Genomic DNA, 57,671 nt, shown 5'->3' with positions numbered 1-57,671 from the left:
CGACCTCGCGGCGCCCTCGCCGCTGGCGGCAGCGATACTCAACGCGCGGCCCTACACCTTCCTTGATGATGCGCCGGCCGAGGAACGCCGCACCCGTGCGGTGACGACTCCGCGTCTGACCAGCGCGGACGCCGCGCGGCTCGCGCAGCCCGACCCGGACGCCGTCGCAACGATCAGCGCGCAGGCCTGGCCCGAGGCGCGCAATGCCGACGAGGTGCAGGACGCACTGGTCTCCCTGGCCTTCGTGACGGAAGAAGAAGGCATTCGCAGCGGCTGGCGAACCTGGTTTGTCGAACTCTGCGCACAACGCCGGGCGTGCTCGCTGCACCCCCCCGCCGGCACGCTGTGGATCGCGGCGGAGTGGCTGCCGGCCTTCCGGCCGCTTTTCGCCGACCCGCGTCCCGAGCCCGCAATCGAACCACCCGCGGACGCACCCGTCCCGGCCGACCGTGAAACCGCCCTCGTGGAGATACTGCGCGCGCGGATCGGCGCGCTGGGCCCCGTGACCGCGGCGGAACTCGTCGCGCCGCTCGGTCTTGCGGCGGACGCGGCCGCCACGGCGCTGATCGCGCTGGAGGTCGAGGGGGGCGTGCTGCGCGGCCGTTTCCGCGCCGGCGCGGACACCGACGAATGGTGCGAACGCCGCCTGTTGCAACGGATCCATCGCGCGAGCGTCGGTCAGCGCCGCAGCCGGTTTCGCCCCGTGGCGCCGGCGCGTTTCCTGCGCTTCCTGCTCGAATGGCAGCGCGTCGCGCCCGGCAGTCAGGGACGCGGGCCGCAGGCCCTTGCCGCCGTCGTCGAGCAGCTCGAAGGCTTCGAAACCGCGGCCGGTGCCTGGGAGTCCGACGTACTGCCGGCGCGAATCGTCGATTACGACTCCACCTGGCTCGATCAGCTGTGCCTCGCCGGACGCCTGCGCTGGGCGCGTCTGACACCGCCCGCCAGCGGCGGCGCGGGGAGCGGACCGATCCGTGCCACGCCGATCGCACTGTTGTCGCGGCGCCGCTTCGCGGCGTGGCGCTCGATCGCCGCGGGCGGCCCGGTAGCCGCGCCCGGGGCCCGGACGCGGCGCGTGCTCGACGCGCTGGCGCAGAGCGGCGCGCTGTTCTTCGACGAACTCGGCGAGGCCACGGGTCTGTTGCGCGCCGAACTTGAGGACGCGCTCGGCGAACTCGTGACGCTGGGCTGCATCACGGCCGACAGCTTCCAAGCCCTGCGCGCGCTGACCCTGCCCGCAGACCGCAAGCGCGGCCGGCGCTGGCGTGCGCTGCGCCCGGCGCTGCTCGGACTCGAGGACGCCGGACGCTGGAGCGCGCTGCCGACCGCCGCGGCCGCGCCGGAGCCGTCCGACCTGGAGGCCATCGCCTGGGTGTACCTGCGGCGCTGGGGCGTCGTGAGCCGGCGTCTTCTGGAACGTGAAAGCCTCACGCCGTCGTGGCGCACGCTGCGTGAGGTCTACCGCCGGCTGGAGGATCGCGGCCAGATCCACGGCGGGCGCTTCGTGCAGGGCCTTGCCGGCGAGCAGTTTGCGCTGCCGGATGCCGCAACGGCGCTGGCAGGTACGGAACGCGCGGGCCATACGAAACTGGTGATCTCCGGCTGCGACCCGCTGAATCTGACCGGGCTCATTGGCACCGACGAGCGCGTGCCCGCGCGCAGCGGCAATCGCATCCTGCTGCGCGACGGACTGCCGGTCGCGGCACGGATCGACGGCGAGGTCCGGGCACTCGGTACGACCGAGGTCATCACGCCGGAAACCGAAGCCCTGTTGCGCCGTCGGCAGCCGCTGCGCGAAACGATCTGAGCGGTGCCGGAGCGTTATTGCTGCGCCGCACAAACCCTGCGCGCGTCTGCTAGAATCCGGCGCTATTGCACGCCAACCGATTACCTGAGGTCCGCCCCATGACCGACTCCTTCAGCGCCCGCAGCGAACTTGTCGTCGGCGATCGCCGCTACCGCTACTGGCGGCTTGGCGCACTCGCGGACCGTTTCGATCTGGACCGGCTGCCGTTCTCGATGAAGATCCTGCTCGAGAATCAGCTGCGCTTCGAGGACGGCCAGAACATCACGGGCAAGGACATCGAGGCGGTCGCCGGCTGGGACGCAACAGCGGAACCGTCGGTCGAAATCGCCTTCACGCCAAGCCGCGTGATCCTGCAGGACTTCACCGGCGTACCCGCGGTGGTCGATCTCGCCGCGATGCGCGATGCCATGCGCGCACTCGGCGGCGATCCGACCCGGATCAATCCGCTGTCGCCGGCCGAACTCGTCATCGATCACTCGGTGCAGGTCGACGCCTTCGCGTCCAGCGACGCGATGGACCTGAATGCAAAGATCGAATTCGACCGCAACCAGGAACGTTATGCGTTCCTGCGCTGGGGCCAGAACGCGTTTTCGAACTTCAAGGTCGTGCCGCCCGACACCGGCATCGTGCATCAGGTGAATCTGGAGTACCTCGCACGCGTGGTGTTCGAGGCCGAACGCGATGGCGAATCGATCGTCTATCCGGACACCGTCGTCGGCACCGATTCGCACACGACCATGATCAATGGTCTGGGCGTGCTGGGCTGGGGCGTCGGCGGCATCGAGGCAGAGGCCGCGATGCTCGGCCAGCCGGTTTCCATGCTCGTGCCGCAAGTCATCGGTTTTCGGCTGAACGGACGTCTGCGCGAGGGTGTCACCGCGACCGACCTCGTGCTGACCGTCACGCAACTGCTGCGCAAGCGCGGCGTGGTCGGTAAATTCGTGGAGTTCTTCGGCGATGGCCTTTCGAACCTGCCGCTCGCCGACCGCGCAACCATCGCCAACATGGCGCCCGAATACGGCGCGACCTGCGGCATCTTCCCGATTGACGCCGAAACCATCCGGTTTCTGAGACTGTCCGGTCGCAGCGACGCGCAATGCGATCTGATCGAGGCCTATGCGAAGGCGCAGGGCATGTGGCGTGTCGATGGTGGCCCGCGGGCGAACTACACCGACGTGCTGGAACTCGACATGGCCGAGGTCGAGCCGAGTCTCGCCGGACCGAAACGCCCGCAGGACCGTATCGCCTTGAGTTCCGCCAAGCAGGTCATCGGCGATGCCTTGCACAAGCTGCAGGACGAACGTGCGGGACGCGCATCCGGCGCTGGCGCAGCGACCGGCGCAGTCGCCACCGGCTACAAGGGCCAGAACTTCGATCTGAACGACGGCGCGGTCGTGATCGCCGCGATCACGAGCTGCACGAACACCTCGAACCCGGCCGTGATGCTCGGCGCCGGCCTGCTCGCGCGCAACGCCGTCGCGCGCGGCCTGCGCGTGAAGCCCTGGGTCAAGACCTCGCTTGCGCCCGGCTCACTGGTGGTAACCGAATATCTGAAGAAGGCCGGGCTGCTTGATGACCTGGAAGCGCTGGGCTTTCACATCGTCGGCTACGGTTGCACGACCTGCATCGGCAACTCCGGCCCGCTGCCCGATCCGATCACCCAGGCGATCCGCGACGGCGATCTGATCGTCTCCTCGGTGCTCTCGGGCAACCGCAACTTCGAAGGTCGCGTGCACCCGGAAGTGCGCATGAATTTTCTGGCCTCGCCGCCGCTGGTCGTCGCCTATGCGCTAGCCGGCACCGCCGACATCGATCTGCTCAACGAGCCGCTCGGTCAGGATGAAGACGGTGCGAACGTCTTCCTCAAGGATATCTGGCCGTCGCAGCAGGAGGTGCACGACACGGTTACGGGCAGCATCGACTCGGCGATGTTCCGCGCCAGCTATGACAGCGTGTTCAATGGTGACTCGCGCTGGAACGGCCTGACCGTACCCGAGGGCAATCGCTTCGAGTGGAGCGGTGAATCCACCTATGTACGTAATCCGCCTTATTTCGACGGGATTTCGATGCAGACGCCTGGCATTGCCGACATCGAAGGCGCACGCTGCCTCGCATTGCTCGGCGATTCGATCACGACCGACCACATCTCGCCGGCCGGCTCGATCAAGGCCGATTCGCCGGCCGGACGCTATCTGATCGAACACGGCGTGCAGCCGGTCGATTTCAACTCGTACGGATCACGCCGCGGCAATCACGAGGTCATGATGCGCGGGACGTTCGCGAACATCCGCCTGCGCAACCGGCTGGCCCCCGGCACCGAAGGTGGCTGGACCACGCACCAGCCCTCCGGCGAAGTCATGACCATCTACGATGCATCGATGCGCTATCAGCAGGATCGCGTTCCGCTGATCGTGATCGCCGGCAAGGAATACGGCACGGGTTCATCGCGCGACTGGGCCGCCAAGGGCACGCGGCTGCTCGGCGTCGCGGCGGTCATCGCCGAGAGTTTCGAGCGCATCCACCGCTCGAACCTAATCGGCATGGGCGTGCTGCCGTTGCAGTTTTCCGACGGCGATGACGCAGAAAAACTCGGCATCACGGGGACCGAGACCTTCACGATCGAGGGCCTGAAGCCCGGCGTGAACGAGGTCTGCATCGTCGCAACGCGCGCGTCCGGCGATGCCGAACCATTCTGGTGCCGTGTACGCATCGACACGCCCAAGGAGTGGGAGTACTACGCGAACGGCGGCATCCTGCATTACGTGTTGCGTGATCTCGTGCGCCAGGCCGCCTGATGGAGCTCAACTCGCTCACGGCCGTATCCCCTGTTGACGGGCGCTACGGCGGCAAGACCAGTGCGCTACGGGCGATCTTCAGCGAATACGGCCTGATGCGCTTTCGTGTGCTGGTGGAGATTCGCTGGTTGCAGCACCTTGCCGCGACACCGGAGATCGCCGAGGTGCCGGCGCTTTCGCGCGAGGCCCGCGCGCGGCTGGATGCATTGTTCGAAGACTTCGACATGGAATCCGCCCGGCGCATCAAGGCCATCGAGCGCACGACCAATCATGACGTCAAGGCCGTCGAGTATTTCCTGAAGGAGCGCACGGCGGATGACGGCGAGATCCACGCGATCAGTGAATTCTTTCATTTTGCCGCGACTTCAGAGGACATCAACAATCTCGCCCATGCGCTGATGCTCGGTGCCGGGCTGCGCGAGGTGTTGCTGCCGGAGATCGACGTGCTGATCGAAGCGCTGCGCGATCTCGCGCATGCGCACGCGGCCGTACCGATGCTCTCGCGTACGCACGGCCAGCCGGCCTCGCCGACCACGCTCGGCAAGGAGATCGCGAATTTCGTGTATCGCCTCGATCGCGCACGCACGCAGATCGGATCCGTCGAACTGCTGGGCAAGTTCAACGGCGCGGTCGGCAACCACAACGCGCACTTGGCGGCGTATCCCGAAGTCGACTGGCCCGGACTGAACCGCGCGTTCGTCGAATCGCTCGGCGTGCGGCACAACCCGTATACCGCGCAGATCGAACCGCACGACTACATCGCGGAACTGTTCGATGCGATCGCCCGCATGAACACGATCCTGATCGACTTCGCGCGCGATGTCTGGGGATACATTTCCCTGGGCTATTTTCGCCAGCGCACCGTCGCCGGCGAGGTCGGATCGTCGACCATGCCGCACAAGGTCAACCCGATCGATTTCGAGAACGCCGAAGGCAATCTTGGCATTGCAAATGCCCTGTTCGCGCATCTGGCCGCGAAGCTGCCAATCTCGCGCTGGCAGCGCGACCTCAGCGACTCCACGGTGCTGCGCAACATCGGCGTCGGCATCGCGCATACCAGCATCTCGCTGCAATCGCTGATGCGCGGCATCGCCAAGCTCGAAGTGGATGAGACACGACTTGCGGCCGATCTGGACAGCAACTGGGAGGTGCTTGCGGAGGCCGTACAGACCGTCATGCGACGCTACGGTCTCGATCGTCCCTACGAAAGACTCAAGGAACTGACCCGCGGCCGGCGCGTGGATGCCGCGGCATTCGCCGCGTTCATCGATACGCTGGAACTGCCGGAACCGGTGCGCAGGGATCTGCGTTCGCTGCTGCCATCGACGTACACCGGCAACGCGGCGGATCAGGCAGCGGCAGTGTGACAACGATTGCGTCCGCAGTCGACACCCTGCGCGGAAAGCGCAGAAAATCCAGTGATCCTGGTTGACACGAGGATGCGAATGTTTGAATCTGTGATGGGGGTCACATCCAAGGGCGTGCTGGTTACTACAATTGGCCTCGAGCATAGATGGCCAGGCCCTCCCGCCTGTGTTCCCCCAACGTGTCGTCTTAAGCTCAACTCGCTTTGGAACCGGACTGTCCCACCCACACAGGCAGTCCGGTTTTTTTCTGCCCGCGTTTTCCATGGAAACGCTGATCAATCCATCCTGGATTGCCAGCGCAACGAAACCCAAAAAGCGCGGTTTTCCGGTTTCTCGCATTTTCAACGACTTGCAGCCGCTGAAAATGGCGGCACCTCCTTGCGCTGCGGGAAACCAGGAATCGTTCGGCGTTTTTCTGACGAACCATCCCGTGTCTGAGTACCAGCACCTGACCGGAGCGACGGACTGCGCGAGTGAAGCAGAAGGCCTTGTGCGCGGGGCGCGTACCGAGGTCCTGATCTTCGCACCGCGGCTGGACCCGGAACTGTTCGCGTCAACCGGCTTTCTCACCGCCGCACGCGAGTTCCTGCTGCGCTCGCCGCGCACGCAGATGCGCGCACTCGTGCGCGATGTCGAAGCGATTGTCGGCGATGCGCACCCACTGCTCCGGCTTTCCAACCGCCTGCCCAGCAAGTTCTCCCTACGGGTGATCGCCACGGATTTCGACGAGGTCGTCGAACGCTACCTGATCGCCGACCGTACTGGACTCCTGCATCTGACCCAGGCCGACGGCTGGAACGCCTATTGCCACCCGCATGCAACGCCACAGGCGCGCACCCTCGCCCGGCAGTTCGATCAGATCTGGGAATTCAGCCATGAGCATCCGGACTTGCGCCGGATGACCTTGTAGCGAACGGTCACCGTTGGGGCAATCGGGGCGGTATTGAACCAGCCTCGATCAGGTAGCAGGGAGGATCGCGAGCCCCGCAAGTCCGGCCAGCAGGGTCACGCCGGCCAGCACCGCAATCAGCACCGCGACGGCACCCAGCGCGAGCATCCAGTCCGTCGGGCCGGCCGCGCCGGCGGGCGGGTCGGGCACCGCGGCGAGCGGCCAGGTCGGATGCAGGGTTTCGAGCCAGCCCGGATGCCATTGCTGATCGATGATCCGCGCCTCGAAATAAAAACTCACGAGCAGAAACCCGTACACCGCGAGCGTGAAGGTGACAAAGACGGACCAGATCACGAGCGATGCGACCACGACGACGAGCGCGGCGGTAGCGCCGGAAGCACCACCGACGGTCTGCCCCAGCCATCCCAGCGCCAGTCCCAGACCATAGGCCAGCGTGCCGGCAACGGAGGTCCAGACGACGAGGGCCAGCAACAGCGAGAAACGCCGCCCGGTGCCCAGCCGCAGACCACGCCGGAACGCCGCGAACGGACCGATCCGCTCCAGCGATGCCACTGGCAGGACCAGCGCCGCGACCAGCCCCCAGATTGCGGTCAGGCCCAGGGTCACCCCAAACAGGATCAGGCGCCCGAGCCCGGCACCGATCACCCCGACGCCGGCGAGCGCCGCTGCATCGATCAGCCAGATCGGCAGTCCGACGATGACGATCGCAGTGAAAACGACCGGCAGGCGACGAACGCCGGCCGCGATCAGCATGGCCGGCCCGGCCCGCCGGCCAGACATCAGCGCCAGGCCCGGGGCCTGCAAGAACATTGCGACGGAAGCGGCGGCGGAAAATCCGCCGACCAACAAGATTGCGACGAACCCCGCCAGCGCGACCACACTGCCGCCGGCCGACATCAGCACTTCGCCGGCCTGCCCCGAGCCGATCGCGTCAAGGCTGGCACCGGAAACACCCAGCAGGATCGAGCCGACCACCAGCGCGACGACAACGGTGAGCGCGACGTGCGCCAGCCACAGTCCCCAGAGGTTTCGGCTCGCCAGCGCCAGACCCAGACGCAGCCGCTCGCCCAGACCGAGCGGCCGGGGCTGGTCGGGGTCGTCGAGATCGCGCTCGCGTACCGCCGACACCGGCAGGCCGAGCTCAGGCCGCAACCGACGCTGCGCGCCGCGCGCCAGCATGCGTTCCTGCAACTCGCTGGACATCACCTGGGTGGTCGAACCCATGACCAGGGAGCTGGCCGTTTCCTCGGACGGGTTATCGAGCATGCTGGAGGACTCGCCCATCCCGGCGTTCAGGGAATCCCCGCTCGACTCGATCTCGAGTTCCACCCCGGCGGCCAGCAGATAGGCGCGCAGCTTGCGCACGCGCTCCTCGTCGAGGTCACGCGCCAGGCGCACCGGGCGCTTGCGCAGATAGTGGCGGATCCGCTCCTCGGGCCGGTCGAACAGCCGCACCAGCCGGCGCACCAGCCGCGGCTCGGCCGCCGCCGGCCAGCTCTTCAGCCAGACCGAGTAGCGCGGCACGGCGTCAGACCCGCGCGGCGACCGCCGTCAGCGCCCGGGCGCCCTAGGCATCTCCAGCGGCCGCGACCGGAAGCCCGACGGCACCGACAGGTCCGCCGGGTCGATCGCGTCGTGATGCACACCGGACAGCACCAGATCAAGGCTCTGGCCACTTGGACCGAAGCGACGCACGCGCACCGGCACCATCCCCTCAAAGGCGGCACCCATGGTCAGGCCCGGCCCGGCACCGCCACGCGTCTTCGACGACATGGCCTCCATGCGGTCGGAGAAGCTGCGCATGGTTCGATACTCGGCCGTGGAGATGCCCAGCTGGTCGATCGGCGTGACGCACAGCTCCGCGGCCGGCTGGCCATCCGCAATGACCTCGACGATCTGGCATTTCACCGGCCCGACCTGGTCGAAACGGCTGGTCCTGCGCTGCTCGATTTTCGGCGCGCTGGCCGGCGGACCACCGCCGAAGCGCTGCATCATCGCGCGCATGCGGGCCTGCTCCTCCGGGCTTTTACCCCGCAGGGCCTGCTCCATCTGCGCGCGCGCCTGCGCCATCGCGGCGTCGACGGCCTGGTTCATCTGCGCGGCCGTTTTCTCATCCATGACGGTGTATTCCTGCCGCTCCGGAGCAACCAGCGCAAAGCTGCCCGCGGCTTCGTTGTACAGGCTGTAGCCCTGGCCGTCCGACGAACCGAACCGGGCCCGTCCGCCGACCACCTGCACCGTGCTCTGCCCGGCGGACTGGCCGTTCTGGTCCAGATGCGTGAAGACCAGCGTGGAATCGGCCCACGCAACAGGTGCTGCCAACAACGCAACGGCGGACAACAGTCGGGCGAGCGCTTTCATTCAATCGTCTCCTGGGCGGGGCCCATACATTCCGTCCAACCTAGTGTCCTGTCCCGCAATTATCTATCGTTTCTGCGTGGCTGAGCAGGGCTGGATCAAGGCGGCGATTCGCAGCCATAGCGCGCTATGGACAGGATCGCCAACGCTGAGTCAGCCCTGCCCAGCCGCGCCCGCAGGGAGGGCCCCTACGGTTCGAGGGCTGTGTTGCGCCGCTTGCCAATGGAATGACCATTGCCTTCACGACGCGCCTTGCCCTCGAACCGTGGGAACCCTCAGAAATGACAGATCATTGCGGGACAGGACACTAGCAAAGCTCCGCGCGCTGCGCAAAGCGCACTACCACGGTCCGACGCCAGACACTCGATCATGCGTGCGGCGCGTGGTCGCGACGTGTGATCATGAGGTCGTTCATACGCCCTCATCGCTGTACGGATTCTCATGGCGCACCATGTGCTCGAAAGTGTGCTGCTGCTGCTGGCGCTGTCGATCGGCCTCGTGTGGCTGCTGCGTCGCGCGCACCTGCCGCCGATCCTCGGCTATCTGATCGTCGGCGTCGCGGTCGGACCGCATGCCGCGGGCTGGATCGGACCATCCGAGTCGCTGGGCCTGATCGCCGAGATCGGCGTCGTGCTGCTCCTGTTCATGATCGGCATGGAATTCTCGCTCGCACGCTTCATCGCGATGCGACGCGTGGTACTCGGCCTCGGCGGCGCACAGGTTGCTGTCTCGACACTGGTCGGCGCAGTGGTCATTCACCTGCTCGGTTTCGACTGGCGCGCGGCGCTGATCGTCGCCGGGGCGATGGCCCTGTCGTCGACGGCCATCGCGGTGCGCCAGCTCGGCGAGCAGTTCGAGCTGCAATCGCGGCACGGTCGAGCGGCCCTCGGCGTGCTGCTGTTTCAGGACCTCGCCGTCGTGCCGTTCCTCGTCGTGCTGCCGATCCTGGCCGGCGACGCGAATACCGCCGTGTGGGGGCCGGTCGGCATCGCCCTGCTCAAGGGTGCCGCGGCGTTCGCCCTGATGCTCGCCATCGGCCACTGGCTGCTGCCGCCGTTCCTGCACCAGGTCGCCAGCGCACGTTCCGCGGAACTGTTCACGCTGGCCGCGCTGGTGGTCGCACTCGCCGCCGCCTGGGCGACGCAGCTGTTCGGGCTGTCGCTCGCGCTCGGCGCGTTCCTCGCCGGCATGATGCTCGGCGAAAGCGCCTATCAACACCAGATCGAGACGGATATCCGGCCGTTTCGCGACGTCATGATGGCGGTGTTTTTCATCACCGTCGGCATGCAGCTCGACGTGCCCGGCCTGGCGTCGATCTGGCGCGAGGTCACCGTCCTCGTCGTGGGCATTCTCCTGGGCAAGGCCATTCTGATCTCAGTGCTGGCCCGAATGATGGGCGAAGAAAGCGGGGTTGCCGTGCGCACCGGGCTGGTGCTCGCACAGGGCGGGGAATTCGGTTTCGCACTGCTCGCCCTGGCCCTGCAACTCGATCTGCTTTTCGACGACGAGGCGCAGATCGCGGTCGCGAGCATCCTGATCAGCATGCTGATCGCGCCGTTTCTGATCCGCCACAACGGGGCGATCGCAAAACGCCTGTTCGGCAGTTATCTCCAGCACCGCCGCGAGGCGCTGGAGGAGCTCAACGAGGCGACACACAATCTCGCCCAGCCGGTCATCGTCTGTCGCTACGGCTGGACCGGCCAGCACCTGACACGGTTTCTGGAGAGCGAGGGCATCGAGGTCATCGCACTGGATCTGGACCCCGCGCGCGTGCGCTCCGCGCGCACCGCGGGCGAGCCGGTCTTCTACGCCGACTACACCCATCCGGAGGTGCTGATGGCGGCCGGTGTCGATCGCGCGACGGCCGTGGTGCTGACCAGCGATGAGCTGGACGTCGCACGGCGCATCATCGCCGCGGTCCGGCGCGAGAACCAGACGATCCCCATCATCGTGCGCAGTCGCAACGATGCCGACATCGACGAACTGACGCGGCTCGGTGCCGACGAGGTCGTGCCCGAGAACATCGAGGGCAGCATGACGCTGGCGACCCATGTGCTGCATCGCCTGGGCTTTCCGGCCGACGACGTGCTGGCCATGGTCGAACTCGCGCGCGCGCGCCGCCTGCAGGCCAGGCTCGCGCCGTTTGACGACGACGTCGCGGCCGAGGCCGCCGGCGATCTCGTGCCCTTCGGCATCGACGAGCGCTCGCCGGCCTGCGGTCAGTCGCTCGCCGAACTGCAACTCGACCTGCAGGGCGTGCGGGTACATGCCATCGAACGTGGCGGTATCCGTGGCTATGCCCCGACCGGCGCGCTGCGCCTGCGTGCCGGTGACGTACTCATCCTCGAGGGATCGAGCGAGGGCCTCACCCAGGTCGAAGAGCGGCTGCGCTCGCCATGAACGCGGAATTTGCCGCGGCCTTTGCACTCGATGACGGTCTGGTCTACCTGAACCACGCCGGCGTCGCGCCGTGGCCGGTCTGCGCGCGTGATGCTGCTATTGCATTCGCGCGCGAGAACGCCGCGTCCGGCGCCGCGAACTATCCGCGCTGGATTGCCGTTGAACAGCGTCTGCGCGACCGGCTTGCGCAGCTGATCGGCGCCGCCGGCGCGGACGACATCGCGCTGGTGCCCAACACCTCGGCCGGACTGTCGATCATCGCCGGCGGACTCGACTGGCGCGCGGGAGACAACATCGTCTCGTTCGCCGGCGAATTTCCATCCAACCGCATCGTCTGGCAGGCGCTGGCCGAACAGGGGGTGGAACTGCGGCTGGTTTCGCTTTCCGGCGACGATCCGGAGCATGAGCTGCTCTCGGCCTGCGATCGCAATACGCGGCTGATCGCGGTCAGTGCCGTGCAGTTTCACAATGGGTTTCGCATCGACCTGGAACGCATCGGGGCAGAAACACAACGGCGCGGCATCCTGTTCTGTGTGGATGCCATTCAGTGGGTCGGCGCGCTGCGGATGGATGTCGGCGCATTGAACATCGACTTCCTTGCGGCCGACGGACACAAGTGGATGCTCGGACCGGAAGGGATCGGCGTGCTGTGGATGCGTCCCGAACTGCGCGAACGCCTGACACTGCACGCGCACGGCTGGCACATGGTCGAACGTGCGGAAGACTTCAGCGCGACCGCCTGGCAACCCGCGAAAACGGCGCGCCGTTTCGAACCGGGCAGCCCGAACCTGCTCGGCATCCATGCGCTGGATGCCGCCGTCGGGCTGTTGCTCGACACCGGGCTGGCACGCGTCGAACAGCGGGTGCTCGACAATACGCGCGCGATCATGGAGCACGTGCAGGCCACCTCGAGCCTGCGTCTTATGAGTCGCGCGCAGGCCGAACGCCGCAGCGGCAGCGTCACCTTCGCGGTGGAGGGGGCGTCAGACCACGATGTACTGCGCAGGCACCTCGCAGCAGCGGGCGTGGTCGGTGCGGCGCGCGGCGGGGGCCTGCGATTCTCCCCGCATTTCTACCAGGACTGGAGCGATATCGAGCGCGCGTTCGCGGCGCTTTCGCAGGCCCGGCGTTGACGCCGCGCCCGGGAACCGGCGCGGCTGCTCAGCCCTGACCGACGCTCTTGAGATCCACCGGCTCAGGGACGTACGAGCAACCCGCGCTGTCCATGCCTTCCGCCTCCCACGGCAGGGCCGGCAGATTCGCAAAAGCCTGGCGAATGCCCTCGTTCCAAGCGGTCTGGATCGCGCCCAGGTACGGGTCGGTCTGCTCGAAGCGACAGTAGCGAGTCAGCGCTATGGTGTCGGCGCCACTCACGGCGACCTCGAACGGCGGACCAACCGTGATGTTCGATCGCGCGGTTGCGTCCAGCGAAACCAGCACCAGACGCGCACCGGCATCCAGCGGCATGTGGTAGTCGACGATCCGGTCCAGTCCGGGCTTGCCGTATTTGCTCTCGCCGATCTGCAGGTACGGGGTCTCGGGACCGGCCGAGATGTAGTTGCCCTGCGCGTAAATCATGTACATCTCGTGCGGCTGACCCTGGATCTGACCGCCGAGGATCAGGGTCACCTCGCCGCTGATGCCGGCCTGCGCAAGGGACGGCGCATGCATCTGCTGGATCTGCTGGCTGAGGCGCCCGACATATTCGGCAACCTCGAATACGAACTGACATGAATTCAGGTTCACCCGACCGTCCGTGGCCGCAAGATCACGCTTGAGGTAATTCATCAGTTCGCCGGTGTTCGCAAGATTACCGGCCGAAAGAATTATGAAAATGCGGTCCGGCGCGCTGTCGAACACGTGCATCTTGCTGACCGTCGTCACATAGTCGACGCCGGCATTGGTGCGCGAGTCGGATGCGAAAACAAGGCCCGAATCGAGTTTGAGGCCCACGCAATAGGTCATTCAACGGTCCCCGGAGTCAAGAGCAAAACGGATCGTGCAGGTCGCTTCCACCACAGACCAGGGAGCGGCGCGTCGATCACTTGCGGGGGTGTGATCGTACACCCGCCGGGGCAGCAATTGCTGCTCCTGCCGCATCACCGCCGACGCCGACCGGACATCCGTCGATTCCGCACCGAATTTGATTCTAGCACCGCATTGGTGCGCGAATTGGAGATTACAGCCGCACTGCGATTGGGCTATGCTCCGGGGCCGCTGAAGCAAACTCGCCAAAGAATGTCCATTCAGGTTGCCCTGCGCCACCGCACCGAATACCGCTACGACCGCCGCGTGGGCCTGTCCCCGCAACTGATCCGGCTGCGCCCCGCGCCGCACACGCGCACCCCACTGCACCGCTACGCGCTGACCATCGAGCCCGCGGGTCATTTCCTGAACTGGCAACAGGACCCGTTCGGCAATTTCGTCGCACGCGTGGTGTTTCCCGACCCGGTCGAACAGTTCGTGGTGGACGTCGACCTCGTCGCGGATCTGGTGACGATCAATCCGTTCGACTTCTTCGTCGAGCCGGAGGCCGAGGCGTGGCCATTCGACTATGAACGGCACCTCGCGCATGAACTCGCGCCGTATTTCGAAATCCGCGAACACGGCCCACGGCTCGAACGCTGGCTCGCCCGGGTGCCGCGCAAGCCGACCCAGATCGTCTCCTTCCTGGTCGACCTGAACCAGCGCCTGCAGCAGGACATCGGCTACCTGATTCGCCTCGAACCGGGCATCCAGACCTGCGAAGAGACGCTCGAACTCGCACGCGGCTCGTGTCGCGATTCGGCCTGGCTGCTGGTGCAGATCCTGCGTCATCTGGGGCTGGCCGCGCGCTTCGTCTCGGGTTATCTCGTTCAGCTGGCGCCGGACCAGAAATCGCTGGACGGGCCATCGGGTGCAGAGGCCGATTTCACCGACCTGCACGCCTGGGCCGAGGTGTTCGTGCCCGGCGCGGGCTGGATCGGGCTCGACCCGACCTCGGGCCTGTTCGCAGGCGAGGGACACATCCCGCTGGCCTGCACGCCGGACCCGCAGAGCGCGGCGCCCGTCGAGGGTGCATCGGACCCCTGCGAGGTCGAGTTTCACTACATCAACCGCGTCACGCGCATCAAGGAAAAACCGCGTACGACCAAGCCCTACGGTGCGGCGCAGTGGCACGCGATCCGCGCGCTCGGCGAAACCGTGGATGCCAGGCTCGAACGCGCCGGCGTACGGCTGACCATGGGCGGCGAGCCGACGTTCGTGTCGATCGACGACATGGACAGCCCGCAGTGGACCACCGCAGCGCTCGGCGCGCACAAGCTCGAACGCGCCGAGGCCCTGCTGCGGCGTCTGCACGCACGCTTTGCCGACGGCGGCTCGCTGCACCAGGCGCAGGGCAAGTGGTATCCCGGCGAGCCGCTGCCGCGCTGGTCGCTGGACTGCGTATGGCGCAACGACGGCCTACCGGTGTGGCGCAATCCCGCGCTGCTGGCGGCCCCGGAGTCACGCAGCAACCCGGACACCGCCATCGCCGGGCGCTTCGCGCGTGCGCTGGCGAGCCGCCTGGGCCTGTCCGAGGACTTCGTCGCCCCGGGCTACGAGGACGCGTTCTACTACCTCTGGAAAGAGGGGACGCTGCCCGACAACCTGAATCCGAAGGACAACCGCCTGGCCAACCCGCTCGAGCGCGCGCGGCTGCGCGAGGTCTTCGAGCATGGCCTGGACCACACCGTCGGCTACGCCCTGCCGCTCGTGTTCGACGGCGGCTGGCAGTCCGGACCCTGGCGGTTCCGGCGCAATCACATGTTTCTGCTGCCCGGCAATTCACCGATGGGCCTGCGCCTGCCGCTCGACGCCCTGCCCTGGGAAGCGCCGGCGCGCCGCCAGCAGTGGCTGGAGCGCGATCCGTTCGCGCCGGAGCCGTCGATCGCCGACCTCACGCCGCGCGTGCAGGACCCGAACCGGGCGCGCTTTGCGGGCAACGCCGCGGCGGAGTCGCTGGTGCGCACAGCCCTGTGCGTGGAACCGCGCGACGGCCGTCTGCATGTGTTCATGCCGCCGCTCGCCACGGCCGATGCCTGGCTGGGCCTGATGCAGGCGATCGAGCAGGTCGCCGCAACTTTGCATCAGCCGGTCGTACTGGAAGGCTACGAGGCACCGCATGACTCGCGCCTGAGCCGTTTCCACATCACGCCGGACCCGGGCGTCATCGAAGTCAACATCCATCCGGCGCACAACTGGGACGAACTCGTCACACGCACCGAGGCGCTGTACGAGGAGGCACGGCTCGCGCGCCTCGGCACCGAGAAGTTCAATCTCGACGGACGTCACACCGGCACGGGCGGCGGCAACCACGTCACCATCGGCGCGGCCATGCCGGCGGACAGCCCGATCCTGCGCCGGCCGGACCTGCTTTCCAGCCTGGTGCTCTACTGGCAACACCACCCGGGCCTGTCGTACCTGTTCTCGGGCGCATTCATCGGCCCGACCTCGCAGGCGCCGCGCATCGACGAGGCGCGCGACGCGCAGATGCACGAGTTCGAGATCGCACTCGAACAGACCCCGGCCGGCGAGATCGCCCAGCCCTGGCTGGTCGACCGCCTGTACCGCAATCTGCTCGTCGACCTGACCGGCAATACGCACCGCAGCGAATTCTGCATCGACAAGCTGTATTCCCCGGACGGTCCGACCGGCCGCCGCGGCCTGGTGGAGTTCCGCGCCTTCGAGATGCCGCCGCACGCGCAGATGAGCGCCGTGCAGATGCTGCTGCTGCGTTCGCTGATCGCGCGCTTCTGGGCACAGCCGTACACCGGCCGCCCGGTGCGCTGGGGCACGGAACTGCATGACCGTTTTCTGCTGCCGCACTACGTCGAGCGCGACGTGCACGAGGTCGTCGACGACCTGCGCCGGTTCGGCATCGCGTTCGATCCGCACTGGATCGACCCGTTCGTGGAATTCCGCTTTCCGAAGTACGGCGCGGTTTCGATCAACGACGTGGAACTCGAACTGCGCTTTGCCATCGAGCCCTGGCATGTGCTCGGCGAGGAAATGAGCTCCGGCGGCACCGCGCGTTTCGTAGATTCGTCGATCGAACGCGTGCAGATGCGCGCCACGGGCATCACCGAAGGCCGGCATGTCGTGACCTGCAACGGCCGGCGTGTGCCGCTGCATCCGACCGGCCGGCGCGCCGAATCGGTCGCCGGCGTGCGCTTCAAGGCCTGGGCACCGTACTCGGCGATGCATCCGACGATCGGCCGGACCGACCGGCTGGTGTTCGATCTGCACGACACCTGGAACCGGCGTTCGCTGGGCGGCTGCACGTATTTCGTTGCACACCCCGCCGGGCGCAATTACGAGAGCTTTCCGGTCAACGCCAACGAGGCCGAGGCACGCCGGCAGGCACGCTTCGCCGAACACGGCCACACACCAGGCGAATGGTCGCCTCCACCGGAACGTCCGAGCGAGGACTTTCCCTACACACTCGACCTGCGCCGCCGCCCGCGCTGAACGCGCGCCCATGAGGAGGATTGCATGCCACTGAACTGGCGAGGCTACGACCCGAACGACTTTTACGACGAACTGTACGCATCGGCCGGCCACCCGCGCGCCTCGGCCCGCAAACTCATCTCGCACCTGAAAAAGCTCGGCGACAAGGAAATCATCGCCCGTCAGGCAGCCAGCGAGGTCGCCATCAAGGAAATGGGCATCACCTTCACGGTGTATTCCGAGGCCGGCATGATCGATCGTGCATGGCCGTTCGACATCATCCCGCGCATCATTCCGGAACGTGAGTGGCAGCGCATCGAGGCCGGGCTCAAGCAGCGCGCGCATGCACTGAACCTGTTCATCGATGACCTCTATCACGACCAGCGCGTCATCGCCGATGGCGTGTTTCCGAAGGAACTGCTGACGAAGTCGGTGAACTTCAGACCGCAATGCGTCGGTGTCAGTCCGCCGCATGGCGTGTGGGCCCACATCTGCGGTTCCGATCTTGTTCGCGACGCGGACGGCACGGTCTACGTGCTCGAAGACAACCTGCGTGTGCCGTCCGGCGTGTCCTACATGCTGGAAAATCGCCAGGTCACCAAGCGTGTGTTTCCGGAACTGTTCGAGGACCTGTCGATCCTGCCGGTCGACGATTACCCGTCGGATCTCTTTGACACGCTCGCCGCGCTGTCCCCGCGTCCGGCCGACTACCCCGAGGTCGTGGTCCTCACGCCGGGCGTATTCAACTCGGCCTACTTCGAGCACGCCTATCTGGCGCAGCAGATGGGTTGCGAACTCGTCGAAGGCTCCGATCTTTGCGTGGCCGACGACGACTGCGTGTACATGCGCACCATCGACGGCCCGAAACGCGTGGACGTCATCTACCGGCGCATCGACGATCTGTTCATGGACCCGGAGGCGTTCCGGCCGGATTCCACGCTCGGTGTGCGCGGCCTGATGCGCGCCTGGAAGGCCGGCAACGTCGCGCTCGCCAACGCGCCGGGCGCGGGCGTGGCCGACGACAAGGTCGTCTACACCTACGTGCCGGACATCATCCGCTACTACCTGGGCGAAGACGCGATCATTCCGAACGTCCCGACCTGGCGCTGCATCGATCCGGACTCGATGGAACATGCGCTTGCGAACCTCGAGGAGATGGTCGTCAAACCCGCCAACGAATCCGGCGGCTACGGCATGCTGGTCGGGCCGGCCTCGACGAAGAAGGAGCGCACCGAGTTCGCTAAGCTCGTACGCAAGGACCCGCGCAACTACATCGCGCAGCCGGCGCTGAAGCTGTCGGTTTGCCCGACCCTGGTCGAAGACAACGTCGAGCCGCGTCATCTCGATCTGCGCCCGTTCACGCTGTCGTCCGACCGCGTGCGCGTCACCACGGGCGGGCTCACGCGCGTAGCCCTCAGGCGTGGATCGCTGGTCGTAAATTCCTCCCAGGGCGGGGGCAGCAAGGACACCTGGATCGTCGCAACGGGAGGACGCTGAGCATGCTTTCACGAGTCGCCGCAAATCTGTATTGGTTCGGCCGCTATACCGAACGCACCGAGGACACCGCCCGGCTGATCCGGGTCAACACCCAACTTCTGCTCGACCTGCCCAAGGGCATTTCGCCGGGCTGGCGCCCGCTGCTCGAAATCATGGGCGCGCGCGACGCATTCGATGCCCGCTACCAGGACAGCACGGAGCGCAATGCGCTGCGGTTTCTGATCGGCGAACCGACGAACTCGAGTTCCATCCTGTCGTCCGTCCGCGCGGCGCGCGAGAACGTGCGCACCATGCGCGACTATCTGCCGCGCGAGACCTGGGAACAGGTCAACGAGCTGTACCTCTATGCCCGCGACAAGCTGCCGGATGGCCTGAGCAAACACGGGCGCCATGAGTATCTGGACCAGATCATCAAACAGGTCCAGGGCATCGCCGGCCTGCTCGGCGGGGCAATGAGCCACGACCGCGGTTTCGTCTTTCTGCGCTCCGGTCGCCACATCGAGCGCGCGGACATGACCAGCCGCATCATCGACGTGCGTTCCGCCTCCCTGCTGTCGAACGCGCCCAGCGAGATCAAGAGTTACGACAACGTGCAGTGGATGAGCGTGCTCAAGTCGCTGACCGCCTACCAGATGTACCGGCGCACCATGCAGTCGCGCGTACAGCGCAGCGCCGTGCTGGCGTTCCTGCTGAAGGACCCGAGCTTCCCGCGCGCGATCAACTACAGCCTCGCCGCCGTCGCCGGCGGGCTGGACCGGCTGCCGCACAACGAGGCGCCGTTGCGCGAGGTCGGGCGGGCCCGTCGACTGGTCGATGCCGCAGACGTGCACAAGCTGTCGCAGGAAGAACTGCACCGGTTCATCGACGAATTCCAGATCGCCCTCGGCGACGTGCACAACGCCATCGCGGCCACCTACTTCGATGTGCCGTTCGACCCGCCCGCGCCGCCCGAGCCCGCTGCGCAGTCGCAGGAGCAGACCCAGACGGCAGCGGCGCCGGCCGCCTGACGCCCGACCAGCGCGGCCCGGCCCCCGCTCGCCGCGCTGAGGCGTGGCGGGGGCCGGCCCTGATATACTGGCGGTTTGCTCCGCCTTGACCAAACGCCCGCCAGCATCTGGCGGTCAGCGCGCGAACCGGGCGGAATCGACCGCCTCCGGCAGCCATTCCGGCCAGGCGGTCCGCCCGGCACGGGCAGGAACTCACTCACAAGGTTCAGGCGACGATCTCGCGCCCATTGGCGCGACGACGGCAGCAGTGGCCGTACGCCTGCCGCACACGAAAGACCGACAGACCTATGCAGCAAAGCGCCAACACGATCATGGAACTGGCCACCAGCGAGACGAAGCCGGCGCCCAGGAAACCCATCCTCACCCGCAAGCAGATGATCGCTGGCGTGATCTTCGCGCTGATCGCCATTTACATGGCCACGATCGTGCCGACGATCCAGATCGCCTGGGTGAGCGCCCTGCTGCTGCTGACCATCTACCTGTTCGCGTTCGAGGTCGTCGGCGTGGATGTCGCGGCCGCCACGGTCATGGTGCTGATCGGGCTGACCTCACTGTTCGCGCCGATCATGGGGCTCGAACATGGCCTGGTCGACACCAAGCACCTGTTCGACGGCTTCTCCTCGAACGCGGTCATTTCAATCATCGCGGTCATGATCATCGGCGCGGGACTGGACCGCACCGGCATCATGAGCAAGGTCGCCGGTTTCATCCTGAAGGTCGGCGGCACAACCGAAAAGCGCATCATCCCGATCATCTCGGGCACGGTCGGCTTCATCTCCTCGTTCATGCAGAACGTCGGCGCCGCGGCGCTGTTCCTGCCGGTGGTCTCGCGTATTTCGGCGCGTTCCGGCCTGCCCATGTCGCGCCTGCTGATGCCCATGGGCTTCTGCGCGATTCTGGGCGGAACGGTGACCATGGTCGGCTCCAGCCCGCTGATCCTGCTCAATGATCTGATTCTGACCTCGAACAAGGCGCTGCCGGCCGAGCAGCAGATGGACACCTGGTCGCTGTTCTCCGTGACCCCGGTCGGCCTCGCACTGGTCATCACCGGCATCCTGTATTTCGTGCTCGCCGGACGCTTCGTGCTGCCGGCGACCAAGAGCGAGAGCAGCACGGTCGGTACCGATCCGGTGAAATACCTGCGCGATGTCTACGGGCTGGAGTACTCGGTCAACGAGATCGTCGTGCCGGACAAGAGCACGCTGGTCGGCCGCACCCTGGACGAGATCGAGACCGAGCACCGCGTGCGCGTCATCGCCAGCAAACGGCCGGGCGAGGAATCGCGCATCGGCCCCGGCACCATTGCCCGTGACCTCGAGGTCATGCGCGGCATGGTGCTCGGCGTGGTCGCCTCGCCGTCCGACCTGAACAAGTTCGTCGACGACTTCGGGCTCACCAAGCGCCCCGCACTGCGCACCTTCGCCACCTCGCTGGCCGCGACCAAGTCCGGCATCGCCGAACTGGTCATCCCGCCGAGCTCGCAACTCATCGGCAAGAGCGCGCGCGACGTGTGGATGCGCAAGACCTACGGCGTCGCGATGATCGGCCTGCACCGCAATGGCGAGACCATGCGCGAAGGCGACCACATCCGCAACATGCCGTTCCATGCCGGCGACACGCTGGTCGTGCACACCGCCTGGGACAACCTCACGCGCCTGCGCAAGGACCGCAACTTCGTCGTCGTCACGACCGAGTACCCACACGAAGAAAGCCGTCCACACAAGGTCATCCACGCGGCGACCTTTTTCGCGATCGCCCTGGGCCTGGTGCTGTTCACCGATCTGCGTCTGTCGGTGGCGCTGTTGACTGGCGCCATGGGCATGATCCTGGCCGGCGTGCTCAGGATCGAAGAGGCCTATCAGGCGGTGAGCTGGAAGACCGTGTTCCTGCTCGCCTCGCTGATTCCGCTCGGACTCGCAGTGGAAACCACCGGCACCGCGAAGTGGATCGCCGAACAGGTGGTTTCGAGCATCGGCGGGGCCTCGCCGTGGGTGATCCAGGCCGCGATCGCCATGCTCGCGACCTTCTTCACGCTTGTCATGTCGAACGTCGGCGCGACGGTGCTGCTCGTGCCGCTGGCGGTGAACATCGCGCTGCAGGTCGGCGCCAACCCGGCCGTGTTCGCGCTGACCGTGGCCATCGCGACCTCGAACTCGTTCCTGATCCCGACCCACCAGGTCAACGCCCTGATCATGGGCCCGGCCGGCTACCGCGTACCGGACTTCATGCGCGCCGGCGGCATCATGACGATACTGTTCTTGACCGTCATGTTGATCATGATGAACCTGGTGTTCTGATCCATAACGGAACCTAGGATCAAACCAGCGCGGTTCGCCAGAGCTGCGAGATGCCTAGTGTCCTGTCCCACGACCGACAAGGCTCAGTGCAGGTCGGGATCGACCTTGAAGGCGTTCAGGATGATATCGGCCGCGATCTGCTGGGCGCCATGAGCCAGTGCATCGAAGATCTCGCGATCGCTGAGCCCGGCATCGCGCAGCACCTGAATATCGGCGGCATCGGTCGAGTTGGAATCCTTCAGCGCCTTCATCACGAAACGCAGCAATGCGCTTTCCCTCCCGTCCAGCGGCGCCGCATCCGGATCGGCCTTGATCGCGTTGACGGCGTCCACATCCAGCTTGCACATCTGCATGAGCATGCCGGCGTTCAGCCCCACGCAGTACTCGCAGCGCTCCATTTCCGACGCCAGCAGCCGAATCGTCGCGAACAGCGGCTGCGATAGACTCGGATGCTGCATCGCTTCCTTGATCTCGGCCCAGTGCCGCGCGAGATGATCCGGGTTGATGCTGTCGAGACGAACGGCGTTCGGTACGAAACCGATCATGCCGGAAATGTCGGCGTAGATTTCAGCCAGCAGGCCATCGGCGCTGGCAGGGTCCACAGTTTCGATCAATGCCATGTTGGCGGTCTCCTCGGAAGAAAATTACAACCAGCGGCGCACCTGACTGCGGTAGTCGCGATACGCCGCACCAAAACGCTCTGTGAGTCTTTGTTCCTCGAAACGAATATGACGCCGTGTGAGAACCCACATGAACGCCGGAATCAGCGGCAACGCCATCGGTGTGGCGAGCCACAGCGCCCACCCGGTCAGGGCGGCCGTCATCGCGACGTACATCGGGTTGCGCGTAAAGCGGTAAGGGCCACTGACCACAAGGGCATCGCTCTCGCCATGCGGATGAATGGTGGTCCCCGCGCGCAGGAACAGGCCCGCGGCCCAGGCGACCAGTGTTCCGGCCCCGATCCACAAGACCACGGCGGCCTCGTGCAGCGGCCATTGCGCAAGGAACATCTGCCATGCCAACGGCATCGGCAGCAGGCGGTTCAGTACGTACGCGGATGCTGCAAACAAGGCCAGCCACGCCGGCGGCACCATGCGCAGGCGCAAACGCGTTTCGTTGTTGGTGGATACGGCGTTCATACAAAGAGATTCACGTCGGCGGTCAGCGCGACGGGCAGAAAGCTCGCCGCACCGATCCAGTCCGCAACCTCGTCAATGAACTCGCCGCGCGACCAGCCGAACAGATCGACGGTCATCTGACAGGCCACGAAGCGCACGCCCGCCTCGATCGACAGCTCGCGCAGTTCCTCAAGACTCGCGACTCCCTTTGCGGCAAGCCCCTTGCGGAACATAGCGCCCGCTGCCTTTTCGAAGCCGGGCAACACGGCCATGACGCTGGTCGGAATGTTCAGCTCACGATTGCGCAGCCAGGCCGGTCCGACGGGAAGCTTCATGGGCATGGCCGGATTGCCGAGCGGTGTGACCTTCAGGTCCAGATCGCGCTTGAGCAGTGAAAGTCCGTAGAAGGTGCAGAAGATGGACACCTCCCAACCCAGCGCGGCCGCGGTCGAAGCAAGAATCAGCGGCGGATACGCCATATCCAGCGTGCCCTTGGTCGCAATGATCGTCATCGACGGCACGCGGGCCGCGTCGCGCTCGGCCATGCGCGCGTCGAAGCGGCGATCGAACCATTGTTCGAGATCGTCGACCGCAATACCGTCGGGCAATTGCACGGGCGCGTTCATGCCGACACCTCGGGTTTGCGGATCACAAAACGAAAGCCGTCGTCCGACGATTCAGAGCTGACCAGGGCGTTGCCGGTCTGGCCGCAGAAGGCCTCCATATCGCGGACTGATCCGGGGTCGGTCGCGAGGATCGTCAACGTCTCGCCCGCCGCAAGTTGGGCCAGCAGCTTGCGCGTGCGCAGGATCGGCAGCGGACAGTTCAGTCCGCGCGCGTCCAGGGTTCGGGTCGTGGTCTGCATTGGTCAGCCTCCGTTGATCGAAAATACAAGTAGACCGGTCGGTCTAACCTCGGGGAAAATTTTTTTTCGTACCCGCATCCCTCAGGCGGGCGGCGCACGCAGCACGCGGATATCCGCGACCGTCGGCCCGAGCTGGCGAATCAGCTCCGGATCGTTGCGCGTCTTGGCACGCAACATCAGCCCCTCGATCATCGCGAACATCGCCAGCGCCGTGGACTCGACATCCACCTCCGGACCGATCTCGCCCCGCCCGGCGGCCTCGTGCAGGGTCGCGGTCAGCTGCTGCTCCATACGCGCGAAGATCGCGTCGGCCTTCACGCGAATCGCTTCATCCTGCGTACTGCGCTCGCTGGCCAGGTTGCCGAACGGACAACCCAGCGTATGGCCCATCGCGTCCGCGAGTTCCTTCTGAAATTCATAGCCGAGCTGCAACAGGCGCACGATGCGCGCGAGCGGCGGGATGTCGGGCTGGAACGCGCGCGACAGGATGCGTTCCTTGAACTCCGCGAAGAACGCGTCCATGACCGCGAGTGTGAGTTCCTGCTTCGACGGGAAAAAGTGATAGAAGCTGCCCTTGCGCACGTCCGCGCGCTCGCAGATTTCGGCCACGCCGACATCGGCATAGCTGCGCGAGTAGATCAGATCCCGCGCGCTCTCCAGGATGCGCTGACGTGTTTCGCCGCTCGCCGTCATGGGCGCCAGTATAGTGGACCGTTCAGTCAAGTCAAGCGCGCGAGTGGCCGGGACCGGACACCGCGGGCATTTCTGCTAGAGTCTCCGCACCCGCCCCACGGAGTGCCTCGATGTCCGAGAGCGCGCTTTCCGGCCGCGACGTGTTCATCGTCGACGGCGCACGCACGCCGTTCCTGAAGGCCCGTACCGGGCCCGGACCCTTCCACGCCGCGGACCTCGCCGTCGCCTGTGGACGCGCCCTGCTGTTGCGCCACGAACTGGCCCCCGACGCGTTCGACGAAGTCATCGTCGGCTGCGTCGGCCCGACCGTGGACGAAGCCAACATCGGTCGCATCGTGGCGCTGCGGCTCGGCCTGAGTGAACGAACCCCGGCGTGGACCGTGGCGCGCAACTGCGCCTCGGGCATGCAGGCGCTCGATTCCGCCGCGAAGGACATCGCCACCGGCCGCGCCGATCTGGTGCTCGCCGGCGGTGCCGAGGCGATGAGCCATGCACCGGTCGTGCTGGGCGAACGCATGGTCAGCTGGCTCGGTCGCTGGAACACCGCGCGTTCGTTCGGCCAGCGCGTGGCGACCATCGGCAGCCTGCGCCCGGCGTTTCTCGCGCCCGTCATCGGCCTGTTACGCGGGCTGCGCGATCCGGTCGTTGGGCTGAACATGGGCCAGACCGCCGAGAAGATCGCTTGGATGTTCGGCATCACGCGCCAGCAGATGGACGAGTTCTCGGTCGAAAGCCACGGGCGCGTCGCGGCCGCGGCCGACGGCGGACACTTCGACGCCGAACTCACCCCGGTCTACGACACCCGCGGCAATCTTTACGCAGCCGACGACGGCCTGCGTCGCGATTCCAGCGTGGAGATGCTCGCGAAACTCAAGCCGTTTTTCGACAAACCCGCCGGCCACGTCACCCCCGGCAACAGCTCGCAGATCACCGACGGCGCCTGCCTGATGCTGCTCGCGAGCGCCGAGGCCGTCGCCCGCCACGGGCTGCCCGTACTCGGTCGCCTTGTCGACGTGCAATGGGCCGCGCTCGACCCGTCGATCATGGGCCTGGGCCCCGCGTATGCGATGGCGCCGCTGCTCGCGCGTCACGCACTCGCGCGCGACGACATCGACTTCTGGGAGATCAACGAGGCCTTCGCCGCCCAGGTGCTCGCCTGTCAGGCGGCGTGGAACGATGCCCAGTGGTGCAGGACAGAACTGGGTCTCGATTCTCCGCCCGGCGCGATTGATCCTGCGAAACTCAATGTCGACGGCGGCGCGATAGCGCTCGGCCATCCGGTCGGCGCGACCGGCGCGCGCATCGTGCTGCATTTGTTGCAGGTCCTGGCGCGCAACGAGGCCAGGCGCGGTATCGCGAGCCTGTGCATCGGTGGCGGACAGGGCGGCGCAGTGCTGGTCGAGCGGGTCATCACGGGAGCCGGCGCATGAACGCACCGCAGAGCTGGTTCTACGAACGCTTCGACGACGGCATTGGCCGGCTGCGTTTCGACAACCCCGCGGGGCCGAATACGCTGTCGCGCGCGCGCCTGCTCGAACTCGAACAGCGCCTGACGGAGATCGCCTCCGACCCGCCGCGGGGCCTGATCGTCGAATCGGGCCAGAACGACTTCATCGTCGGTGCCGATGTCTCGGAATTCGCCGACATTCCCGACGCGCCGAGCGCACGCGCCTACATCGAATGGGCACAGTCGGTCCTCTCGCGCATCGAGGCGCTGTCCTGCCCGAGCGTCGCAGTCGTCCGCGGCAACTGCCTCGGCGGCGGAATGGAACTCGCGCTGGCCTGTCGTTATCGCATCGCCTGCGACGACGCGCGCACCCGCCTCGGCCTGCCCGAAGTGCTGCTCGGCATCTTCCCCGGATTCGGCGGGAGCATGCGGTCCATGCGCACGGTCGGTCCCCTCGCGGCGTTCGATCTCATGCTGACCGGTCGCGGCCTGCGTGCACGCGCGGCCGCCCGCATCGGGCTGGTCGACTACGCCGTACCGGAACGACAGCTGGAAAATACCGCGCGCTTCCTTTTCGATCAGCTTCCGCGCGCGCATCGGCCCGGCTGGAAGGCGCGCGTACTGCGCAGCGCCCCGCTGCGCCCGCTCGTCGCCGCGCTGGTGCGCCGGCAGGTTTCCTCGCGTGCACGCGAGGAACACTATCCCGCGCCCTACCGGCTGATCGAACACTGGCGCGTGAACGCCGGCAGCGAATCGTTGATGCTCGATGGCGAAGCCGCGAGCGTATCCGATCTCGTCGTCACCCCCACGGCGCGCAACCTCGTGCGCGCGTTCTTCCTGCAGGAACGACTGAAAGGCCTCGGCAAACAGACCGACTGGCGCGCACGGCATGTGCATGTGATCGGCGGCGGCGTCATGGGTGGCGATATCGCCGCGTGGTGCGCGATGCGCGGACTGCGCGTAAGCCTTCAGGACCGTGGCGCCGAGCATCTCCGCACCGCGATGCAGCGCGCCGGGAGCCTGTTTGCGAAACGCCTGCGCGTGGATTACGAGCGCACCGCGGCCTGGGACCGGCTGATTCCGGACATCGCCGGCAACGGCGTTGCGCATGCCGATGTCGTGATCGAGGCGATCTTCGAGAACGCCGAGGCGAAGCGCGATCTGTACCGCGCACTGCAACCGAAACTGCGACCGGATGCCGTGCTTGCCACGAACACCTCGAGCATTCCGCTCGACGAACTGAACACGGCGCTCGACGACCCCACACGTCTCGTCGGTCTGCACTTCTTCAACCCAGTCGCGAAGATGCAACTGGTCGAGATCGTCGCGGCCGACGCAACGAACCCCGATGTCGCGCAACGCGCAGCAGCGTTCGCCCGGCAGATCGGCAAGCTGCCGCTGCCGGTGAAAAGTCTGCCGGGTTTCCTGGTCAACCGCGTGCTGACGCCGTATCTGCTCGAGGCCGTGGAACTCGCCAACGAGGGGCTGGAGATCGAGGTGATCGACGAGGCCGCGCTCGCCTTCGGCATGCCCATGGGGCCGGTGGAACTCGCCGATACCGTCGGGCTGGACATCTGCCTGTCGGTCACGAAAAACCTCGCGCCGTTTCTGGGCTTCGAGATTCCCGAAGTGCTGAGGAAAAAGGTCGAGGCCGGCGAGCTCGGCCGCAAGACCGGGCGTGGTTTTTATCAGTGGAAGGGCGACCGGCCGCAGAAGTCGCGCGTGCGACATCCGGCACCCGACGATGCCGCGCAACGCCTGGTGCTGCGCTACGTGCGCGAGACCCAGGCCGCGCTGCGCGACGGGGTGGTTGCCGACGCCGACCTCGCCGATGCCGGCATGATCTTCGGCACCGGATTCGCGCCGTTTCGCGGCGGCCCGCTGCGCTACGCAGGTGACGTCGGCGAGGACACGATCCGCGAGCAGCTCACGGACCTCGCCGCCCGCCACGGCGAACGCTTCGCGCCCGTGTGAGCCAATCCAAAAGCCTTGGCGAAAACCGATCTATTGAACTAAACTAACAAGACTTAGTCTGACTGGACCGGCAATGGAAACCTTCAACATTCACGACGCGAAAACGCACCTTTCACGGCTGGTCGACAAAGCCGCGAAAGGCGAACCGTTCGTGATCGCAAAGGCCGGCAAACCACTTGTGAAGGTGGTGGCGCTCGATGCACCGACGGCCTCGGAGCAACGGAGAACCGGATTCCTGGCGGGGCAGATCTCGGTGCCGGACGACTTCGACCGCATGGGCGAGTCCGAAATAGAAGATATCTTCAACGCTTCCACGTGAACCTCCTGCTCGATACCCATCTGCTGCTCTGGTCGGCGGGCGATCCCGCACGGTTGTCGGGCGAAGCGAGGGGCTTCATTGAAGATGAAAGCAATGCCTTGCACTTCAGCGCCGCAAGTATCTGGGAGATCGTGATCAAAAACGGTCTCGGTCGGCCGGACTTTCAGGTCGACACCGGGGTACTGCGCAGATGTCTTCTCGACAATGGCTACGCCGAGCTGGGTGTCACAAGTGCACACGCCATCGCGGTTGGGCGACTCGCGCCTGTCCACCGCGATCCATTTGACCGCATGCTCGTTGCGCAGGCCGAAACCGCGGGCGTGCTGTTGCTGACCAGCGACGCACGGCTGGGCGCCTATTCTGCGAATGTGCGAATCGTCTAGAGCCTCATTCGGAATTGCCTGTGAAAGACTGGACGCTTTACCCACTCCACGTTTTCATGGAACTGCGCGATCGCGCAGAACCCGTATTGAACGCAGGCGAACCACTCTCTGATTTTGTGCGGGAGTCCATGCGACTGAACATTGACCGGCGCAAAGCGCAACGCGAGTTTATTGCGCGCGGGCTTGCGCTCGACAAGGCCGGACTAGAGAGCTGCGACTATGTCTCCGCCACCGAGATGCTTGCGCGCCTGGACGCCATATTGGCGGCGACTTCCGACCTGCCGAAGAAACGGTCGCGAGATTAGTTCCGGCTAAGGCGCACTTCCTGATCTGTTACGCTCTTTCCAGCTCCGGCGGGCATTCTCGGGCACGTTCCGGCTAAGGCGCACTTCCTGATCTGTTACGCTCATCAACAACGACGAGGAGAATCCATGGGGAGTTCCGGCTAAGGCGCACTTCCTGATCTGTTACGCTCCCAACGAAACACCATGCCCACGGCCGACAAGTTCCGGCTAAGGCGCACTTCCTGATCTGTTACGCTCCAATGCGCCGGCCCATCAACCGAGGACCAGTTCCGGCTAAGGCGCACTTCCTGATCTGTTACGCTCGGCAGGCAATTCTTCCTCTACGACGACGTTGTTCCGGCTAAGGCGCACTTCCTGATCTGTTACGCTCGATGGCAGTCACGAGGGCCAAGCCGTCGGTGTTCCGGCTAAGGCGCACTTCCTGATCTGTTACGCTCAGGCTCTGCACTACACTCGTGCACATGTATGTTCCGGCTAAGGCGCACTTCCTGATCTGTTACGCTCCCAGACCGACGCCGGCATCATCATGCCGGAGTTCCGGCTAAGGCGCACTTCCTGATCTGTTACGCTCTGCGCGGTTACATGCACCGATGCCGCCACGGTTCCGGCTAAGGCGCACTTCCTGATCTGTTACGCTCAGAGTGTCGCCATCGTAACTGACGACGATGGTTCCGGCTAAGGCGCACTTCCTGATCTGTTACGCTCCGCGAGCGCTGGCGCGCGATCGTGCAGGAAGTTCCGGCTAAGGCGCACTTCCTGATCTGTTACGCTCGCCGCTCGCTGACCTGCTCGATGCAGTTGAGTTCCGGCTAAGGCGCACTTCCTGATCTGTTACGCTCCGTCCGCGCGGAAGAGTTCAACTCGATCATGTTCCGGCTAAGGCGCATTTCCTGATCTGTTACGCTCGAACCTGCCATACACGATGAGCAGCGACGCGTTCCGGCTAAGGCGCACTTCCTGATCTGTTACGCTCTCATGCGCGTCACAATACCCCCGGCATCGTGTTCCGGCTAAGGCGCACTTCCTGATCTGTTACGCTCCGCTTGCGAACACCTGCCTCCATCCGACCAGTTCCGGCTAAGGCGCACTTCCTGATCTGTTACGCTCGCAGTCCGGGCCATTCAACAATCGGAGTAAGTTCCGGCTAAGGCGCACTTCCTGATCTGTTACGCTCCATCTGGCTGCTGCGAAGCAAGAATTGCAGGTTCCGGCTAAGGCGCACTTCCTGATCTGTTACGCTCAGACCCTCAACTATGGAGCTTTACTGACGAGGTTCCGGCTAAGGCGCACTTCCTGATCTGTTACGCTCATTTCCGGATGCTGCTGGACGTCTCCGGCGGTTCCGGCTAAGGCGCACTTCCTGATCTGTTACGCTCCTTCAGATACTCGACAAACAAAGCACTCTCGTTCCGGCTAAGGCGCACTTCCTGATCTGTTACGCTCGAATTTTGCGCGGGCGTGCGGTCGATGACGGTTCCGGCTAAGGCGCACTTCCTGATCTGTTACGCTCAATCCAGTTTGTTCTCAACGGCTGGCGCCTGTTCCGGCTAAGGCGCACTTCCTGATCTGTTACGCTCCGCCACGTAAACGTCAAGCGTGCCCGCGCCGTTCCGGCTAAGGCGCACTTCCTGATCTGTTACGCTCGCGCTGCGGGCGGTCAAGCGCACCCAATAGTTCCGGCTAAGGCGCACTTCCTGATCTGTTACGCTCCCATTCGCCGGAAACCCGGCAAGGAGTTACGTTCCGGCTAAGGCGCACTTCCTGATCTGTTACGCTCCATGCGCCGCTGCAAGGGCTACTTGCCCAGGTTCCGGCTAAGGCGCACTTCCTGATCTGTTACGCTCATCCTTTGACCATGGTGTGATCCAGACCCAGTTCCGGCTAAGGCGCACTTCCTGATCTGTTACGCTCCGAGTCTGGCGCATGTTAGAAGCTCCGACGTTCCGGCTAAGGCGCACTTCCTGATCTGTTACGCTCCGCGCCCGCCATCTCCAACGCCCCGGATGGGTTCCGGCTAAGGCGCACTTCCTGATCTGTTACGCTCGGAAAGGCAGAAGGCTTGGTATGCGTCCAAGTTCCGGCTAAGGCGCACTTCCTGATCTGTTACGCTCTTGCAGGCCATTGGCAAGGTGCTGCGCCACGTTCCGGCTAAGGCGCACTTCCTGATCTGTTACGCTCGAACAAACTTGATCTGTTGCTGGTGATTCAGTTCCGGCTAAGGCGCACTTCCTGATCTGTTACGCTCAGATGGCCGATTATACTATTGGAGATATAAGTTCCGGCTAAGGCGCACTTCCTGATCTGTTACGCTCTGGGAATGCCCGTTGTGAAGCGGGTCATTCGTTCCGGCTAAGGCGCACTTCCTGATCTGTTACGCTCATCGCCTAGGTTGAAGCGTGCGCGCGAGCAGTTCCGGCTAAGGCGCACTTCCTGATCTGTTACGCTCAGGATGCCGATGTGGTCGTCCGGCAGCCGAGTTCCGGCTAAGGCGCACTTCCTGATCTGTTACGCTCCGGCCCGCGGCAAGCCCCTGTTCTGGCAGGGGTTTTCGCCGCGGAGACGGGGATAAAACTGCGTCACTTGCCTCAGAACAACTGGAACTGGTCGGGGTTTTTCAGCGGTTTCTGGCGCTTTCGCCGCTCGAACCGGACGATGCCCTGATACTGCTTGTCGGTGAAATACAGGCAGTAGACCTTGCCACCGGGCGGTAGTACGGATTTTACCCTTCGCGTCCAGGTGTCGGCCTGTTCGCGCCCCTCCACAAAGCGCAGGTACACGGAAAACTGGCAACGCTCGAAGCCAAAATCGAGCAGATCATTGCGAAAGTCGTTGGCCGCCTTGCGGTTTTCCGCCGTGTCGACCGGCAGGTCGAACATCACCAGCATCCACATCAGCCGATAGGCGCACAGCGGCGGGGCCGCACGCGGATCGTCACGAGGTTTCCGCGTCCCGCTCGGTTTCGTCATGTTCGTCGTCCCACAACGATGCAATCACATCCCGCCCAGGCGGCGGCAGGACCAACTCCTTTGCTTGCGCCTCGTAACACTGCGCGAGCGAGACGCACAGCCGCTGAATCACGATCGTGACCGGGCTGACACCCTGAACGACATGCAGGCTGCGCACCGGCAGGCGTGCCAATGCACGCTTGACCAGCGGGGTGAGGTCGCGCTGACCGCCATCCCAAAGCCTGCGCACCCAGGCATCCACCAACGGCCGGAAGGGTTCCATGAGGTCATCGACCAATCGCATGGAATTGCCCTCGTTCGCGTGGTGCAAGGGAATTCCGGGGTGCAGCCCAGCCGCCATGAGCTGTCGGGCGACCGTCGCCCGAAGGATCGTATAGCCGTAGTTCAGCAACAGATTCTGGTCACCACCGTGGCGCCTGCGGCGGAAATCGCCACCGAACAGCTGAGACCAGTAAAGCCGTGCGGCCTGGCCTTCCACATTGGAGGGGTCGCCGGCACGCACGGCTCGGACCATTCTTAACAGGGGCGCCGGCGGCCCGTCGAACAGGTCCACGACCGCAGCCTGCATGCCGATCTTTGCCTGTACGACCTGCTTCCATAAGCGTTTGCGCATGGGCAGCGAGGCGGCCAATTGTGCGTCCATACGCGCAGCTTGGCGATGATGGCTTTCGACCGGCCACAACATCGCCACCGGGCGATGATTCGCCCCGCAAAGCACGAACGGGCAGCCGCGTTCAGCCAGCGCCACCAGCAAGTTGTTGCTGTAGCTGAGCCCGTGGCCATTGCCGATCAGCGCGGCAATGTCGTCGATCGGCGTGCGGGCAACCTCTCCGCCACCGTGATTGACGACCAGAAAGCCACGATCCAGCGACAGGTAACGCCCCGCCCCCGCGACCTCGACGACGCGACCGATCACGATTGGCCCTTGAAGCCAGGGTCATTCACGTAGCCGAGGACATCGACCCCTACAACCCTCGCTCTCAAAGGTCCGAGCCGACTTGGCGCGACCCTTAGATAGTTAAACGGGTCGGCCTTGGCTCGATCACGCGCATCTACGTTACTCTCACAGTGTGGGGCCAGCGCAATAATGCCGGCTGAAATTTTTACCACGCGATAGACCACCCGGTTTTGATCGATCTCCAGCGCCAACAGATCGTCCTTCCTGAGCCGAAACATGAACCTGCGCCCCTGCACATCCGGCGCCCTGCGCAAATCGAACCCCGGCTGATTGGCCTCGAAAACGGTCACGATTTCGCCGGTCCACTTGCCGTTTTCCAACTCGAAAATGTCGTAACAGTAGTTCGCGTCGCCCTTGACGTAGCGATAGGCCGCTCCCGTGCGACGATCGTGAATCGCGATGGCCTTAAGCCTTTCGTGAAGCTGGACACGCCGGATGCCGGTCTGCTGTGAATACGCCAACAGCGCGGCCTTGACCTCTTTGCCGCTGGAAAGCGGCGAGAGCAGTGTCGTCAGCCGGCTCTGAAGATTCGCATCTGCGAGTTTCTGGAGATCGGCGACGGACGAAAGGCTCTCGATCGGAACGAAGTGGGCAAGCAGCGGATTGCCGCGTTTGTCCTCCGGCCCGCGCAGGCCGTAGTTAGTCTCATTGTGCAGGCTGCCCTCGGTCCCATGGTCCGGGCGATGTGAAACCACAACCTTGTTCAGTACGGCGCCCAGATCCTCGCGAAAGGTCGGCCACGGCGGTTCCAACTCCGCCAGCAGACGATTCTCGCCCATGGACTCGGCCCTCGAAGCCGCAGTCGCCAGTCGCTGGATGGTGCTGCGACTGCATTGCCCAACCACTGCTGCATCCAGCGCATGATGACGGTGGTCGTCCCGGTTCTTGCGATTGTCATCGGACAGCAGCGAGTTCAGCCCCCAGCGCCCGCGCAACATTGCCGTCAGCCGGCCGCTGGACACCCAGACCTTGTCCTTGTGGCAGATGTAGCTCAGGTATTGCTTGGCAACCCTGCTCAGATACGCCGTGTCCGTGATGTGCCGATCGAGAAAACTGCGTTCGCCCAAAAACTCATCGAGCGCGTTTTCGCGGAACAACAGCGCCTTACGGCCCGGCAGGTGCGCGGCGCGTTCCTCGATCGCTTCCCAGCTGTAGCCTGAGGGGGAGTGACCGAAGGCTTCGAACGGCGTCTTGTTGCCCTTTGCCCGATTTGCCGCACGTGTACACAGCACCTTGTTGCCAATTCCATCGTGCAGCGACTTCGAAAACGGCAGGATGTGGTCCATCTCAATCTCATCGCTGAACAACATGGCCTTGCTGATCTGTGTGCCACTGTAGACGCAGTCGCGCACCATGGCATCGTCAGCGCCGAGCTCCTCCCAAAGTCGGAGCTTCTCGCGGTTCACGCGGGTCGGCGTTCTACCTAGCCGCCGTAGTTCCGCGCCGTACTCCTCGTTTCGCGCCTGGTTATCGGCCTGTTCGCGTTGGATTTCGCGGCGACGTTGGCCGGAAAGACCAAACTCTCGAGCGAGTTCCACGATGATTTCAGCGGGCGGTCCAAACCGCTTCGCGAGCGCATTCACGAGCTGGCGCAGCTGGTTCAGGCCAATGTGGACGGTGGGATTCGCGATCTTTCCCCACAGCCGTTCGTCGTCATTTTTGGCGGTTGGGGTGGGTGAGGTGTAGCCCTGCAAGATCTCGCCGTAGTACGGAAGACGGTCAAAGATTTCGCCGGTATGGAACGCCGAGTGGTGCGCATATCCCGCGTTTTGAACCGCCACGTCGTAGGTAACGACATCGGCCTCCAATGCAGGAATGATCTTCTGCAAAGCCTTTCGGCTCAGACTCCCATAGTCATCGGGCAGGACGATACCGGCAATACGCTCGGCCTGCGCGCTGGACAGTTTGAATGGCAATTTCGCCATGCCGGCGATGAACTCACGCTCATGCGGGTGCGGCCGAGCCAGATACTCCACCTCGCTCAGGTTTTCTGGCAATGCGAGGAGGGCCTCAACAAGGCGATCATGCTGATCGGCCCTTTGGACAAGAAGCGCAAGCCCCTCCTGCTGCTCGGGCGTTAATTCAAACCACTGATCTCCAAGCGCATCTGGATCAGCGAACGAAGCAGCCACAGCATCGCCTTTGAGCCCTTTACGCTTCTCCGACTCCAGGTTGAAGGATTTGGCGTTTCGCAGGCCCGCCGCCTTCGCCAGCGCCGAGAAGCTGGCCTGCTTCGCCTCGGCGCCGAGCAATTCAAGCATCGCGTTGCGTTCACCCAAGGTAAGCGGACGTTGCCCTATCCCCTCGCGGACACGAAGGTTATTCAGTTCCTGCAACATGCGGAACCGTTGCTGAAGCGGCGAACACAGTGGCGCACGATATTCATCCCGCTCGAACTGGCAACGGCCAGGCATCACCGGGCGAAGCCTGCGCTGGAACAGGATGGTCTCTCGAAGGGTTCGTTGCAGTTGATCCGTCAATAGCTCAGGGTGGTGTTTGCGTTGGGCCTCCCAAAGCGAGTCGAATTCGCGCTCCACCATGGCCCTTTGCAGATAGAGCACGTAGCCGCCATCCGAAGAGCGCCGCGCCCGTACCGGCGATCGCTCGGCATGTTGCTGGGCCAGGTACTCACCCACCGTTCGGCAACCTGCCGTACGTATCCGGTCCTCCAGCGCCTTGATTGCCTCGGTGACCTTGCCAGTTTCCTTTTCCCGCTCGGTATCGCCGCGATCCTTGCGGCTGCTTCGAAACCCGCGCTTGCGCGCAAGATGGTAGATCGCCCGGCCAAGCTCGTGCGGGCTCAGCTGCTCATCCAGACCCCGCGCGCGAAGCTCGTAGGGGTCAAGCTTCTGGAGCTCCTTGCGGTCGGGTTCGTCTGCCGGCATGAGCCCATGTCGAACCAGATGCTCCAGCAGTCGTTTGCGGCGTTTCAGGACGCGGTCGCGTCGACGCCGCGCCTGCCGCGCCAGGCGACGATCCGCTGCCTTGGATGCGAGTGTTTTAGCCTGACGGCCGTCGGAAAAGATCCGCACGCCCGCCCGTCGGATGGACTCAGGCTCGCCGCTGTCAGCAAGCCTGTACACACACCAGCCTAATGATGTGACCCCGAGGTCCAATCCCAGTCTGTAGTTGATTCTTGCCACTCCGTGCCTCCCTATTGACCAAATAACAACGCCTGCGCTAGGCTGAAATCGCACTAGCAGATCAGGAAGTGCGCTTTATCCGATAACAAGCTGATGCTGTTAAAGGCTAAATGCATCAAATCCGGAAGCCGGCCTCGCGCCGGCTTCTGTCTTTATAGCCTTCCCCGAACGAACACGACAAGCCCCCCCCAGAGGTCGCGCTTGAGTTGCGTCAAGTGATTGGGGGGCCCGCCGGCAATCAACGCCAGAGCCAGGCTTAACGCCGTCGCCCGTGGTGTACGGCAGCGCTTACCGGCCAAGGTCTGAGCCCGGCCTCGGCCACACATGCGGGACCACGCCCGGCAGCGCGCGGGCGTATCATTTGTTGCTCTCGGCCAAGGAGTATCCGCCCCGATGATCACGAGCCTGAATCGCGCTGCGTTCGTTCTTCTGTCGGCACTCGCCACGGGCTGTGCGACCAGCCCGACCGGTCGCCAGCAGTTCATGCTGATTTCGCCGGAACAGGCGATCTCGTCGAGCGCCGAGGCCTACGTGCAGACGCTCGCGCCCCTCGAGAAACAGGGCAAGGTCGATTCGAATGCGGTGACCAGCGAGCGCGTGCGCACGATCACCGGGCGCATCGTGACCGAAGCCGTTGCCAAGTTTCCGAACACGCGCGACTGGGCGTGGAGCGTGAAGGTGATCGACGATCCGGAGACCGTCAACGCATGGTGCATGGCCGGCGGCAAGATGGCCGTCTACACCGGGCTGCTTGAGAAGGTGAAACCCACCGACGACGAACTCGCGCAGGTCATGGGCCACGAGATCGCGCACGCGTTGGCGAATCACACGGCAGAGAAGATGTCGGTTGCGCTGGCCTCGTCTGCGGCGGTCGCGGGCGTTGCGATTGCCGCGAGCGATTCGCGCTATGCGGGTGCGGCACTCGCGGGGGCCTCGCTGGCCGCGGCGCTGGCGATCAAGTTGCCGAATTCGCGTACCGCCGAGACCGAGGCCGACGAGATCGGCATCGAACTCGCCGCGCGCGCCGGCTACGATCCGCGTTCGGCCGTGACGCTCTGGGAGAAGATGGGCAAGGTCGGCGGCAAGCGGGTTCCCGAATTCGTCAGCACGCATCCGGCGCCCGAGAATCGTCAGGAACGGCTGGGCAAGCTCGCGCCGAAGATGATGCCCTTCTACCAGGAACGCAAACCGCACCCGATCCATCCACTCGAATGAGCGGCCCGCGCGGCGTCTTGCGTCGGGCATCACGCCGGGCATTGGCTTGCGCAGTGTTCACGCTGGCCGCGACCGCCCGCGCGGACCTGGACGAAGCGTTCACAAGCGCTCTCGTCGCCGCCGCGATGGAACGCACGCGGCATTCGGTCGCTTATGACGGCAGCTATCGCCGGATCGATTATCCGAACGGCGATGTGCCCGGCCACACCGGTGTGTGCACGGATGTGGTCATCCGTTCGTATCGCGCGCTCGGCATCGATCTGCAACAACTCGTGCACGAGGACATGCGGTCGAACTTTGACGCGTATCCGTCGCGCCGCATCTGGGGCCTGACGCGACCGGATCCGAACATCGATCACCGGCGCGTGCCGAATCTACAGGCGTTCTTCAGGCGGGCCGGCGCTGCGCTGCCGGCGAGCAACAGCGCAACGGACTACCTGCCCGGCGATCTCGTCACGTGGATGTTGCCCGGCAATCTGCCGCATATCGGCGTGGTGGTCGAGCAACGATCAGACGATAAACGACGCCCGCTGATCGTCCACAACATCGGATCGGGCCCGGCGCTGGCCGATGTGCTGTTCGCCTATCCGGTGACGGGGCACTACCGCTTTCGAGTGAACTGACGCGTTCAGCAGGCTGTCAGGCGGCAACCGGAGTACGCGCCGGCTCGATGTAACGCTCGCGTTTCTGTGCACGGATGCGCGCGGTCTCGACCAGGATGAACGCGTCGACGCAGTCGCCGAAGTCCGGGTCCACACCAAAGTCCAGGAAGCGCACGCCACCCGCTTCGCACAGTTCACTGTATTGCTTGAACAGCGTCGGCACCTGCAGGCCGTAGTGACCAAGCTGTTCCTTCAGGCGTCTGAAATCAGCTGCGTAGTCGCCGCCGCCGAAGGCCTGTGCCGCGTGCAGATGTTCTTCGCTCGTCAGGCGGTACGGGCGGGTTGTCGCGACCAGCCCAGTGTCGTCGCCGAAGTACAGGGAATAAAACCGCATCAGCAGGGCGCGCGCGCCGGCCGGGAAACTGTTCGGAATCGTCAGCGGCCCGAACAGATACTCGACCTCGGGATGCCGAGCCAGATATGCGCCGATACCCTGCCACAGATAGTCCAGCGCGCGACTGCCCCAGTAACGCGGCTGCACGAAGCTACGCCCCAGCTCGATCGCATGGCCGAGATAGGCACCGAACCGGTCGGTGAACGGAAACAGCGAATTCGTATAGAAACCTTCGCGGCCGTGCTCGCTCATGATCGATCGGCTCTCGCCGATGCGATAGGCGCCGACGATCTCGAGCGCTTCCTCATCCCACAGCACGATGTGGCGATACCAAGTGTCGAAGACATCCAGATCGCGCCGCCTGCCGGTGCCCTCGCCGACCTTGCGGAAGCTGATCTCGCGCAGCCGGCCGATCTCGCGCAGCACGGCGGAATCGGGTGTGGGCTCAAAGAGCAGGATGCGCTTGCCATCGCCGGTCTGACCGAGCACGGCGGCGGCACGCAGCTCCGATTTCAGCGCCTGGCGGCTTTCCGGATGGGCGATCGCCTTCTCGGTCCGGAGCAGGCCCTTGCGTCCCGCGCCAATCCGGTAGACGTGCTTGCGCACCAACGCACACTGCGCCTTGGTCGACAGGCCGCGCGGCTCCAGTGCCTCGGCGGGAATCAGTTCGCCGACGCGGATCGGCATGTGGCCGGTGCGGTTGTAGAACATCTCGCGCACCAGCAGCGCGGTGGACAGCGGCCGCGCGAGCATGGATGCCGTGTAGAACAGTGCCGAATTGCGGGCCTGCAGATAGACGGGCAACACCGGCGCGCGTGCCTTGCGGGCAAAGCGCAGGAATCCGGCGCGCCAGCGCGCATCGCGCAGGCCCTGCGGTCGCAGGCGGGAGACCTCCCCGGCCGGAAACACGATGACGGCCTGCTCGTTCCCAAGCGCCTCGCTGACCGCGCCAATCGCGCCACGACCGATGCGCCCGCCCATGTTGTCGACCGGAATCAGCAAGCGCCGCATCGGCTCGAGCTGCCAGAGCATGTCGTTGGCGAGCACGCGCACGTCACGGCGCACCTCGCCGACCATGCGCAGCAGACCCAGCGCATCGAGACCACCGAGCGGGTGATTCGCCACGATGACCACCCGCCCCTGCGCCGGCACGTTGCGCCGGTCGGCGTCGGTTACCGAGTAGGAGAAGTCGAAATGGTCGAGCACGCGCTCGACGAACTCGAAGCCCTGCAGGTGGCCGTTGTCGGCCATCAAGGCGTTGACCTCGCGCTCGCGCAGAACGCGGCGCAGGACGGCGACGAAAGGCACCCGCAGGCCGCCCGAGGCGCGCCCGAAGGTGCGCGGAAATTTCTCGGCCAGCGCCTGTTCGACGTCGATCATTCGCCAGCCCCTTGACCCGCCGCATCACGGCCGGACACATCCAGTCTCAGCATGTGGCAGAGGATCGGGGCATGCAGTGAAGCCGCCGTTACGACGCAATGAATTCCCGATGACAGAACCTCGCGGCGTAGTTCCGGTCACAGCGCTTGCAGCCTCCGCGCCCGGCACTACAATGGCCCCCCCTCCCGAGAACCCGAGACACGATGGCGAAACGATCCAACGTCGAGAAGGCTGAGTCCGTCTCGGTCAGCCCCGAGCAGACCGCCTTCGCCGAACTCGGCGCCGCGCTGTCGGCCCGCGTCGTCGGTCAGCCGCTGCTGATCGAGCGCCTGCTGATCGCGCTGCTCGCCGACGGCCACCTGCTGGTCGAGGGCGCGCCGGGCCTGGCAAAAACCACCGCCATCAAGGTGCTCGGCGAGCATCTGGAGGCCGACTTCCACCGCGTGCAGTTCACCCCGGACCTGCTGCCGGCCGACCTGACCGGCACGGACGTATTCCGGCCGCAGACCGGCGCGTTCGAGTTCCAGCACGGGCCGCTGTTCCACAACCTGATGCTGGCCGACGAGATCAACCGCGCGCCGGCCAAGGTGCAGTCCGCCCTGCTCGAAGCGATGGCCGAGCGCCAGATCACCGTGGGTGCGCACAGCTACGCGCTGCCCGAGCTGTTCCTGGTCATGGCGACGCAGAACCCGATCGAGCAGGAAGGCACCTATCCGCTGCCGGAAGCGCAGCTCGACCGCTTCCTGATGTACGTGCGCATCGGCTATCCGGCGCTGGATGCCGAGCGCGAGATCCTGCGCCTGGCCCGCGAGGAGGCCAACGGCCAGCTCGACGGCAAAGGCGGCCAGGCCTCCGGCGTGCGCGTCGACCAGCGCACGATCTTCGCCGCACGCAAGGCCGTGCTCGGCCTGCATGTGTCGGACGCACTCGAGGAATACCTGCTGCAGCTCGTGCTCGCGACGCGCAGCCCCGGCGAGTGGGGCGAAGACCTCGCGCGCTGGGTGCGCTTCGGCGCATCGCCACGCGCATGCATCGCGCTGGAGCGCTGTGCGCGGGCCCGCGCCTGGCTCGCCGGCCGCGACTACGTATCGCCGGAGGACATCCAGGCGCTCGCCCCGGACGTGCTGCGCCACCGCATCCTGCTGACCTTCGAGGCCGAGGCCGACGGCGTCAGCTCCGATACGCTGGTCGCCGAACTGGTGCGCCGCGTGCCGGTGCCGTGAGTCCGGGTCCGCTTCCCGCCGCGCCCACGCCGGTCAACGACGGCGTACACCTCGACAACGCCCGCCTGATCGCGCTGCGACGCCGCGCGGGCGTGGTGCTGACCCGGCCGCGCGCCTGTCCGGACGCCGGCCAGTCCGGCAACTACGCCTCGCCGTTTCGCGGACGCGGCATGGACTTCGAGGAGACGCGCGTCTACCAGGCCGGCGACGACGTGCGCCACATCGACTGGCGCGTGACCGCGCGCAGCGGCATTCCGCATACCAAGCTGTATCGCGAGGAACGCGAGCGCCCGGTGCTGTTTTTCGTGGACGTCGGCCGCTCCATGCGCTTTGGCACACGCCGCGCGTTCAAGTCCGTCGCCGCCGCCGAGGCCGCGGCGTTTCTGGCCTGGTCGGCCGTCGCGCTCGGTGACCGGGTCGGCGGCATCGTCGCCAGTGACGGGGTGCATCGCGAACTGTCACCGCGCCCGCGCACCCGCGGGGCGATTGCGTGGATCCGCGCGCTCGTCGACGTGCACGAAGCGCCCCTCGCCAACACCGGCGGACGCGCCGTCGCGCCGCTCGAACGTTTCGCCCGCATTGCACGACCGGGCAGCCTGAGCGTGATCCTCAGCGACTTCCTGAACCTCGGCGACCTGGACCGCTGGCTCGCCCGGCTCGCCGAACACACCGACCCGGTGCTAGTGCAGGTCTACGATCCGGTCGAGGCACGCGCGCCGCGACCGGGCATGTACTGCATCGGCGATGACGACCGGCGCATCGTGCTGGACACCACGGATCGCTCAGTGGTGCGCGACTACGAGGCGCTGTTCGCGGCCCGCCAGCGCGCGCTGGTCGGCCTGTGCCGCAAGTTCGGCGCGCGGTTTGTGACGCTGGAGACCGGCGCCGACGTCTCCGTGGCCCTGCGTAGCGGGCTGGCCTGTCCGCTGGCATCGACCTGGCGCGCGGCATGAATCCGACCGATGCGCTCGCCGGACTGCGCGACATCCATCTGCCCACCCCGCCGGGCTGGTGGCCACCGCCGCCCGGCTGGTGGTTCGTCGCGCTCGTCGTGCTCGCGCTGGCGGTCTGGGCAGCCTGGCGGTTTTCGGTCCGGGCGCGCTGGCAGGCGCGCTTTGCGCGTCATGAACTGCGCGTGATGCTGCACCGATACGAGCGTCGTGGCGATGCACAGGCCTTCGCAACCGGCGTATCGCGACTGCTTCGCCGCTTCGCGCTGGCACGCTGGCCACGGGAACGGGTCGCAAGCCTGAGCGGCGCGCAGTGGATCGCCTTTCTGGATGCGACCGGCGGCGGATTCAGTCAGGCCGGCGCGGCCGCCATTGCGCATGCCCCGTACGCCAGGCCAAGTGGCGACATCGACGCCCGCGCGCTGTATGCCGCCGCCTACCGCTGGGTGAAACGCAACGCGGGGCGCGCGCGATGATTGAGTTCGCCTGGCCGTGGATGTTCGGGCTGCTGCCGCTGCCGGCGCTGGTCTGGGTGATCCTGCCGCCGGCCAGCGGCGCGGAGGGCGCGGTGGTGCGCATGCCCGCGTTCGATCCGGTCGCACGCATCGCCGGTGATGCCGCCCGTCGCGCGGCCGGGCCGCGCCGCGTGCTGGCCGCAGCCCTGCTGGTCTGGGCGCTGCTGGTGCTGGCGGCCGCCCGGCCGCAGTGGCTCGGCGAGCCCCTGCCGACGGCCCAGGCCGGTCGCGACCTGATGCTGGCCGTCGACCTCTCGGCGAGCATGAAGCGCGCGGACTTCGAGGAGGAAGGCGAACCGCTGAACCGCCTGGAGATCGTCAAGCGCGTCGCGCGCTCGTTCATCGAGGCCCGCAGCGGCGACCGCGTGGGGCTGATCCTGTTCGGCAGCCGCGCCTACCTGCAGGCGCCGCTGACCTTCGACCGGATCACCGTGCGCCAGCTGCTCGACGAAGCCGAAATCGGCCTGGCCGGGGACGCGACCGCGATCGGCGATGCCATCGCGCTCGGCGTCAAACACCTCGATGCCGTGCCAAGCGGCGAACGCGTGCTCGTGCTGCTGACCGACGGCCGCAGCACCGCCGGCGCGATCGAACCCGAAACGGCGGGCGAACTCGCGCGCGATCATGGCGTGCGCATCTACACCGTCGGGCTCGGCGCCGAACGCATGCTGGTCGACGGCTTTCTCGGCCGGCGCATCGTCGACCCGTCACGCGACCTCGACGAGGAACTGCTCGAGCGCATCGCCCAGATGACGTCCGGTCGCTATTTCCGCGCCCGGGATGCCGGCGCCCTGCGCGAGGTGTACGCCGAGATCGACCGCCTGGAACCGCGTGCCGGTGACGATGCCGTGTTCCGGCCCGTCGACGAGCTGTATGTCTGGCCGCTCGGCGTGGCGCTCGCGCTCGCGGGGGCGCAGCAGGCCTGGCTGGTGCGCCGCCGGCGCCATGTGCTGCGCGCGCCGAACGCAGCCCAGCCGACATGATCGTGCCCGACGATTTCCACTTTCTGCGCCCGGCGTGGCTACTCGCGCTGCTGCCGCTGGGCTGGCTGATCGTCAACCGCTGGCGGGTCATGCGGCTGAGCGGCGACTGGTCGCGCGTGGTCGAATCCCATCTGCTCGGCCACATCCTGCTCGGCGGCACACGCGGTCGTGCCAGCGGCGGACTGTCCATCGCCCTGCTCGCGATCGTCTGGCTGCTCGGGGTGCTGGCGGCGGCCGGGCCGACGTGGACACGGCTGCCCGCGCCGGCCCTGCGGCTCGACGAGGCGCGCGTGATCGTGCTGGACCTGTCGCCGTCGATGCGCGCCGGCGACCTTGCGCCGGACCGGCTGATCCGCGCGCGCTACAAACTGCTCGACCTGCTCGAACGCACGGCCGAAGGCCAGGTCGCCCTGGTGGTGTTTTCGGGCGACGCCCACGTCGCCGTGCCACTGACCGATGACGTCGAGACGATCCGCGCGATCGTGCCCGTGCTCGAACCCGGCATCATGCCGCTCGGCGGCAGCGAGCTCGACGCGGGCCTGAAACTCGCCGCGACCCTGCTCGAACGCAGCGGCGGCCCGGGGCGGGTGGTCGTGATCACCGACGGCGTTGCCAACGGCGCCGCGGCGCAGGAGCAGATCGAGGCGCTTGCGGCCAACGGCCATCGAGTCGCGATCCTCGGTGTCGGCACCGAGGCCGGCGCGCCGATCCCGGACGGTGGCGGCGGATTTCTGAAAGACGCCGCGGGCGCCGTGGTCGTGCCGGGTCTGGATTCGGCGGGGCTCGCGAGTCTGGCCGGTATCGGCGGCGGTCCGTACCTGCCGATCAGCGCCGACGACAGCGATGTGCGCCGGCTCGCGCAGTGGCTGGCCCCGGATGCGCGGCGGGCCGAGTGGCGTGCCGTCGCCGAACGCCAGATCGACCGCTGGGACGATGCCGGTGCCTGGCTGGTGCTCGTGCTGCTGCCGTTCGCGCTGGCGCGGTTCCGCCGCGGCCTGTTGCCGGCAATCGCGATCATGGTCCTCTGCGCGGGCCCGCGCGAGTCACTGGCCTTCGACTGGGTGGACTGGTTCTCCCGAGCGGACCAGCGCGCCGCAGCCGCGCTGCTCGAGGGCGACCCGGCCGCCCCCGAGGTATTCAGGGATCCGGACTGGCGCGCCGCGGCGAACTACCGCGGCGAGAACTTCGACGAAGCCCTGAAAGGTTTTCGGCGCGAAGGCGAGCCCAGCGCGGACCGCCACTACAACGCCGGCAACACGCTTGCCCATCTGGGGCGCTATCGCGAGGCGCTGGGTGCCTACGACGAGGCGCTCAAGCTCAACCCCGACATGCAGGACGCCCTGCACAACCGGTTGATCGTCGACGAGCTGCTGCGCCAGCAACAGCCCGACCAGAACGACCCGCAGGGCCAGCCGGACGAAGCCGGCACCGGTTCTGGCGATCAGGGCAAACCGCAGCAGCCCTCCGACCAGCAGGGGCAGCAAGGGCAGGCATCGGGCGCGGACGCCCAGCGCGGGACAGACACCGACCGATCCAAGGGCCAGGACGCGTCGTCAGCGGGCGCGGCGCAGGAACAACCGCCGGGCCAGCCGCAATCCGGGCAGGACGAATCACAGCCTGCCGCGGCCCAGTCAAGCGCGGACGGCGACCCTGCGCACGGCGCACAGCAATCCGCCGGCACGGATCCGTCGAACGAGCCGCCGACCGGGGGCAGCCGCTCCGCGGACCGAGGCGATGCCAGCGGCGGCGAGCCGCTCTACCGCAGCCTGCCGGACGACCCCGGCGGCCTGCTGCGCGAAAAATTCCGCCGCCAGACCGTACGTCGGCGTCAGCTCGAAGCCCACGGTCTGGAGACCCGGGAATTGCAACCATGGTGAAACGCCTGCTGTTCGGTCTGCTGTTGTGGCTGTCGGCGAACCTCGCCGCGGCCGCGCTCACGGCCGAGGTCGACCGCCGCGAGCTCGCGTTCGGGGACACCCTCACGCTGGTCGTGGACCTGCGCGACGGGCAGGTCGGCGGCGAGCCCGATCTGCGCGCGCTGGAACAGGATTTCGAGATCCTCGGCAGTGCGACCCAGCAGTACATGCAGAGCATCAACGGCCGCACCCAGCGCGGACTGCGCTGGCAATACACGCTGGCACCGCGGCGGGCCGGTCAGCTGACCATTCCGGCACTCGCACTGGGCAGCCAGCAGACCGCGCCGATCGTGCTGACGGTGCGCGACGCCCCGGCGGACCAGCGCAGCGACGAGGTCTGGGTGGAGACGGTCGTCGATCGCACGAACCCCCACGTCGGCGAACAGGTCATCGTCGCCGTGCGCATCTTCACGTTGCGACGGATCAGCGGTGGCGAGCTGAGCGATCCGCCGGTCAGCGGTGCGACGCTCGAGTCGCTCGGCGAGGACCTGCATTACCAGACCCGCCGCGGCGAGCAGAACTACGCCGTCATCGAACGGCGGTTCGCACTGTTCCCACGTACGCCAGGCCGGATCGAGATCGGCCCCGCCGTGTTCGACGGCAGCGTCGTCGCGCCGGCCCAGCGGCCGAGCAGCGGCTGGGGCATCCCGGGCTTTTTCGATCAGACCCGCCGCCTGCGCCGACGCAGCGAGCCGGTGGCGCTGGAGGTGCGGCCGGCACCGGTCGGCGCGGGCTGGCTGCCGGCGGAGGAACTCGCGCTCGAGGAACGCTGGGAACCGGCGGCCGGCGAGCCGATCGCCGTGGGCCGCCCCGTCACCCGCACGGTGACGCTGCGTGCGACGGGCCTGTCGCCGCTGCTGATTCCCGACCTGACGGCCGACGCGCCGGATGGCGTCCGCGCCTTCGCCGAGCCGGTGCAGACCGAACAGCGTGCGACCCGCGACGGCATCGCCGTTGAGGCCCGCCGTTCGATTGCCTACATCGCCAACGCGGCCGGTCAATATCGGCTGCCGCCGATCGCGCTGCGCTGGTGGGATGCCGGCGACAAGGCGTGGCGCGAGGCCAACCTGCCGGCGCGAACGATCACGGTCGAACCCGCCGCGATTGCAAGCGGCGCGGCGCCGCCGGCGCCAGTGGCGGTCGCGGAACGCCCGACCGCCGAAGCCGCCAGCGCCCGGTCGGACGCCCCGCTCGATCGGGTCCGCGCTTGGCTGGACGATCTGAGGCTGTGGCGTGTACTGGCCGCCGTTGGCTTTGCGCTGTGGCTGCTCGCGCTCTGGGGCTGGTGGCGCGCACGGCGGTCGCGCGCGGCGACGGGCCGCGCCCGACCGGTCGCCGCCACGACCGGCCGCGTCAGTCTGGAGCGCATCGCACGCGCGGCCCGCGACAACGATCCGGGCGCCGCGCAGACCGCCTGGCTCGACTGGGCCGCCGCGCGCTGGCCGCAGGACCCGCCGCGCAATCTGCGCGCGCTGGCCGCGCGCCTCGACGATACCCGCGCCGCCGCGGCCCTGATCGCGCTCGATGGTTTGCGCTATGGGCCGGCCGGCGACCGCTGGGACGGCGCCGCGCACTGGCGCGCCGTGCGTTCGGTCGCCCCGGCCGACCGTCCCGCGTCCAAGCGCAGCGAATGGCTGCCGCGGCTCTACCCCAATGGCTGAGGCTGGACAGTCCGCAGCGGGCTCTCGCAAAATCGCCCGCGTAGCCATGCGCCCACTGATTTCCGGTTTCGTGCTGATCCTTGCCACGGCGGCTATTGCGCCGCTCGCGTGGGCGCAGTCGCGCGGCGCATTCGAACTCGACGCACCAAGCCACGGCTCGGACAAGTTCGAAGATCCCGAGCCCTGGCGCGAGCGCACGCCGGGCGTAATGCCCGAAGCGCCTCGCGAGGAAAACCTGGTCGAGATCGTCCCGCTGGAGAACGATCCGGACTTCCGCTATTTCGTCGATCTGGCGTCGTTGAGCCTCGATTCGGACTACGTCTACCGGCTCACGCTGGTATCGCGTTCGCGCTCGGGGTTCGACAACGCGGAGTATCTCGGCATCCGCTGTTCGTCCAGTGAAATGCGCGAGTACGGCTGGCTCAAGCGCAGCGGCCAGTGGTATGAGCGCGCCAACAGCGAGTGGCGTCGGCCACTGAGCAATGCCTACGGCCGCAAGGCGTTGATCGCCGATGGCCTGCTGTGTTTCCGCTCACAGCCACGTCGTATCGAACAGGCCCGCCATTCGCTGCGCAGCGACAGCGGCCGAATCCCGCGCGAACCGGCCAACACGAAGCTGTTCGACTGGTAATGGCGGGCGGCTCCTATACCGCCCGGGACATCGATGTCCTGTCCGGGCTGGACCCGGTGCGCAAGCGCCCGGGCATGTACACCGATACCAGCCGGCCGAACCATCTCGCCCAGGAAGTCATCGACAACAGTGTCGACGAGGCACTCGCCGGCCACGCCCGCACGATCGAGGTGATGCTGTATCGCGACGGCTCCTGCGAGGTTCGCGACGACGGCCGCGGCATGCCCGTGGATATTCACCCCGAACACAGGATCAGCGGCATCGAACTGATCCTCACGCGGCTGCACGCCGGCGGCAAGTTCAACGATCGCAACTACCGGTTCTCCGGCGGCCTGCACGGCGTTGGCGTATCGGTGGTCAATGCACTGTCACAGCGGCTCGAGGTGAAGGTGCGGCGCGACGGGGCCGAACACGTCATGCAGTTTGCCGGCGGCGAACCGGCCTCGAAGCTCGAAACAACCGGCAAGGTCGGGCGCACGAATACGGGTACGGAACTGCGTTTCTGGCCTGACCCGAAATACTTCGACAGCCCGAAGTTCGCGCCGGCCCGCCTGAAGCATCTGCTGCGCGCAAAGGCCGTGCTGTGCCCGGGCCTGACCGTGCGCTGGTACGACGAGGCCGCCGACGAGCGCCTGGAATGGCGTTATGCGACCGGGCTGGCGGATTACCTGCGCGAGTCACTCGGCGACCACAAGGGCATGCCGGACCCACCGTTCACCGGCGATTTCAGCGGCAACGAGGAAGCCGCCGAATGGGCGCTGTGCTGGGTGGACTCCGGCGACGAGACACTCGCCGAGAGCTACGTGAACCTGATCCCGACGCCGGCCGGCGGTACGCACGTCAACGGCCTGCGCGCGGGACTGGCCGACGCCGTGCGCGAGTTCTGCGAGTTCCGCAGCCTGACCCCGCGCGGGGTGCGCATCGCGCCCGAGGACGTCTGGGACGGCGTCGCGTATGTGCTTTCCGTGCGCCTGCATGACCCGCAGTTCGCCGGCCAGACCAAGGAGCGGCTGGGTTCGCGCGAGACCGCAGCGTTCGTCTCCGGCGTCGTCAAGGACGCTCTGGGGCTGTGGCTGAACCGGCACATCGCCGAAGGCGAGGCGATCGCGCAGCGTGCCATCGCGAATGCCCAGCGGCGCATCCGCAAATCGCGCACCGTCGAGCGCAAGAAGATCACCAGCGGTCCGGCCCTGCCCGGCAAGCTCGCCGACTGCACGGCGCAGGACCTCGAGCGCACGGAACTGTTTCTGGTCGAGGGCGACTCGGCGGGCGGATCGGCCAAGCAGGCGCGCGACCGCGAGTTCCAAGCCGTGATGCCGCTGCGCGGCAAGATTCTGAACACCTGGGAGGTCGAACCCGCGCAGGTGCTGGGCTCACAGGAAGTACACGACATCTCCGTGGCGATCGGTCTCAGCCCGGCGTCGAGCGATCTCGGCGGGCTGCGCTACGGCAAGGTCTGCATCCTCGCCGACGCGGACTCCGACGGCGCCCATATCGCCACCCTGCTCTGCGCGCTGTTCCAGCGGCACTTCCCGGCGCTGGTCGCCGCGGGTCACGTCTACGTCGCGATGCCACCGCTGTACCGCATCGATGCGGGCAAGCAGGTCTATTACGCGCTGGACGAGGCGGAACGAAAGGGCATCGAGGAGCGGCTGGCGGCGGAGAAATACCGCGGCAAGATTCACGTGCAGCGCTTCAAGGGGCTCGGGGAAATGAACCCGATGCAGTTGCGCGAAACGACCATCGCGCCGGAAACGCGGCGGCTCGTGCAGCTGGCGGTCGAAGATATCGACGAGACGGCACAGATGCTCGACATGCTGCTCGCCAAACGCCGCGCGCCGGACCGGCGCGCCTGGCTGGAAACCCGCGGCGATCTCGCCGACGTGTAGCGCCCGCCCCCTCGCCGTATGGCGGCAAGCCCAAATCAGGATCACGAAACTTCCGATCGAGTCAGGGTCTTCGCGACACCCGACCGTGCCGCCGGTTTCCGTCCCTACAGGCGGTGGAAAGCTTTTCCAGAAGCAAGGTTTCGCTTTTGGCCGCGCAACGGCGAGGCGCTCAGGATGCGGCAGACACGATGAAAGCACCCAGAAAATCGTGCAGCTCCTTTTCGTTATCCCCGGCAATCCTTCGATGGATCGATCGGCGCCTGCCGAGACCTGCGATGCGGCGCATGCCCTTGGCAGCGCGCGTCGAATCTGCCGCACGACGACTCGCGCAATGCGTGGCGCTGGCGTTGGTCGAGCCGGGCATCGGGCAGCGCACGAGGGCAGGCTTGAGAGGGCCCGATCAGCGTGCTAGCTTCCCCGGCAACATCAATCCGACGTGTCATACGGGGCAGGGCATGAAAGCGGCACAGGGCATCAGATCCACCCCGATGACGTGCGATTCATCGGGCGGCACGGCAACCGGCCTCCGTGACCGCGCTCTGCGAAGGGCGCCAACCCAGAACGCTGTAGCGTGCCGTCGCGCACCACGACGCCGCGGCCCGATCGTTGTCCTGCTGGCGGTGTTGTTCGCGCCAAGCCTGGTGCCGGCGGCGACGGTCCCCGGCTGTGCCGGCGCGGCAACCTACACGCCGGCTTATCCGCCCACACGCCTGCCCGAACGCGATCAGGGCGACGTCAGCGTCATCCTCCTGCACGGCAAGAGCGGCAGCAAGTTCGCGCCGCAGTACACGAATCTGATTACCGATCTGGCCGACCACGGTTTCAACGTCGTGATCCCCAACATGACCTGGTGGCGCGAGTGGGACGGCACCCAGTGTCAGGGACTGAACTACCTGAAGGCGCTCGTGGATGCGGAACGGGCACGCGGCATGCGCGTGCTGCTGATCGGGCACAGCATGGGCGGCATGCATTCCCTGCTGTACGCGATGCATACCGGTCACGGCCTGGAAGCGGTGATTCCGGTGGCGCCGGGGCACATGCTGCCCCTGTCGACAACGGTCGTCAACGCCACGCAGCCCTATGTGGAGGAGGCCCGCCGCATGGTCGCGCAGGGTCGCGGCGACGAGCTGGCGACCTTCTACACCTATGACGGCGGTCTGCGAGAGATGCAGCCGACCACCCCGAACATCTACCTGTCGTACCACGACACGAACATCACTCCCGACTTCAACTTCGTGCTGCCGGCGATCAAGCCGCGCTGGCTGTGGATCGTCGGAGACGCCGATCCGAACCGGGACTTCAACCAGCGGCAGATCAGCAAACTACCGGACAATCCCCAAAGTGAGTTCGTGATTACCAGTGGCGATCACTTCACCGCGCTGGACCGGGTGGCGGACCTGCTGCATGAGTGGTTCCAGACCTGGTCACAGATTGGCGCCCCACCCTCGGGTGTCAGCAATCCACCGATGCGACTGAGCGTTGAAGACCCTTTTTCGGGATCGATCAAGGCTGGCGTGCGCAACCTCAGGGGTTATCTTGTCGCGCTGAATCCGCCGACATCGCTGTCTCTGTTCGTCGATGGCGTGCCGTATGGCGAGTTGGAACATCATGGTCCACGCCCGGACGTGGGTAATGCATTCCCCCAGTATCCGAATTCCGACGAGTCCGGCTTCAACATCGTGCTGAACTACGGCGACAACATCGGGCCTGGATCGCATACGATTCAGCTGGTGGCCGAGGACAGCAACGGCGGTGTCGTCGAAGCATTCGTCCCTTTCACGGTCGACAGCTTCAACACCCCGTTTGTCTTCGACGATGGCCTGGTCAGTCTTTCGGGTGCGACGATCACGCATGACTCCGATGACACCATTACGATCCAAAACCTGCTGCACGACGGTCGGCGCTACCGCGTGCGCCTGAAATGGACGCGCCAGACCCAGAACTACGAGGCGATCGAGATCACGCCGCTGCAGTGAATCAACCGTGAAAGGGACGGATCTATCAGGAAGACACGGCCCGCCGCCGTCACGCGGCGTCGGCCCGGATGGTGCCGCCGGGCGAGCCAAGGAAACTCTGAAAAATCAGAGTTTCCCGCGGCACATGGATGTGCCGCCATTTTCGACGGCTGCAAGCCGTTGGAAATGAAAGAAAACGAAAAATCACACTTTTTCGTTTTTGCTGCTCTGACAATCCGGGACGGATTGATCAGAGCTTCCCTACATGAACAACCGCAGGTGTTTTTCTATGCTATCCGGGCGATCGTGGATGGATCGATCGGGGTCCGATCAAAAATTCACCGACGCGCCGAACAGCAGCTGATGGGTCATGATCTGCGTCTGCAGCGTGGCATCGTCACCCAGGTCCACATCGATGTCGCTCCAGTTCGCCTTGTATTCGCCGAACAGCGACCAACGTGGGCTGATCTCGTACTCGATGCCGGCCATGAACTGCGCGGCCATGCCGCCGATCTCGTAGCCGTACTTGTCGATGCCCCCGCCGACCTTGCGCACCTCGACATGCGGCACGGCGACGCCGATGCCCGCGCCCACGTACGGGGTCCAGGTGCTGTTCAGCGGAAAGCGATAGATCGCGTTCAGGGTCATGGTGTTCAGGCCGTTGGTGAACTCGAGCCTGTCGTACACGGTGCTCGGCGCCAGTTCGCCCGCCACGGGCACGCCGTCGAGGGTGCCGCTGACGGAAACCGCGCGATCACGATCGGCGATCGTCTTCGCATGCGTGTAGTCGAGCATCAGCCCCCAGCGCGACTCGCGCATGGGTCGATACAGTGCACGCACGCCCCAGTACGGCGGCATCTGCCAGGGCTCACTGTCCCAGTGAACGCTGTCATGGGTGATGTCCGTCGCCGCACCCTGCTGCAGATCGACATCGGAATTGTGGTTCCAGCTGTAGCCGCCATAAAGTCCGACCTGGAACTCGGCCAGAGTCGGAACGCCGGTACCCAGCGAGGCCGCCGCGACCAGCCCGGCGATGGAGTTGCGCAGATTCATGAGGCTTTGCCTGTGATTCCCGAGTTTGAGGAAAACCGCCCAGCGGTTCGCATCTGACAAATTTTAGTACGAATGCCCACCAGACCCAAGCGACCCGGCGCACAGTTTGCGGGATGTTTGCCACTGCTACACTCGCCGAAATGGCCCACGTCGAGTTCACACCCAACCTGTTGCGCCATCTTCCGGCGCCGGAAGCGGACGTTGCTGCCGACTCCGTGGGCGCCGCGCTCGAAGCGATTTTTGCGCTGGCGCCAAAGCTCAGGGGCTACCTCCTCGATGACCAGGAGCGGCTGCGCCGACACATCAACGTATTCGTGGACGGCACACTGATCTGCGCCCGCGACGCACTGAATCACCGCCTGAACCGCGACAGCCGCGTGTTCGTGATGCAGGCCCTGTCCGGAGGTTGAATGAGCGATCTTCTGTACGTTGCCACGCGCAAGGGGCTGTTCCGCTACGAGCGCGACACCGCCGGCTGGCGCATCGCCGATGTCGCGTTTGTTGGCGAGCCGGTCAGCGCGGTCCTGCCCGATCCGCGCGATGGGACCATTTACTGTGCGCTGAACCTTGGTCATTTCGGCGTGAAGCTGCATCGGCTGGAGGCCGCCGGCGCGCAGTGGCACGAGGTCGCAGTGCCGGTGTATCCCGCCAGGCCGGCGCCTGACGACGGCCCCGATTGGACGCTGGAGCAGATCTGGTGCCTGGAGGCCGGCGGTCCGGACCAACCGGGCCGGCTGTGGGCCGGGACGATCCCCGGAGGTCTGTTCCGTTCGGACGACCGCGGCGAAACCTGGACGCTGGTGCGATCGCTTTGGGACCGGCCCGAACGCAACCGCTGGGTGGGTGGCGGCTACGACCGACCGGGCATCCACTCCATCGCCATCGATCCTCGCAATGCGAACCACCTGACGGTGGCCGTCTCCTGCGGTGGCGTGTGGCAGAGCCACGATGGCGGCGAGTCCTGGAACGTGACCAGCGATGGACTGCGCGCGGCGTATCTACCGCCGGAGATGGCCCACGACCCGATACTTCAGGATCCGCACCGGCTGGTGCAGTGCGCGGCTGAGCCCGAGCGGATGTGGATCCAGCACCACAACGGTGTGTTCACGAGTACCGACGGCGGTCGGCACTGGACCGAGATCGAACACATCGAACCATCGACCTTCGGCTTTGCGGTCGCCGCGCACCCGGACGATCCGCACAGCGCCTGGTTCGTGCCCGCGGTCAAGGACGAATGCCGAGTACCGGCCAACGGAGCCGTGGTCGTCACGCGCACCCGCGATGGCGGCGCAAGCTTCGAGACCCTGCGCAACGGCCTGCCGCAGTCGCATGCCTATGACCTGGTCTATCGCCACGCGCTCGCGATCGACACCAGCGGCAAGCGTCTGGCGATGGGTTCGACGACCGGAAGTCTCTGGATCACCGAGGACCAGGGCGACCACTGGCAAAGCCTGTCGTCAAACCTGCCGCCGGTCCACGCTCTGCGTTTTGCATGAGCGCGCGGCGCGCGCCGTGGCGGGTGTTCGTCTATGGGACGTTAAGGAGCGGCGACTACAACCACGCGCTGCTCGGCACGGCGCGACGGCTAGGCACCTGCCGCACGGCGGCGCGCTACACCCTGCATGACTTCGGGGCGTGGCCGGGGCTGCGCGTCGGTGGCCGCGACCGCATCACCGGCGAGGTGTATGCGGTCGACCGCGCCACGCTCGCGCGCCTCGACCGGCTTGAGCAGGTCCCACGCCGCTATCGGCGCGCCCTGCTGAGCACACCCTGGGGGCAGGCGTTCGTGTATCTCACGCGCGACCGGCGCGGCCCGCGCATCGCGAACGGCGACTGGATGCAGCACCGAAATACGAATGCGCCGAATCGCTGAACGCTGCCGGCCGGACGCTCAGCCCTTGACGCACACCACCTGCTTGAGCGTGTGCACGACCTCGACCAGATCACTCTGGTTCGCCATGACGGTGTCGATGTCCTTGTAGGCGGCGGGGATTTCGTCGACCACGCCGTGATCCTTGCGGCATTCGACCCCGCGCGTCTGGTCTTCGACATCGCCTGCGTCGAAGCGCCGTTTTGCCTCGTTACGGCTCATGCGCCGGCCCGCCCCGTGTGCGCAGGAGCAGAGGCTTTCGACATTGCCCAGTCCGCGCACGATGTACGACTTCGCGCCCATCGAGCCCGGGATGATGCCGAGTTCGCCTGCGCCGGCGCGGATCGCACCCTTGCGCGTCACGTACAGATCGGCGCCGAAGTGCCGTTCGCGCGCGACATAGTTGTGGTGGCAGTTGATGGCCTCTTTCGTGGCGGTGAACGACGGCAGCACGCGCGTAAGCGATTCGACAATCAGCCGCAACATCTGCCGGCGATTTTCCATCGCGTAGTCCTGCGCCCAGTTCACGGCCTCCACGTAATCATCGAAGTGTTCGGCGCCTTCAGTGAAATACGCCAGATCGCGGTCCGGAAGATTGCCAAGCTGCGCGCGCATGTCGCCCTGCGCAAGCGAGATGAAATAGCGGCCGATCTGGTTGCCGATGCCGCGCGAACCGGAGTGCAGCATGATCCACACCGCGTCCGATTCATCGAGACAAAGCTCGATGAAATGATTCCCTCCACCGAGTGTGCCGAGCTGTCGCACCCACGGTCGGAAACCCTTCTTCGCATGCATGCGTGCAATCGCCGGGTGACGATCCATGATGCGTTCCAGCCGCACATCCAGTGCCTTGATCGTCGAGCGCGGCACCGGGTCTTTCGCATGCTGGTCGAAACCGGCCGGCACGGCCGCCTCGATCGCGGAGCGCACGCGGTGCAGGCTGTCCGGCAGTTCATTCGCCGTCAGACTCAGGCGCACGGCGTTCATGCCACAGCCGATGTCGACGCCGACCGCGGCCGGGATGATCGCGCCGCGGGTCGGGATCACGGAACCGACCGTGGCGCCGATGCCCAGATGCACGTCGGGCATCGCGGCGATGTGGCCATGCACGATGGGCAGGCGTGCGAGGTTCTCGAGCTGGGTGCGCGCAGCGGGCTCGATCTCGTCGGTGTACACCTTCACGGGCACACGACCGGAATGGATTTCAACGCGAACGGGCATGCGGGCAACTCGGCGCGGTGGTGACCACGCCAGTATGCGCCCACCGTCCGCAGCCCGCCCGCAAGGGAAACTCAGGCCAGCGCGGTGATCCAGTTCGTCGCGCGGCGCAGGGTGTTGGCCATGTCGCAGGCGAGGTTTTCGAGCAGCCGGATCTTCAGCTCCGGGGTGTTTTCGGCGAGCCGGTTCAGGTCGGCCGCGTCCAGGATGCGACATACGACATCGGTGTCGGCGTGCACGGATGCACTGCGTCTGTCCTGGCCGAGCAGCGCCATTTCGCCGAAGTTCATACCCGGCCCCAGCGAGGCGACCCGCTGGTGCGCACCGTCGGCCAGCGGCACGAGCACGCTGACGTGGCCGGATTCGACGAAAAACACCCGCCCGTCACCCGCCTGTCCCGTGACCAGAATCCAGTCCCCGGCCTGGTAGCGCTCGGTGCGCGTCGCGGCGTCGAGCTGCGCGGTCAGCGACTCCGGCAGGCCGTCGAGCAGCGGCGAGTGCGCGATCGACACCACCGTCTCGGGCGGCTGCGGCACCTCGCAATAGAGCCGGTTTTCGCACCACTCCACGGCGATGTCGTTGTCCTCGAAATTCAGAAAGCCGCGATCGCCCTTGGCCGTCGTCCTGCTCAGCGAATCGAGGATCGCCGCGCGACCATGTACCCGCGACAGCACCACCGCAATGCCTTCGGCGACAAAAAGCTGGCGGGCCTGGTTCAGCAGTCGTCCCGCGGCTTCTGAAAGCCCCGCAACCTGGTGCATGTCGAGGATGTAGCTGTGGCGATCGGGCGCGAGTTCGCGCATCTTGCGAATGACGTATTCCACGCCGTCGACCGCGAGATGGCCGTGCAGCGCGATATAGGTGATGCGGTGCGCGTGCTCGGTCAGATAGTCGCGCATATGCGCGCCGGGCTGGCGGCGCGAGGGTGCGTCCGCGCCCGTGTAGATTCGGCTGATGGCGGTGGTTGCCGAACCGGTGCGCGTGAATACGTGCATGCCGAAATCCTTCGACAGCCGCTTGCAGACCTCGATGCCGCGCACGCTGTTGCCACGCGCGTCCAGCGGCGGTGAAAAGATGCCGATTCCGAACCGGCCCGGCAGCACCGCGATGATGCCGCCGCCCACGCCGCTCTTGGCCGGCATGCCGACGTCGTAGAGCCAGCCGCCCGCGTAGTCGTACATGCCGCAGGTGGACATGACGCTCAGCACCCGCTCGACCTGCTCCACGGGCAACGCCCGCTCGCCGGTCAGCGGATGCCGCCCGCCGTTGGCGAGCGTCGCGGCCATGTAGGCGAGGTCGCGGCAGGTCACGAGCACCGAGCACTGGCGGAAGTAGTTCTCCAGTACGGCCATGGGGTCGCCGTCGATGATGCCGAAGTTCTTCAGCATCCAGGCGATGGCGCGGTTGCGGAACCCCGTGGCGCTCTCCGAGCGGTAGACCGACTCGTCGACCGTGACCGGCCGGCCGATGAAGGCGCCCAGGGCGGATTCGATGCGCTGCCACTGGACCCCGGCCGTGTCGCCCGCGACCAGGCCGGAGGTCGCGATTGCACCAGCATTGATCATCGGGTTCATCGGTGCACCAGTCTGGGGATCGAGACTGATGGAGTTGAACGCATCGCCGCTGGGCTCCACCCCGACCCGCGCGGCGACGAACTCGCGGCCGCGGTCGGCCAGCGCCGTACCGTAGGCAAACGGCTTGGAGATGGACTGGATCGTAAATGATTGATCCGTATCGCCCGCGCAGTAGGCGACGCCGTCCATCGTGACCATGCAGATGCCGAACCAGCCGGGGTCGGCGCGGGTCAGTTCGGGGATGTAGCTCGCGAGTTCACCGTCGGTCCGCGCGGAAAGCTCCTCGCGCAGGGCCTCAAGGTAGGTCTGAATCGGGGATTGCATGGCCGGTCGTTGTGGTTGTGGGCCGCGGGGGGTTCCACAACCTAGGCAAGTCCCGTACCAAGACGCTCCCAGCTCCCAGCTCCCAGCTCCCAGCTCCCAGCTCCCAGCTCCCAGCCGCCAGCTCCCAGCCGCCAGCCGCCAGCCGCCAGCCGCCAGCCGCCAGCCGCCAGCCGCCAGCCGCCAGCCGCCAGCCGCCAGCCGCCAGCCGCCAGCCGCCAGCCGCCAGCCGCCAGCCGCCAGCCG

At 66.0% G+C, this 57,671-nt stretch carries 43 protein-coding genes and 1 CRISPR repeat array (1 of these 44 running past the window's edge); of the genes, 28 read left to right on the top strand and 15 right to left on the bottom strand.

The genetic code is table 11. From position 1 onward, the window contains the following. The 4 genes from KDG50_07385 to KDG50_07370 all read left to right on the top strand — a co-directional run. Positions 1-1,804, top strand: the 3' portion of a protein-coding gene (locus tag KDG50_07385) for a DEAD/DEAH box helicase (GenBank protein MCB1865239.1). Its footprint begins 2,507 nt before the window's first position; 1,804 of the gene's 4,311 nt are visible here — the last part of the coding sequence; its start codon lies beyond the left edge, outside the window; the stop codon is at positions 1,802-1,804. Between the two features lie 98 nt (positions 1,805-1,902). Beyond that, positions 1,903-4,599, top strand: a complete 2,697-nt coding sequence (gene acnA, locus KDG50_07380) for an aconitate hydratase AcnA (GenBank protein ID MCB1865238.1) — start codon at positions 1,903-1,905, stop codon at positions 4,597-4,599. After that, positions 4,599-5,966 carry an adenylosuccinate lyase gene (purB, locus tag KDG50_07375; protein ID MCB1865237.1) on the top strand — a complete coding sequence of 456 codons (1,368 nt, stop codon included), beginning with the start codon at positions 4,599-4,601 and terminating at the stop codon, positions 5,964-5,966. The genes acnA and purB overlap by 1 nt, the downstream gene beginning before the upstream one ends. Positions 5,967-6,396: 430 nt before the next feature. Continuing rightward, positions 6,397-6,876 carry a hypothetical protein gene (locus KDG50_07370; GenBank protein ID MCB1865236.1) on the top strand — a complete coding sequence of 160 codons (480 nt, stop codon included), beginning with the start codon at positions 6,397-6,399 and terminating at the stop codon, positions 6,874-6,876. Between the two features lie 48 nt (positions 6,877-6,924). Here the strand turns inward: KDG50_07370 and KDG50_07365 are convergent, their stop codons facing one another. Together KDG50_07365 and KDG50_07360 are read right to left on the bottom strand one after the other, a co-directional pair. Next, entirely contained in the window at positions 6,925-8,400 is a 1,476-nt protein-coding gene (locus tag KDG50_07365) for a hypothetical protein (protein ID MCB1865235.1), read from the bottom strand. A gap of 27 nt (positions 8,401-8,427) precedes the next feature. After that, positions 8,428-9,237 (bottom strand): hypothetical protein, encoded by an 810-nt coding sequence (locus KDG50_07360; protein ID MCB1865234.1) that lies wholly within the window; start codon positions 9,235-9,237, stop codon positions 8,428-8,430. A gap of 438 nt (positions 9,238-9,675) precedes the next feature. Here KDG50_07360 and KDG50_07355 point away from each other — a divergent pair, with 438 nt between their 5' ends. Beyond that, the gene (locus KDG50_07355; protein ID MCB1865233.1) at positions 9,676-11,634 is read left to right on the top strand and encodes a monovalent cation:proton antiporter-2 (CPA2) family protein; all 1,959 of its coding nucleotides are present in this window, start codon (positions 9,676-9,678) and stop codon (positions 11,632-11,634) included. Continuing rightward, positions 11,631-12,767, top strand: a complete 1,137-nt coding sequence (locus KDG50_07350; GenBank protein ID MCB1865232.1) for an aminotransferase class V-fold PLP-dependent enzyme — start codon at positions 11,631-11,633, stop codon at positions 12,765-12,767. The genes KDG50_07355 and KDG50_07350 overlap by 4 nt, the downstream gene beginning before the upstream one ends. A gap of 28 nt (positions 12,768-12,795) precedes the next feature. On the opposite strand, the gene KDG50_07345 is transcribed toward KDG50_07350, so the two are convergent. Then, positions 12,796-13,599 (bottom strand): 20S proteasome subunit A/B, encoded by an 804-nt coding sequence (locus KDG50_07345; protein ID MCB1865231.1) that lies wholly within the window; start codon positions 13,597-13,599, stop codon positions 12,796-12,798. Between the two features lie 273 nt (positions 13,600-13,872). Here KDG50_07345 and KDG50_07340 point away from each other — a divergent pair, with 273 nt between their 5' ends. From KDG50_07340 to KDG50_07325, 4 genes are all read left to right on the top strand, one after another. Continuing rightward, positions 13,873-17,124, top strand: coding sequence for a transglutaminase family protein (locus tag KDG50_07340; GenBank protein ID MCB1865230.1), 3,252 nt, complete (start codon positions 13,873-13,875; stop codon positions 17,122-17,124). A 24-nt stretch (positions 17,125-17,148) separates the two neighbouring features. After that, positions 17,149-18,600, top strand: a complete 1,452-nt coding sequence (locus KDG50_07335; GenBank protein MCB1865229.1) for a circularly permuted type 2 ATP-grasp protein — start codon at positions 17,149-17,151, stop codon at positions 18,598-18,600. 2 nt (positions 18,601-18,602) lie between these two features. Further along, positions 18,603-19,607 carry an alpha-E domain-containing protein gene (locus tag KDG50_07330; protein ID MCB1865228.1) on the top strand — a complete coding sequence of 335 codons (1,005 nt, stop codon included), beginning with the start codon at positions 18,603-18,605 and terminating at the stop codon, positions 19,605-19,607. Between the two features lie 374 nt (positions 19,608-19,981). Beyond that, positions 19,982-21,904, top strand: a complete 1,923-nt coding sequence (locus KDG50_07325; GenBank protein ID MCB1865227.1) for an SLC13 family permease — start codon at positions 19,982-19,984, stop codon at positions 21,902-21,904. An 83-nt stretch (positions 21,905-21,987) separates the two neighbouring features. On the opposite strand, the gene KDG50_07320 is transcribed toward KDG50_07325, so the two are convergent. The 5 genes from KDG50_07320 to KDG50_07300 form a co-directional block, all read right to left on the bottom strand. After that, positions 21,988-22,524 (bottom strand): hypothetical protein, encoded by a 537-nt coding sequence (locus tag KDG50_07320; protein MCB1865226.1) that lies wholly within the window; start codon positions 22,522-22,524, stop codon positions 21,988-21,990. Positions 22,525-22,548: 24 nt separating this feature from the next. Continuing rightward, positions 22,549-23,043 (bottom strand): isoprenylcysteine carboxylmethyltransferase family protein, encoded by a 495-nt coding sequence (locus tag KDG50_07315; protein ID MCB1865225.1) that lies wholly within the window; start codon positions 23,041-23,043, stop codon positions 22,549-22,551. After that, positions 23,040-23,534 carry a DsrE/DsrF/DrsH-like family protein gene (locus KDG50_07310; GenBank protein MCB1865224.1) on the bottom strand — a complete coding sequence of 165 codons (495 nt, stop codon included), beginning with the start codon at positions 23,532-23,534 and terminating at the stop codon, positions 23,040-23,042. The genes KDG50_07315 and KDG50_07310 overlap by 4 nt, the downstream gene beginning before the upstream one ends. 110 nt (positions 23,535-23,644) lie before the next feature. After that, on the bottom strand, positions 23,645-23,887 hold the full coding sequence (locus KDG50_07305; GenBank protein MCB1865223.1) for a sulfurtransferase TusA family protein: 243 nt from the start codon (positions 23,885-23,887) through the stop codon (positions 23,645-23,647). An 81-nt stretch (positions 23,888-23,968) separates the two neighbouring features. Further along, positions 23,969-24,580 carry a TetR/AcrR family transcriptional regulator gene (locus KDG50_07300; GenBank protein MCB1865222.1) on the bottom strand — a complete coding sequence of 204 codons (612 nt, stop codon included), beginning with the start codon at positions 24,578-24,580 and terminating at the stop codon, positions 23,969-23,971. 110 nt (positions 24,581-24,690) lie between these two features. Between KDG50_07300 and KDG50_07295 the strand changes: the two genes are divergently transcribed. From KDG50_07295 to KDG50_07280, 4 genes are all read left to right on the top strand, one after another. Then, positions 24,691-26,010 carry an acetyl-CoA C-acetyltransferase gene (locus KDG50_07295; protein ID MCB1865221.1) on the top strand — a complete coding sequence of 440 codons (1,320 nt, stop codon included), beginning with the start codon at positions 24,691-24,693 and terminating at the stop codon, positions 26,008-26,010. Next, the gene (locus KDG50_07290; GenBank protein ID MCB1865220.1) at positions 26,007-28,001 is read left to right on the top strand and encodes an enoyl-CoA hydratase/isomerase family protein; all 1,995 of its coding nucleotides are present in this window, start codon (positions 26,007-26,009) and stop codon (positions 27,999-28,001) included. The genes KDG50_07295 and KDG50_07290 overlap by 4 nt, the downstream gene beginning before the upstream one ends. Positions 28,002-28,074: 73 nt before the next feature. After that, entirely contained in the window at positions 28,075-28,320 is a 246-nt protein-coding gene (locus KDG50_07285; GenBank protein ID MCB1865219.1) for a type II toxin-antitoxin system prevent-host-death family antitoxin, read from the top strand. Then, on the top strand, positions 28,317-28,703 hold the full coding sequence (locus tag KDG50_07280) for a type II toxin-antitoxin system VapC family toxin (protein MCB1865218.1): 387 nt from the start codon (positions 28,317-28,319) through the stop codon (positions 28,701-28,703). Before KDG50_07285 ends, KDG50_07280 begins: the two co-directional genes overlap by 4 nt. Before the next feature lie 304 nt (positions 28,704-29,007). Then, a CRISPR array of direct repeats spans positions 29,008-31,521; the repeat unit is 37 nt; unit sequence GTTCCGGCTAAGGCGCACTTCCTGATCTGTTACGCTC. A gap of 72 nt (positions 31,522-31,593) precedes the next feature. Here the strand turns inward: KDG50_07280 and cas2 are convergent. Genes cas2 through cas9 form a run of 3 tightly spaced genes read right to left on the bottom strand, consistent with a single transcriptional unit; the run spans position 31,594 to position 36,075 of the window. Then, on the bottom strand, positions 31,594-31,974 hold the full coding sequence (gene cas2, locus KDG50_07275) for a CRISPR-associated endonuclease Cas2 (GenBank protein MCB1865217.1): 381 nt from the start codon (positions 31,972-31,974) through the stop codon (positions 31,594-31,596). Further along, the gene (gene cas1 / locus KDG50_07270; protein ID MCB1865216.1) at positions 31,940-32,890 is read right to left on the bottom strand and encodes a type II CRISPR-associated endonuclease Cas1; all 951 of its coding nucleotides are present in this window, start codon (positions 32,888-32,890) and stop codon (positions 31,940-31,942) included. The genes cas2 and cas1 overlap by 35 nt, the downstream gene beginning before the upstream one ends. Beyond that, complete coding sequence (gene cas9 / locus KDG50_07265; GenBank protein MCB1865215.1) at positions 32,887-36,075, bottom strand: type II CRISPR RNA-guided endonuclease Cas9; 3,189 nt, start codon at positions 36,073-36,075, stop codon at positions 32,887-32,889. The genes cas1 and cas9 overlap by 4 nt, the downstream gene beginning before the upstream one ends. A 393-nt stretch (positions 36,076-36,468) precedes the next feature. On the opposite strand from cas9, the gene KDG50_07260 reads away from it, so the two are divergent. Together KDG50_07260 and KDG50_07255 are read left to right on the top strand one after the other, a co-directional pair. Further along, positions 36,469-37,290, top strand: coding sequence for a M48 family metallopeptidase (locus KDG50_07260; protein MCB1865214.1), 822 nt, complete (start codon positions 36,469-36,471; stop codon positions 37,288-37,290). Beyond that, the gene (locus KDG50_07255) at positions 37,287-37,913 is read left to right on the top strand and encodes a DUF1287 domain-containing protein (protein ID MCB1865213.1); all 627 of its coding nucleotides are present in this window, start codon (positions 37,287-37,289) and stop codon (positions 37,911-37,913) included. Before KDG50_07260 ends, KDG50_07255 begins: the two co-directional genes overlap by 4 nt. 16 nt (positions 37,914-37,929) lie before the next feature. Here the strand turns inward: KDG50_07255 and KDG50_07250 are convergent, their stop codons facing one another. Continuing rightward, positions 37,930-39,666 (bottom strand): lysophospholipid acyltransferase family protein, encoded by a 1,737-nt coding sequence (locus KDG50_07250; GenBank protein ID MCB1865212.1) that lies wholly within the window; start codon positions 39,664-39,666, stop codon positions 37,930-37,932. A 203-nt stretch (positions 39,667-39,869) separates the two neighbouring features. Between KDG50_07250 and KDG50_07245 the strand changes: the two genes are divergently transcribed. From KDG50_07245 to KDG50_07205, 9 genes are all read left to right on the top strand, one after another. After that, positions 39,870-40,889: an AAA family ATPase gene (locus tag KDG50_07245; GenBank protein MCB1865211.1), complete on the top strand. Its 1,020-nt coding sequence runs from the start codon at positions 39,870-39,872 to the stop codon at positions 40,887-40,889. Next, complete coding sequence (locus tag KDG50_07240) at positions 40,886-41,842, top strand: DUF58 domain-containing protein (protein MCB1865210.1); 957 nt, start codon at positions 40,886-40,888, stop codon at positions 41,840-41,842. Before KDG50_07245 ends, KDG50_07240 begins: the two co-directional genes overlap by 4 nt. Beyond that, positions 41,839-42,315, top strand: coding sequence for a DUF4381 domain-containing protein (locus tag KDG50_07235; GenBank protein ID MCB1865209.1), 477 nt, complete (start codon positions 41,839-41,841; stop codon positions 42,313-42,315). Before KDG50_07240 ends, KDG50_07235 begins: the two co-directional genes overlap by 4 nt. Further along, a complete protein-coding gene (locus KDG50_07230) occupies positions 42,312-43,337 on the top strand; it encodes a VWA domain-containing protein (protein MCB1865208.1) in 1,026 nt (341 codons plus the stop codon). The genes KDG50_07235 and KDG50_07230 overlap by 4 nt, the downstream gene beginning before the upstream one ends. After that, positions 43,334-45,214, top strand: a complete 1,881-nt coding sequence (locus tag KDG50_07225; protein MCB1865207.1) for a VWA domain-containing protein — start codon at positions 43,334-43,336, stop codon at positions 45,212-45,214. The genes KDG50_07230 and KDG50_07225 overlap by 4 nt, the downstream gene beginning before the upstream one ends. Beyond that, positions 45,208-46,914 carry a protein BatD gene (locus tag KDG50_07220; protein MCB1865206.1) on the top strand — a complete coding sequence of 569 codons (1,707 nt, stop codon included), beginning with the start codon at positions 45,208-45,210 and terminating at the stop codon, positions 46,912-46,914. Before KDG50_07225 ends, KDG50_07220 begins: the two co-directional genes overlap by 7 nt. 46 nt (positions 46,915-46,960) lie before the next feature. Beyond that, the gene (locus KDG50_07215) at positions 46,961-47,545 is read left to right on the top strand and encodes a hypothetical protein (protein MCB1865205.1); all 585 of its coding nucleotides are present in this window, start codon (positions 46,961-46,963) and stop codon (positions 47,543-47,545) included. Then, positions 47,545-49,434 (top strand): DNA topoisomerase IV subunit B, encoded by a 1,890-nt coding sequence (gene parE / locus KDG50_07210; protein ID MCB1865204.1) that lies wholly within the window; start codon positions 47,545-47,547, stop codon positions 49,432-49,434. The genes KDG50_07215 and parE overlap by 1 nt, the downstream gene beginning before the upstream one ends. Before the next feature lie 113 nt (positions 49,435-49,547). Further along, on the top strand, positions 49,548-51,410 hold the full coding sequence (locus KDG50_07205) for an alpha/beta hydrolase (GenBank protein ID MCB1865203.1): 1,863 nt from the start codon (positions 49,548-49,550) through the stop codon (positions 51,408-51,410). 309 nt (positions 51,411-51,719) lie between these two features. On the opposite strand, the gene KDG50_07200 is transcribed toward KDG50_07205, so the two are convergent. Further along, positions 51,720-52,442, bottom strand: a complete 723-nt coding sequence (locus tag KDG50_07200) for a porin family protein (GenBank protein MCB1865202.1) — start codon at positions 52,440-52,442, stop codon at positions 51,720-51,722. A gap of 140 nt (positions 52,443-52,582) precedes the next feature. Here KDG50_07200 and KDG50_07195 point away from each other — a divergent pair, with 140 nt between their 5' ends. Genes KDG50_07195 through KDG50_07185 form a run of 3 tightly spaced genes read left to right on the top strand, consistent with a single transcriptional unit; the run spans position 52,583 to position 54,315 of the window. After that, complete coding sequence (locus KDG50_07195; protein ID MCB1865201.1) at positions 52,583-52,852, top strand: hypothetical protein; 270 nt, start codon at positions 52,583-52,585, stop codon at positions 52,850-52,852. Further along, the gene (locus tag KDG50_07190) at positions 52,853-53,938 is read left to right on the top strand and encodes a hypothetical protein (protein MCB1865200.1); all 1,086 of its coding nucleotides are present in this window, start codon (positions 52,853-52,855) and stop codon (positions 53,936-53,938) included. It abuts the gene before it with no gap. Next, complete coding sequence (locus KDG50_07185) at positions 53,935-54,315, top strand: gamma-glutamylcyclotransferase (GenBank protein ID MCB1865199.1); 381 nt, start codon at positions 53,935-53,937, stop codon at positions 54,313-54,315. The genes KDG50_07190 and KDG50_07185 overlap by 4 nt, the downstream gene beginning before the upstream one ends. Before the next feature lie 18 nt (positions 54,316-54,333). Here KDG50_07185 and KDG50_07180 read toward each other — a convergent pair whose 3' ends face one another. Both KDG50_07180 and glsA read right to left on the bottom strand, forming a co-directional pair. Then, positions 54,334-55,533, bottom strand: coding sequence for an RtcB family protein (locus tag KDG50_07180; GenBank protein MCB1865198.1), 1,200 nt, complete (start codon positions 55,531-55,533; stop codon positions 54,334-54,336). A gap of 71 nt (positions 55,534-55,604) precedes the next feature. Further along, positions 55,605-57,428: a glutaminase A gene (glsA, locus tag KDG50_07175; GenBank protein MCB1865197.1), complete on the bottom strand. Its 1,824-nt coding sequence runs from the start codon at positions 57,426-57,428 to the stop codon at positions 55,605-55,607. Positions 57,429-57,671 lie beyond the last annotated feature (243 nt).

The organism is Chromatiales bacterium (assembly GCA_020445605.1).
Classification (GTDB): domain Bacteria; phylum Pseudomonadota; class Gammaproteobacteria; order JAGRGH01; family JAGRGH01; genus JAGRGH01.
This window is presented reverse-complemented; position numbering and strand designations above follow the sequence as displayed.

Coding starts and splice junctions, on each gene's coding strand:
- acnA (MCB1865238.1), top strand. CDS start 1,903: ATGACCGACTCCTTCAGCGCCCGCAGCGAACTTGTCGTCGGCGATCGC.
- purB (MCB1865237.1), top strand. CDS start 4,599: ATGGAGCTCAACTCGCTCACGGCCGTATCCCCTGTTGACGGGCGCTAC.
- KDG50_07360 (MCB1865234.1), bottom strand. CDS start 9,237: ATGAAAGCGCTCGCCCGACTGTTGTCCGCCGTTGCGTTGTTGGCAGCA.
- KDG50_07355 (MCB1865233.1), top strand. CDS start 9,676: ATGGCGCACCATGTGCTCGAAAGTGTGCTGCTGCTGCTGGCGCTGTCG.
- KDG50_07350 (MCB1865232.1), top strand. CDS start 11,631: ATGAACGCGGAATTTGCCGCGGCCTTTGCACTCGATGACGGTCTGGTC.
- KDG50_07345 (MCB1865231.1), bottom strand. CDS start 13,599: ATGACCTATTGCGTGGGCCTCAAACTCGATTCGGGCCTTGTTTTCGCA.
- KDG50_07340 (MCB1865230.1), top strand. CDS start 13,873: ATGTCCATTCAGGTTGCCCTGCGCCACCGCACCGAATACCGCTACGAC.
- KDG50_07335 (MCB1865229.1), top strand. CDS start 17,149: ATGCCACTGAACTGGCGAGGCTACGACCCGAACGACTTTTACGACGAA.
- KDG50_07330 (MCB1865228.1), top strand. CDS start 18,603: ATGCTTTCACGAGTCGCCGCAAATCTGTATTGGTTCGGCCGCTATACC.
- KDG50_07325 (MCB1865227.1), top strand. CDS start 19,982: ATGATCGCTGGCGTGATCTTCGCGCTGATCGCCATTTACATGGCCACG.
- KDG50_07320 (MCB1865226.1), bottom strand. CDS start 22,524: ATGGCATTGATCGAAACTGTGGACCCTGCCAGCGCCGATGGCCTGCTG.
- KDG50_07315 (MCB1865225.1), bottom strand. CDS start 23,043: ATGAACGCCGTATCCACCAACAACGAAACGCGTTTGCGCCTGCGCATG.
- KDG50_07310 (MCB1865224.1), bottom strand. CDS start 23,534: ATGACGATCATTGCGACCAAGGGCACGCTGGATATGGCGTATCCGCCG.
- KDG50_07305 (MCB1865223.1), bottom strand. CDS start 23,887: ATGCAGACCACGACCCGAACCCTGGACGCGCGCGGACTGAACTGTCCG.
- KDG50_07300 (MCB1865222.1), bottom strand. CDS start 24,580: ATGACGGCGAGCGGCGAAACACGTCAGCGCATCCTGGAGAGCGCGCGG.
- KDG50_07295 (MCB1865221.1), top strand. CDS start 24,691: ATGTCCGAGAGCGCGCTTTCCGGCCGCGACGTGTTCATCGTCGACGGC.
- KDG50_07290 (MCB1865220.1), top strand. CDS start 26,007: ATGAACGCACCGCAGAGCTGGTTCTACGAACGCTTCGACGACGGCATT.
- KDG50_07285 (MCB1865219.1), top strand. CDS start 28,075: ATGGAAACCTTCAACATTCACGACGCGAAAACGCACCTTTCACGGCTG.
- cas2 (MCB1865217.1), bottom strand. CDS start 31,974: ATGACGAAACCGAGCGGGACGCGGAAACCTCGTGACGATCCGCGTGCG.
- KDG50_07260 (MCB1865214.1), top strand. CDS start 36,469: ATGATCACGAGCCTGAATCGCGCTGCGTTCGTTCTTCTGTCGGCACTC.
- KDG50_07255 (MCB1865213.1), top strand. CDS start 37,287: ATGAGCGGCCCGCGCGGCGTCTTGCGTCGGGCATCACGCCGGGCATTG.
- KDG50_07250 (MCB1865212.1), bottom strand. CDS start 39,666: ATGATCGACGTCGAACAGGCGCTGGCCGAGAAATTTCCGCGCACCTTC.
- KDG50_07245 (MCB1865211.1), top strand. CDS start 39,870: ATGGCGAAACGATCCAACGTCGAGAAGGCTGAGTCCGTCTCGGTCAGC.
- KDG50_07235 (MCB1865209.1), top strand. CDS start 41,839: ATGAATCCGACCGATGCGCTCGCCGGACTGCGCGACATCCATCTGCCC.
- KDG50_07230 (MCB1865208.1), top strand. CDS start 42,312: ATGATTGAGTTCGCCTGGCCGTGGATGTTCGGGCTGCTGCCGCTGCCG.
- KDG50_07225 (MCB1865207.1), top strand. CDS start 43,334: ATGATCGTGCCCGACGATTTCCACTTTCTGCGCCCGGCGTGGCTACTC.
- KDG50_07220 (MCB1865206.1), top strand. CDS start 45,208: ATGGTGAAACGCCTGCTGTTCGGTCTGCTGTTGTGGCTGTCGGCGAAC.
- KDG50_07215 (MCB1865205.1), top strand. CDS start 46,961: ATGCGCCCACTGATTTCCGGTTTCGTGCTGATCCTTGCCACGGCGGCT.
- parE (MCB1865204.1), top strand. CDS start 47,545: ATGGCGGGCGGCTCCTATACCGCCCGGGACATCGATGTCCTGTCCGGG.
- KDG50_07200 (MCB1865202.1), bottom strand. CDS start 52,442: ATGAATCTGCGCAACTCCATCGCCGGGCTGGTCGCGGCGGCCTCGCTG.
- KDG50_07195 (MCB1865201.1), top strand. CDS start 52,583: ATGGCCCACGTCGAGTTCACACCCAACCTGTTGCGCCATCTTCCGGCG.
- KDG50_07190 (MCB1865200.1), top strand. CDS start 52,853: ATGAGCGATCTTCTGTACGTTGCCACGCGCAAGGGGCTGTTCCGCTAC.
- KDG50_07185 (MCB1865199.1), top strand. CDS start 53,935: ATGAGCGCGCGGCGCGCGCCGTGGCGGGTGTTCGTCTATGGGACGTTA.
- KDG50_07180 (MCB1865198.1), bottom strand. CDS start 55,533: ATGCCCGTTCGCGTTGAAATCCATTCCGGTCGTGTGCCCGTGAAGGTG.
- glsA (MCB1865197.1), bottom strand. CDS start 57,428: ATGCAATCCCCGATTCAGACCTACCTTGAGGCCCTGCGCGAGGAGCTT.